This is a genomic window from Actinomadura spongiicola, assembly GCF_003432485.1.
Classification (GTDB): Bacteria; Actinomycetota; Actinomycetes; order Streptosporangiales; family Streptosporangiaceae; genus Spirillospora; species Spirillospora spongiicola.
The window spans coordinates 223,786-281,456 of sequence record NZ_QVNQ01000010.1 but is presented as its reverse complement, the minus strand read 5'-3'; the positions used below and the strand labels follow the sequence as shown (position 1 = coordinate 281,456).

Sequence of the window (57,671 nt, the reverse complement as noted above, 5' to 3'; positions counted from 1 at the left end):
CGATCAACAATTCCCGGTTCAAGGAGGCGCTCGGCCACTCGGACTTCCGGGCGCTGCTCGACCGGAGCGACGCCATGGCGACCCTGGTCGCCGAGGCGAAGATCTGGTCGTACGCCGACCACCGGCAGGGTTGGCTCAACGGGCTGTCGCGGCTGCCCGGCGGATCCGTCCGGTGCGCGGTGCTGAGTCTGGTGCACGTCCTCTCCCGGTGGGCCGTGGCGGAACCGGGCCTGGCCACCGTGTACGGCTTCGCCGCGCCGCACTCGGCCGTCCAGGACCTGTGCACCGTCCTGCCATGCGAGATCACCGAGACCAGGGCCGGGGACCTGCTGGCGAAGGTCGTCACGGAGGCGCGCGGCCCGTTCGGCGTGTCCTCCGGCGCCGTCGTCGACGCCGTCTACGACGACCTCACCGAGATCCTGCACGCGCCCGCCGCCATCACCGGCATGGTCGAGGGAATCCGCGGCCGCCTCCGCGACCTCCAGGCGCCGCTCGGAAGCCTGTCGGACGCGGAACTCGACGCGGCCCTCCCCACCTGGGTTCCGCGCGAGGCGCTGCGGCTGCTCACCGAGGGGGCGTGACCGGTGCCGGGCGACCACGACCAGGAACTGCGCAGCGAACTGTGCACGCTCGTCACCTACGTCGGCGACACCGGTGACCCCCGACCTTTGCGCGAACTGCTCACCGAGGCCGACCACGACTCCACGGTCGGCCGCGCCGTGGTGCTCCAGATCGAATGCGAACTGGAGAAGTGGCTGAGCCGGGGCCGTGACGCGGCCGTGTCCGCCGACGTCTGGGCCGGCCTGGCACGCCGCGCCGCCGCGATGAGGCTGGCGCCCGACGACCCCGCGTACCTGACGATCCGCATGCTGCACGCGCAGTACGTGCGCCGCCGTGGACGGCCGGGCGACCTGGAACTGGCCGTCCGGCTCTACCGGCGCGAATGGGAGCTGCGCACGCAACTGTTCCCGGCCGACGACTGCCGGATCTCGACGGCGCACGCGAACCTGGCGCTGGCGATCCGGGAACGCGCCGCCCCCGGCGACCTGGAACGGGCGCTGGACATGCTGGAGGAGGAGACCGCGCGGCGCATGCGCGTGCACGGCTCCGACCGTCCGTTCACCTGGATCGCCCAACTGATCCTCGCGCAGACCTTGATCATGAGGGCGGAGGAGGCCGTCGACCCGGACGAGGTCCGCGCGGCGGCCCTGTCGGCCGGTGAGCACAGCGAGGCCGTCCTGACCGGCCGCCGAGTACGCTTCGGCCGCTCCCATCACGCGACCCTCCGCGCCCAACTCGTCCACGCCAACGCGCTCATCCTCCTGGGCCGATGCGCGGACGCCGTAGGCCTGCTCGGCGCACACCAACGACACGACCCATCCGGAACCACATCACCGGGCAAGTCCGACCTCCTCCTCGCCCGCGCCCTCAAGAACACCGAGCCCCTCCGGGCGCTGGTCCACGCGCGGCACGCGGTTCAGCGCAGCATCGACCCCCGCCGCAGGAAGGCGGCAGAACAGCTCGTCCAGGAGCTGGAGGTCAGCTGACCGCGTGACCGGGCCGCCTCGTAGGCGCGTTCCGCGGTCTCCTCGAAGCGTGCGCGCCAGCGTTCGGCGTCGCCGTGGAGCTGGTGGGTGAGCGCGCGGTCGCCGTCCAGGACGGCCGTCAACCGGCTCGCGACCCAGGTCGCCACGGGGTCGGCGGGCGCGACGGCCAAAACCTGGAGGTAGCAGGCGGCCAGGACGGCGTCCGCGCGGCGACGGCGGGTGGCCTCGTTCGCGGCGCGGACGGCGCGGGCCAACCGGTCCATGGCGGATGACACCGCCGCCTTGGAGTCGGCGGTCAGGGCTCGGGCCGCCATGTCCAGGGCCGCCGCGCGTTCGTGCGGCGGTGTCTCCGGGTCGAGGAGCGCGAGCCTGCGCTGGAGCCGCTCGACGATCGCGCCGTTGGCGCCGTTCGCGCCGCCCTGGCACAGCGTCCGCGCCACGGCGAGCCGGTCGGGGGAGTCCCTGGTGAGCAGGTGCAGGGCCGTGCCGACGGCACCACGGCGGTAGCGTCGCCGGGCGTCCGCGAGCTCGGTCTTCCGCTCCCGGACCAGGGCCAGCAGCTCCGCGGGCCGCAGGCCCACCGGGTCGATCGGCGCTGGTGCGGGCCGTTCCCGGCTCAGCGCCGGTAACGCCACAGTCTCGGCGTTGCAGCGCACGAGCGCCGCCGCCGCACGCGGCCACGGATCCCGGACGTCCGGCGGCGCGGGTTCCGCGGCGGGCAGCGCGCCGCACGCGAGGAAGAACGCCAGCCCGGCATCCGGAAGGGGTCCGTCTCCGAGCATATCGAGCGCCTCTCCGATTTCCGGTCGGGCATGGTCAATGGCCCCGGGAAACGTGCAGCACAGGCATACAGTGGCGATAATCGGCCAGAACGAAGCGCCCGTACATTCATTCCAGTAAAACGCTGGAATCATAGAATTGCCGGTCGGGTCTTCGCCTGCCCCGGGCCGGTTCCGCATGACCGCGACGAGGCGCGCACCCGCGCCGGACGCGCCGCACGCGCCGCAGGCGCGGATGGCCGATCCCGGAAGATGTGTCACGCGACTCCCTCTTGCCTTCCGAAGGCTGCTCTCCTTGCAGAAATCACCGCTCGATTCGCCGCCGGTGCGCCGGGCCGCCTTCCCCCGCCGGGGGCGGCCCGCAGGGAGGGCCGTCCAGGAGGTTGTATGCACGATGTCACCGTCAGGGGTCCGGACGGGACGCCCGCCGGTCGACCCGCGCGCCGCGGGCCGGGCCTTCGGCGTCCACCCCGACGCGCGGCATCCCTTCCAGCGACCCGGCGGCCGGATTGGAATGATCAATGCGTTCCAACAAATGCGCAGTATTTTGGAATACCTGGTCGGCGTGACGGGTCGATATTCGTGGGTCGAATGGGGATCGCTCGGATATTCTGGCGGGAATGGAATTTCCGGCTAGGCCGGTTCCTGCGAGGCCGTATGGGGGCGGTGATGTTCGACCGGAGGCGAGTCGTCCAGCCATCGGGGGACGCCGGAGTCGGGGACGTCGACAGGTCGTACGAACGGTGGCTTCCCGACGACCCCCCGAGCCTCGCCCGTTGTTCGGAGGCCGACGGATGGGCGCCCCACCAAGGCGGCCCCCCGCTGCCCGAGCCGGCGCCCGTCCCCTCGTTCCGGATCCCACGGTTGCGGTTACGGACGGCGGCGCCGCGACGGTTCGGCTTCCGACCGTTCCGGCGCAGGCCCCTCGACAGGTCCGCTCTCCGGGCGCGCACGGTCGGAGACGACCCCACCTGGCGAGGCCTGACGCGCCAGGACCCCCCACCACGAGACCCGGCACGGCGAGACAAGGAGCACGGCGATGACTGAGCCGACCCCCGGCGGCCGGGACCCCCGCCACCCGGACGACGCCGGCGAACCGCGCGCCCCGATCCGCTCGCCGCTGATCTGGTTCTCCGGGGCCGACGCCGAGGTCCTCGCGATGACGCCCGGCGACCGGGCGCGGTACACCGGCATGGGCAGCGCGGTCCTGTTCACGGCCTCGCTCGGCGGCCTGTCGATGTGCCTCGCGATGCGGATGGCGCTCGGCCTGCCCATCGCCGTCTGCCTGCTGATCGCCGTCGGCTGGTTCTTCGGCATCGCCGGTCTCGACCGCTGGCTCGTCAGCTCGATGGACAAGCCCGCCAGGGCCGCGAACGACGAGGTGGACGGCTGGGACGCTCCCGCGGAGTCCCGCAGCCCCTACAAGCTCGCCATCCCCCGCCTGGGGCTCGCCCTCCTCTTCGGCATGGTGATCTCGACGCCGCTCACCCTGCAGATCTTCGACACGGAGATCCGCGCCGAGATCAACAAGATTCACCAGGACGAGTGGAACGACTACGTCAAGGAGATGCGGAGCGGCTCGTCCGGCAGGCGCATCGCCGACCTGACGGCCAGGCAGGCGCAGTTACAGCAGGTCGTCAACAGCGGAGGGCGGTCGGGCGATCCCGCCGTGACCAACCCGGACGTGGCCGCCTACGACACGAAACTGGCGGAGATGCGCCGGCAGCTCACCGAACTGGATCAGAAGCGCGCCTGTGAGGAAGAGGGAGTGAACTCCGGCACCGACTGCCGGGGAACCTCCGGTCGACAGGGCTGCGGCGCGCGTTGCGACGCGTTCGAGCGCGCTCGCAACCGTCTGAACAGCGAGATCAAGAAGGTCGAGCAGCAGCGCGCGGCGCTGGTGGACCGTCTCAGGACGCAGGAGTCCAGCGGTGCCGAGTCCCGCCTCGCCCAGGCGAAGACGCAGCTGGAGGAGGTCAACGGGGAACTCGGCCAGCTCCAGAACGCGCAGTCGAAGCTCCTGGCACAGGGGAAGAGCGACAACGAGGCGAACAACGGCCTGCTGATCCGCATGGAGGCGCTCGAGAAGGCCAGCACGGGAAGCCTGACGCTGGGCCTCGCCCGGCTGGTGCTCTTCCTGTTCTTCACGGCGATCGAGTGCCTGCCGGTGATCGTCAAGCTGCTGATGAACGACGGCGCCTACGAGAACCTCGCCCGCGTGCGCCGGAGGCAGGACGAGATCCGGGGCAAGCGGGAACTGCTGGCCCGCCGCCGGGTCGACGCCCAGCACTATGAGGACGAGGTGTACTACGGCGAGCGGTTGCGCGCGGCCCGGTGGGCGGTCATCGACGAACTCGTCGCGGAGACCACGACCCTGGAGACGGACGTCAACCGGCGCAACCTCTACCGGTGGTACTCGCAGGAGTCGCGTGACCTGCCTCCGGCACCCCCGACCGGCGTCCCGTGGCAGTTCGGCAGAGACCCGGAGCCCCCGCCCCCCGAATCGTGGTCCGACGAGACGCCGCCGGACTTCCCGGGGCATTCCCCGAACGACATCCACATCCCGCAGCAGCCCGGACCGTCCGAGCCCGGGCCGGGACAGCAGGACCCGTACCGGCAGCCCGGGCCGCCGCCCCTGCCGCTGCCGTCGAGGAGCGACATCGGCAACGGCCGCCACGACCCGTACGGGGGCCGTAGGAATCGGCCCCGAAGCCGGGCCGGAGGAGGGCAGGCCGACAGGTTGCGGCCCATGGAGGCGACGTCCCACCACACCGGCCCCCACGATGTGGCCGGCGGCGACTTCGAGGAGGGCCGGTTCCAGCGCACCGTCCTCTCCGTGAAGGAGAGGTTCCTCTGGTTGCGCCGCAGGTCGGACCGGAGCGAGTGAGTGGGCTGCCGAACATCGCGGAGGTCTGTGCGAGCACGCGGGCTTTCGGTGCCGGTTCGGAGGCGGTCGTGTGGGTGCAGGGCCGTCCGTTTCGGTGTCGGGGTGTGTTCCCCCCGGCTGCCTGCGCGGGCGAGGTCTCGGGGCGAGAGGGGGAGGTGCTGTGGCGTCGCCGGTTGGAGCGGGGGGAGTGAGTGGGCTGCTTAACGTCGCGGAGATTTGTGCGAGTACGCGGGCGCTTGGGCCTGGGGTGCGGGCGGTGGTGTGGGTGCAGGGGTGTCCGTTTCGGTGTCGGGGGTGCGTGGCGCCGGACTGGATCGAGGAGCGGCCCGCACGGGTGATGTCCCCGGGCGAGCTTGTGGACGCGGTGCTGGCCGATCCCGAGGTCACCGGTCTGACGTTCTCCGGGGGTGAGCCGATGGAGCAGGCGGTGGGGCTGGCGGAGGCGGCGCGGCGGGCCCGGGAGCGACGTGAACTGACGGTGATCTGCTTCACCGGGTACCGGCTGGAGGAGCTGCGCGGACGGCCCGGCCCCGAGGCCCTGCTCGCCGAGGTCGACGTGCTCATCGACGGCCGGTATGTGGACGTCCTCGACGACGACGTCGGCATGCGCGGCAGCGCCAACCAGCGGGTGCACCGGCTGACCGACCGGCTCGCGGACGTCGCCGTCGACTTCGAGGCCGGGCCGCGGCGGGCCGAGATCAGGGTCCGCGCCGACTCCGCGCTCCTCGTGGGCGTGCCGTCGGCCGCCGTGCGCGGGGCGTGGACCCGGATCGAACGGACGAGACCTGTTCCCCCCACATCGAAAAGGGACTGACCGTGAGCGGTGCCAAGACGATCAGCGTCGACGCCGGTGCGTGGCGGGAGGCCCAGCGGGCCGCCCGCCGGCTCGCGGAGGTCCGGCGCGACATGCCGAAGCTCCTCGACGACGTCCGGCGGCAGACCCGGGCGGACATCGACCGCGCCGTCTCCGCCGTCACCACCAGACAGGCGCGCACCGACCAGAGGCTGCGGGAACTCAGCGAGCACACCCGCGACCTGGAGCGCCGTACCAGTGCGCGGCTCCGGGAGCAGGCGGGTCGGCTCAAGGCGGTGCGGGCGGAGACGAAGCGGCTGAGCCGGGAGATCGACCAGGAACGGCAAGAACGCGAACGGCAGTTCGCCGACCTGGACGCCCGGGTCACCGACATCACCGAACGCCGCGACCAGGCCACGCGACGGGCACGCGTGCTGTTCGACGACGCCGGAACGCTCGCGGCCGCGATCGGTGAACTCCCGCACGAACGGTTCGCTCCCGGGCGGCTCAGGCGCCTGGAGCAGCGGCTCGCCCAGACGGCGGTCACGCTCAACGAGCAGGAGCCCGCGTTCTCGCTCGGCCTCGTCCAGAACCTCTACTTCGACCTCAGCGACCTGCGCGTCGACGTGGAGGAGGCCGCGCTCGAATGGGAGCGGGCGCGCTTCGAGGCGCTGGACGCGCTGCACGCCGCCGACGCCGTCACCGTGTCCAACATCGTCGTCCCGATGCGCGCCATGGACGGCACGGTGCTGGACGACATCGACCTCGACGTCAATTTCTGGACCGACGGTGACGCGGCCCGGCTCCTGGACAGGATCCGTGAGCAGGCCGGGGTCGTCGCCGACCCTGATTGCCCGCTGACCCTGGACGAACTGCGCGCGATCGTCCAACGCGACGCGCCCGCTTATGAGCAGGAACTCACCGACCTCCTGGAGCGCGCCTGGACGCGGACGCTCGCGTCCCAGCAGCGCGCCAACACCGCCGAGATCGCCATCGCCGCGCTCGAACAGCAGGGCTACGAACTCGCCGACGAGGCCTGGGAAGGGGAGGACTTCCGCGGCGCGCACTACAGCAAGCTGGTCAGCCTGACGGGACGAAGCGAACTCGTCGTCGAGATCGCCCCGGACGGCGACGCCGGAATGGCGATCCGAGTGCTGTCCTACGACTCCGACGCGGCGGAGGACCGGCGGCGGCAGCGCACCGAGAGCATGCTCGGCAGCCTGCGCTCCGCGGGCATTCCCGCCGGAGCCCCCGAGGACCGTGGCACCGAGCCCACCCCCGAGGAGGGCGACCTGGAGGCCATCCGCAGACGGCGGCGGCGTGTCGGCTGAGCCGCCCGTGCCCACCCGGCTGCGTCCGCTGCACCGGGCGGCGATGGCGAGCGACCCCACGTACGTCCTGTACGGCGGCGGCGTCCAGGACGTCTTCGTCGACCCGGCCCTGCGTCTCATGGACCTGTCCCAGGCCCTGCACGAGACGCTGACCGCCGCCGGTTTCGCCCGGGTCGTGTTCTTCAACCTCGACACGATGCTGACCGTCCGCGACGCGTCGTCGCGGCTCGTGCGCGGCACCGCCTCGGGTGCAAGGACGGCCGGGCGCCGCGCGTCCCGCCGGATCAGGGGCCCGATGGGCTACCACCAGGTGGGCACGGGGACGGCCGCGGACGAAGGGCCGCCGCCCGCTTCGGTGCCGTCCGACTCTGGAGCACCCGGTCCCGCGCCGTCCGCGATGACCGACGAGGCCGCCCTCGACATGATCACCGGCCTGATGGGTGACGAGTCCGTCCGTACCGCCGTGGTCCTGGAGAACGTGGAGGTCCTGGAGCGCCACCTCAGCGGGCTGCGGCAGCTCGCCGTGTCCCTCGACGCGTGGCTGGGCGGCAGGCACGGCAAGGGCAACGCCTGCGTCCTGGTGTTCGTCCAGGAGCACCTCTCGGACGTCGAGCGGCTCGCCGGGCAGAGCCGGAACCTGCCCGGTCTGCTCGGCACCGCCGTCCGGGCGGAGAAGCGGCGCGGCTCCCCGGGGCTGATCGGCCCGCCGGAGGAGGCGGAGCTGTCCGCGCTGGTCCACCGGGCCCGGCTGCTGGACGACCTGCCGATCGGCGACTGGCGCGGGCTGACCCGGACGGTGCGGCTGATGGCCCGCGAACGCCGACCGCTGAGCACCTGGCGGAACCTGCTGGCGAGCCTGTCGGCGACCGGGACCCCGCTCGACGCGGGACGGTTGCGCGCGGACGGGCACCTGTCCGGCCCCGACCTCGGCGAGGGCACGGTGTGGGACAGGTTGGCCGGGCTGCGCGGGCTCGACCAGGTACGGGAGGCCCTGGAGGCGTTGCGTTGGCAGCCGCCGCGCGGGCGGGAGGCCACCGCCCTGCACATGGCGTTCACCGGCAACCCCGGCACCGGCAAGACGACGGTGGCGCGGCTGGTCGGCGAGATCATGCTGGAGCTCGGGCTGCTGCGCAGCGGACACGTCGTCGAGGTCGGTTCCGCGGACCTGGTCGGGCAGTACGTCGGGGAGACGGCCATCAAGACGAACCGGGTCGTCGACCGGGCCCTGGACGGCGTCCTGTTCATCGACGAGGCGTACACGCTGAGCGACCAGGCCGACGGGGGGTTCGGCAGGGAGGCCGTCGCCACCCTCCTGCAACGCATGGAGAACGACCGGGACCGCCTGGTCGTCATCATCGCCGGCTACCCCCGGGAGATCGAGGAGTTCCTGCGCGGCAACCCGGGCCTGCCGGGCCGGTTCCCCAGACAGTTCCGGTTGGAGTTCCCCGACTACGAGCCGCCGGTCCTCGTCGAGATCGCGCGGGCCGGGTTCGCCGAGCAGGGGCTGGTCGAGAGCGAGGCGTTCACGGCCGCGTTGGAGCAGGTCGTCACCCGGATGCACCGGCACAGGTCCGCGACGTTCGACAACGCCCGCGCGATGCGCACGCTCGTCCAGGACACCGGCGCCCGCTGGGCCCGGCGCGTTCGCGACGAACGGCACCTGCCGCTCGCGGTGGAGGACCTGCCGCCCGAGCATCTCCGGCACACCGAGGCGCCGCCCGCCCTGGCGGATCTCCTCGGCCCGCTGGAGGCGATGACGGGGCTGCGGCAGGTCAAGGACGCGGTCCGGCAGATGGTGTTGCGCCTGGAACTCAACCGCAGGCGCGAGCGGGGCGATGTCGTCGCCCCGCACATGGCCTTCCTCGGCCCGCCCGGCACCGGCAAGACCACCGTCGCCCGCGAGATCGGCCGGATCCTGCACCGCCTCGGGCTGCTGGGCCGCGGTCATGTCGTCGAGGTGGGACGTCCGCAGCTCGTCGGCGGCTACATCGGCCAGTCCGCGATCCGCACCGGGGAGCGCATCGACGAGGCGGAGGGCGGGGTGCTGTTCATCGACGAGGCGTACAGCCTGGCCCAGGGCGGGGAGAACGACTTCGGCCGCGAGGTCATCGACACGCTCGTCCCGGCGATGGAGAACCGGCGTGGCCGCTTCGTCGTCATCCTCGCCGGCTACACGGCGGACATGGAACGGATGATGGCCCTGAACCAGGGGCTGGCGTCCCGGACGACGCTGCACATCGAGTTCCCGCCGTACGAGCTGGACGAGCTGACGGAGATCTTCACCGGGCTGGCCGGGTCGCGCGGCTACACGCTCGGGCCCGGCGTCGTCGACCGGCTCCGCGTCTGGTTCGGCGCGGTGATGAGGGCGTCCGACTTCGGCAACGGCCGGGCAGCGCGGAGCCTGCTCGACGGGATCGAGGCCAACCTCGCCGAACGCGTCGTCGCCGACCCGGCCCTCGACCCCAACGTGATTCTGCCCGAGGACGTCCCCGATGTCTGAGCCCCGGGACCCGCGAGAAGCGGACCGCTGCCCGGTCTGCGGCTGGCCCGCGGGAGCCGACGCGCGGTGCCGTGACTGCGGCTGGACGCTGCACACGCCGTGGCGGCTGGGCCGCGGCGACGAGTCGGGCTTCCAGGCGCGGCTCGACGCGGCCCGCCTGGAAGCCGACCTGCGGGTCGCGGCCCGGCTCGGGGACGACTGGCGCGACACCGCGCCGCTGCTGCGCGGCGTGCCCGACGACGCGGCGTGGGCCGAGGCGCGCCGGGCGGTCTCCGTCCCGGTCCGGCCCGCGCGACCGGTGCTGGCGCGGGCGGTCGCCGACCTCGCGGGCGGCGCGAGGCTGGCGGTCGTCGAGGTCTCCGCCGAGGGCCTGACCGCGACGCTCGTGGACGACCTGGCCCGCACCGACGGACCGCCCCGGACGCGGAGCTGGAACGAGATGCTGCCGATGCTCTCCGCCGACCCTGCGGTGCGCGCGTTCCAGCTCGCGGGCGGCGAACGCGAACTGGACCGGCCCGCCCTCGAACTCGCTTTGGTGGCCGCCGTCACCGCATGGGCCCGAACCCTGCCGCCCGACCGGATCGCGATCTGCCGGGTGCCCGGCTGGCCGCTGCCCGAACTCGCCACCCGTCTGCTCGCCCCGCGCCACCTCGCCACGGCGACGGCCGTGGAGCCGGGCGAGTTGGCGGCGCTGCTCACGGAGGTCGCGGCGACCCGCCCGATCCGCACCGGCTACGGGCTCCTCGTCGCCCGGCTGGAGCCGAAGGGGAGCCGGGTGACCGCCGCGCTGCACCCGCTGTTCGACGCCGGAGCACGCGGCGGCGCGATGGCGGAGGTCACGGTGTACCGGGCGCCGGGGATGAGCCCGGCGACGACGCTCGCGGTCTGCACGGTCGAACAGCCGCCCCGGCTGGTCGCCGCGTGGCGGGCGACGCCAAGGACCGGGCCCGTTCAGGTCCGGGCGGTGCTCGATGGCCCGGAACGGGTCAGGTTGACGGTCCCGTCCGGGTTGGACCCCGACCCGCAGAATCTGTCCGGCATCCTCGAAGGCCTACCGAAGCGGTTCGTGGCGCCCCCGCGCCGGATGGAACTGTTCTGCCTGCTGGAGCTGAACGGCCCGGCCAGGGCGGTGCGGCGGCGCAGGGAACTGCTGGACGGGCTGCTCGACCTTCTCGCGTCCGAGGTGGCGGAGCGGGTCGACGCCGCCGTCCTGGGCTACTCCGACCACTCGTTCCGCGGCCGGACGATCATCGACGTGGTGCACGGCGGTGGAGCGTTGGAGCGGCCCGCCGCGACCCGCTCGTCCCTGAAACGGCTACCGGAACCCGTCGAGCCGTTCACCGCGGGCGCCGCCCCGCTGGAGGACGCGCTCACCGCCCTCGCCTCGACGGTTCCCCCGCCGCGTGCGCCGCGCGTCCTGTTGACGGTCGCGGGCCGCCCTCCGCATCCGCTGGTCGCCGACCGGAGCGGGCGCCGTCCCGTCGACGTGTGCCCGTCCAGGCATGACTGGTCGAAGGCCCTCGCCCGCACGCACACCGGCCGCCGGGTCGCCGTCGTCGACGAGGTGCCCGAGACGCCCGCCTCGGTCTGGCGGGCGCTCGGCGAGCACGCCCTGCTCGGCCTCGACGGCACCGAGCCGCGTGCCCTCGCCGCCGCGCTCGGACTGCTGCCTTCGGCGCCCGTCCGGTTCTCCGTTCCGCTCGCTCATCCGCTCTGAGAGGTGGTGTGCCATGTCCGTTCCTCCGCAGTACCAGAACTTCCCCGATGACGACGCCGACGACGACGAGCCCGTCCAGACACCCGGCAGCAGGTACGCTCAGCCGCCGGTCGACACCGCCCCCGGTGTCGGCGCCCCGGGCCCTGGTGCTCCCGGCTCTGGTGCTCCGCGCCCTGGTCCTCCGCGCCCTGGTCCTCCGCGCCCTGGCGCCCCCGGTCCGGGGAGACCGGACGGGGGCGGCGCGTCGCCGGGCGGCGGTCGGTCCCGTGGCACGGGCACGGCCACCGATCCGGGGGCGTCTCGGAACGGGACGGACGGCGCCGCCGAGCCCGACGCCGAAGAAGCCGACGCCGACGACACCGTCGCCGGGCGCATCGGCATCATCGGCCCGCCCGGCAGCGGCAAGACGACCTTCCTCGGGGCGATCCGCGTCGCGCTGGAAGAGCGGGAGGCCGGGCTGATCTGGGGCACCGACGCCCAGTCGCGGAAGTTCCTGACCGAGGCGTCCGACCGGCTCCACCGGCAGCGCGTCTTCCCCAACGCCACCGTGAGCCTGCCGCCGAACCTGTCGTTCAGGCTGCGCGTCCAGCGCAAGAACGTCCGGGTCACCACCAAATGGAAGAGGCGGCGGCGGGTGACGCGGACGGCGATGGTGTCGCTCGACGTCCTGGACGCGCCCGGCGGCATCTACGGAGGTCACACGCCCGAGGCCGTGCCGGAGCCCGGCGGGCCGCCCCGGCAGAGCGCGGCCTCCTACTCGACCGCCGACCTGGAACGGCTGGCGGAGCACCTGGCCGCCAGTTCCGGCCTGGTGCTGCTGCTCGACCCCGTCCGCGAGACGAACATGAACGACTCCTACGACTACCTCCAGCACATCATCGTGGAGATCGCCGCGAGGGCCCGTTTCCGGCGGAACGATCCGCACCTGCCGCACTACCTCGCGGTCTGCGTCACCAAGTTCGACCACCCGCACGTCTACAACGCCGTGAACCGGCAGGGGCTCTATGTCGAGCCGCGCGGCGAGTACGAGTTCCCGCACGCGCCGTCGTCGACGGCACGCGAATACTTCGACCTCCTCTGCGAGGAGCAGCGGCCTGACACCGCGTTGGGCGACACCAACAGCACGCGGCAGCTCAGGAACGTCATCAGGCAGTACTTCAGCCCGCAGCGCACCAGGTTCTTCCTGACGTCGGCGGTGGGGTTCCGTGTCGATCCGCGGACGCGCAGGTTCCTGCCGACCGCACCGGAGAACGTCTCCTACCAGGAGTTCGACGGGAAGGTCGGCCAATGGATCCTGGGCACGGCCCACCCGGTGAACGTCCTGGAACCCCTGATGTGGCTGGTCCAGCAGCAGTTCAAGGACGACGGGCGATGACGACCGTGCCCGTGGCGTGGGCGGTGCGGGGCAAGAAGAGCGACAGTTACGCCGACTACGGCATCACCGTCGGCGGTCGTGGGTTGTCCGCCAGGCAGTTGCCCGCCGTGTTCGACGAACTCTCGTCGCTGGGCGAACCGCCGGTCGAGCGGACCGGGCCCCGGGCACTGCCCTGGATCGTGTTCACCGCCGCCCGCGCGGGCGACCGCGACCACGTCGGCCTCTCCGTCCAGGAATGGACGGACCAGAGCGACGCCATGGGCCGTCCCATCACCACCTGCACGTTCTACTACCTGCCGTACCGGGACGCCGGCGACCTGGGCGTCTCCTACCGTGAGCTGCTCGCCGCCGTCCGGGACGAGCCGCTCCCGCGGGACGGCTCCGCGCTGCACGCCTCACTCACCGGGACCGACCCCCGGTACCTGGCCGACACCATCGCCGACCAGGGGTTCGCCCGGGTCGCCGGCGCGGCGGCGCTGCTGCTGGAAGGCCCGGTGACGGTGACGCGGGCCGAGCATCTGACCGTCGAGCAGAGACTCGCGTTCATGGACGCCGTCGCCGCGCTGCTCCCGCAGGGCTGGCGAACCCGCTTCTCCGCCGCGACCTGGCACGAGGGCACCGACCTCCGGATCGGGATGGTGTTCGGGCAGGTGTGCCGTCCCGGCTCGTTCGAACTGGACTGGCAGGCCCCCGGCGCGCCACCGGCGTCGTCCGCCGGGGCGGCGTACCACAGTTGGCTGTACGAACTCGTGGAGGCGCGGGGCTGGCCGGGGCCGAGGCTGGTGGCGGCGCTCGCCGCCCAGCGCGCCTCGATGTTCCACGCCGGACCGGGCGCGGCCGTCGAGATCGTGGCGGACCTGGACTGGCCGGGAACCGTCTGGCGGGCCGTCCTCGACGGCACGGCGCAGCACGACGACCTCGTCCGGCTCTTCACCGGTGGACGCCACCGCGAGCTCGACGACCCCGACAAGGTGGCGCGGGTGTTCGGCGCGCTGGTCGACGTCGCGGAGCCGAGCGACCTCCCGCTCGTGGCGAAGCTGTGGCATGAGTGCGGCGGCGAGGACACCACTCTGCTCCGCAACGCCCGCCGCCGGCTGTGGCGGGAACGGCCGCAACCCGACCTCGGCGCCTATGTCGAGACCGCCGACCGGCTCGGCTTCGCCGACGGCTTCGTCGCCGGTCTCCTCGCCGCCCCGCGCCCGCCCGGGGAGCTGCCGGGCGGGGAGGCGACCCTCGCCGCGCTGCTGTGCGAGCGCCGCCCGCCCGGCCCGGGACGGACGGCCGAGGCGCTCGCCCGGAACGGCTCCGTGCTGGCCGAACTCCTCCTGGCGGTGACTCCGGGCCCGATCGCCGAACGGAGAGCCTGGCTCCAGACCGTCGAGCCGGACGCGCCGCCCGTCCTGCTCGACGCGTTCAACGGGTTGTGGACGCGTCCACCCCGCATCCCCGACTCGTTCACGGAACTCGTCCAGAACGGTCGGCGCTGCGTCCCGGCCGTCCTGCAAACCGCCGCGAAGACGCCTCAGGCGTTCGGCGACACCCTCGGCGCCTTCGGCCGCTGGCTGATGACGGACGCCGACCCCGCGCACGCCCGCGCCTGGACCGGCGTACTGGCCCTGCTGGACGCCTCGACGTCCGCCGAGAAGGGCACGATCGACGGGCTCCTCACCTGGCTGGGCGGCAGTCCACGCCACTTCCCGGACTGCACCCGATCGCCCAACTACTTCGACGCGTTCCACGCCGTCTGCGCCGACCCGGCAGGTCAGCGGCACCGCTCTCGCCTCGTCGCGGCGCTCGCGGCCTTCGTGAGCCGATACGAGTGGGTACCGGCGGGCCACACCACGGCGATCGTCAAGCTGGTCGAGCGGTTCGCCATCGACCGGGAGGTCGGCAGCGCCCTGCTCTTCGCCCGGTCGGTGGAGCCGACGCTCGTCCACGTCAACGCGTACGCCACCTGGCGGCGGCGGTACCTCGACGCCCGCCAAGAACTGCGGAAGGTGGAGTCATTGCTGCTCATCCGTAACGTCCGTCCCGACGCGCCGCCGGATGTCGTCGGCGAACTGTGCGCGGGGGCGCTGCACGAAGGCCATCCGTTCGACTGGGTGCGCGACGAGATCCTCGAAGCCGGGTGGCGCTTCACCCCTGACCGGTTCGTGACCCTGCTCGACACCGTCACCGACACCCTCACCCGGCTGGGACGCGACCGGGACGAGGCGGAGGACTCGGCCCTGCGACTCGGCAGGCTCCTGATGCTGAGGCGTCCGCCGGAGGAGACCGCTCAGATCCGCCGGTACACCGTCCGGTACGCGGTCCACGAGATCCGCTACCGCCTGAACATGATCCGGTACCTGAGCGGGGACCCGGAGAAGAAGGGCAAACTCCTCCTGGACGGTCCCATCCGCAAGGAACTGGACCGGCTGGGCACGCTCGCCGGACGCGTCGCCAAGTCGGGAGCAACCCCCTGGAGGAAGGGATGACACGCGGGGCGGGCCGGGCGGCCGTCCTCGACCTGGACGAGGCGACCCTGACCCTGGTCGACGGCGACGAACGCGTCTACCAGCGACCGTCCGACCCGCCCGGCCCGTTCGACCGTCCGGTCATCGTCGTCGCCGCGCCGCACGGGCCCGGCGCCGCGAGACTCGAAGCCCTGCACCGGGTCGCCCCGTACGGGGTGCGCGGGACGGGACGGTTCGCGGCCTGCGCCGCGGCGGCGACCCGGCGCGGTGTGACCGGGACCCTCGCGATCTGCGACGTCACCTGGACCACCGCCCGCATGGCCCGAGCGGAGGCCCGCGACGCGGAGATCACCGTGGGCCCGCACCGCGACGCCGCCGGGCTCGACGGCGGCTCCTTCGTCGCCGGGCTCACCACCGACCCCGCCCAGCGCGCCGCGCTCCGCGAAGCGCTCACGGGCGACCCGGACTTCCTGCTGGAAGCGTGCGACCAGGCCGTCCAGGACCCGATGTTCCGGGACGTGCCGCTGATGACCGCGAGCGACCCGACCATCACCGTGGGCCGCCTGCTGGACGCGCTCCCCGCATACCTGGCCGCGCTGACCCCGCTCGTGCCGGACCTGCGATCCGCCGACCACACCGTCCTGACCGGCGCGTTCGCCGCGTTCCCGCTCCTCGCCCGCGCCCTAGCCGACGCGGCCGGTCGGGCACCGCTCGTCCTGCCCGACGCCGTCCTGGAAGGCGCGCTCCTCCTGGCCGAAGGAACCTACACAGAACCAGCCACACAACGCACCAACGTGCGGATACCACTACACCGGCACCGAGCCGGAAAGCTGGAGGAACGGCTCGTCGCACTGCCGTACGGCATCGGGGAGTACGCGCTCCTCGACGGAGCCGACCTGTACGTCACGAAGGGCAGTGGGGACGGCCTCCCCGTAACCGACGCACTGCCGCTGGAAGTGGACGGCGCACAGCTCCACATCGACTTGTCCCACCTCCCGGCCGGACGTTACAGGCTCGGCGTCCGCACCGACCACGACGGACCAGTGCTGGTCGCGACCGCCGACGACGACACCGAACCCGTCTTCACCGCCCTCCCCGACCGAAGCGCACAGAAATGAAGGGACCCGCCTGACCCGTGAACGGCGAACGGATGCGCACCCTCGGCAGGCTCATCTCCGAACTCGCCGACGAGGCCGGACCGGACGGCGACCGCGCCGCCGGGCTGCGCTTCGTCAGCGAGCTGAACAAGGCCCTCACCGACCTGCCCCGGCTGCTCGCCACCGGCCGGGCCCGTCTCGACGGCGGAGACTTCGGCCCCGCCGTGACCGCCAAACTCTCCGCGACCTGGGCCGACCTGGAGAAGCACCGCGCGGAGCTCATCGAGACCGAGAACCTTCTCGCCGAACTGAAACCCGCCCTCGCCGAACTCGAAACCGTTCGGACCCGGCACGCGGAACTCACCACGCGCCTGGCGGAGGTACGCCGCCTGGAGGCGTTGAAGGACGAGGTCGAAACCCTGCGCGCCGCGACGTCCGACCTCGACCGTCGCGAGGCCGCGCTGTCCGACGTCCGGGACGCCGAACGGGAGTTGGCCGAGGCGGGCCAGGCGATCGGCGTGCGGTCCGCGCTCCGGCTGTCGGAACTCGACACCGCGACCCGCGACACCGTCGAACGGGCCGAGCGGCTCACCGAGCAGATCGCGTCCGCCGAGGACCGGCTGGCCGCGCAACGCGGCCGGGTCGCCGCGCTGGAGTCCGACCTGGAGACGCTGCGGGCCGAGTTCGCCGAGCTGGAGTCCATCGCCGACCAGAAACTCCCGCACATCGAGGCGCACCGCAGTGCCGACCGGGAACTGTGCGCCGCCCTCGGAATCGGCCCGCTCGTCAAGGGATCAGGACTGAAGCACGTCCAGACCGCCCTGACCGAGATGGAGGAACAACTCCGCAAGGCCGACACGGCGATCCGTGACGCACTCCGCGCGAGCGACACCGAACACGCCACCACCCGCAAACCCACAAGCCTGATCTAGGCCCCGGCGCACTCGTCCCACCGAGCCGAAACGCACTACCCGTCCGAGTTGCCGGCGGCCATAACGGCTCGGAGCCGAGCGATCTCCTCTTCCCAAAGATGTCCGTTCGGACTCTCGCTCCACAGTTGCCTTACTTCGGAGTCGGCCGCGACGACTCGATCGAGCGCGCTGATGGCCAAGGGCACCAGTTCACGGGGCAGGGGCGGCACCGGCTTCCCCGGACCGGAGATCGGGTCGGTGGGCGGCCCACCCGGGAGCTGTGCCGCGACCACCGCCGCGGCGGCGACGGCGGGATCGGCGGATCGGCTACCGGTGTCGCCGTCCGGCGGCATCACCGCGTTCAACGCGCGGGCGATCAGTTCAGCGTGCTGCTCGGCCGGCGCTTCGTCCAGGTCGATGGCGAAGTCGGACGCGTGATCATTATCGAAGGGCCCGATATCCCAAGTTCCCATGTAAGGATTTTTCCACCTGCGCCGCACTCCGGTCGCCGGAATCGACCCTTCGGCGTAGTCGCGGACGAAGACGTTCTCGTCCACGTGCGGCTCGGAATCTCCGGAATGGTCGCCGCCTCGGTGAGCTGCCAGAACGACCAGCCAGTGCCGCCCGGGATGTTCGTGGACGCGTGCGCGGCGGTGGCGGGAGCCGCCGCCGCGGGCATCGAGGACGACCCGTGCCCCGGAAGGACGGATCACGCGAAGTGACAAATCGGCCTTGGCGGCGTGGCCGAAAACTATGCGGAATCACGTAGATATCGCTGTTTCCTCCTTGACACGATGTCGCGGAACACTGCGGCACGGAAAAGGATGTGAGGTACCCATGAAGGGAAACGGCAAGCATCTCGTCAAGCGAGTCGCGGCGACGGCGGCGGTGGCCGGGACACTGACCCTGGGTGGTCTGGCGACCGCGGGCGCGGCGAGCGCGGAAACGGTCGACAATGCCGGTTCGGCCGTGCTCACCAATGTCACGCCTGACGCCGCCTCGGACGCTTACACGTCCAATGTGAGTTGCTGTCAGAACAGCCAGCAGACCAACTTCGGCTGCTGCTGAATTCTCGGTGGGGCGCGGATGTCGCCAGGCCGCGCCCCACCGTCCATTTCACCCAGGGAGTAGCCATGCACGCGAGCCAGTTTCTGGTGGTATCGGACGAGGCACTGCTCGACGTCAACGGGAATTTCGTGCGCGTAGCGCTGCACACCGCGTCGGAACAGGTTTACGTTCTGGCCGACGACGTCCTGCAAAGGCTGGTCGACCGGCCCGCCCTGCTGTCGGACGCCGAACGGACCGAACTCGCCGCCGCCGACCTGATCGTGGCGGACTCCCGGGACGAGTTCAGCGAGGTGGTCGAGCAGAACCGGGCCCATCTAGCGCGGCTCACCGACCGCATGTTCGTGCTCATGCCCGCGGCGTACTGCAACATGGGCTGCGGATACTGCGGGCAGAAACACTTCAGGCTGCCGAAGCGCGAGCAGCATCGTGACGCGATCAAACGGCGGTTGGTCGCGGCCGCCGAGGATTCGTCCACCAGTGGGCTGGGCGTCTGCTGGTTCGGCGCCGAACCCATGATGGGGTACGCGCAGATCCTCGACATCTCCGCCACCGTGATCCCGGCCTGCGTCGAGGCGGGAAAACCATATACGGCCAAGATGGTGACCAACGGATCATTGCTCACCCTGGAGAAGATCCGGCGGCTGTACCACGACTGCCGGGTGACGCATTTCGAGATCACGCTCGACGGCGATGCCGAGTCGCACGATGCCCAACGACCTCTCAAGAGCGGGCGGGGCAGTTTCCGCCATATCACGACCGTGATCCGGCAGGCCTGCGACGAGGAAAACCTTCCGGGCCTCCAGTTCAGCATTCGCACGAACGTCAGCCGGGCCAACCAGGACAGGCACACGCGGTTCGCCCGCGAGATGCGGGACGCCGGTCTCGCCGATCCCCGCGTGAGTTTCTACGCGACGCCCGTCCGGGAATGGGGGAACGACGTCTCCGACTACGCGATCGCGCGCCGCGACGCGATCGACATCGAACGCGACTGGCTCGACGCCTACGCCGCCCACGGCCTCCGGGCCGGTGATCTGCCGATCAAACGTCGGCACATGGTCTGCGTCGCCGTGAACAGGCGCGCCGAGGTCATCGCGCCCGAAGGGCAATTGCACAGTTGCACCGAGCAGCCACTGGTTCCCGGACGCGAGAACACCGCGATCGGGCATGTGATGCTCGCACAGTCCGCCGAACTGAGGCCCGAAGGGCGCTACGACGACTGGAACAAGAACCTGCTCGGCGACACGAACGCGTACTGCCCGAGCTGCGCCATCTTCCCCATCTGCGGCGGCGCCTGCCCATTGCTGTGGGGGGAGGGCAAACCGGCCTGCCCGACCACGAAGGTCACCCTGCCGATGCAGCTCACGCGGTACGGTCTCCGGCTCGGCCTGCGCGGCGCGGATCAGCTCCAGCGTCCGGCGAGCACGAGCGTCACCACGGCGCTGAGCACCCGCACACCGTCGCGTGAACCGGGGTCCATTCCGACGAGCTCCCGGACGCGGCGGAACCGGTAGTCCAGGGTCCTCGGATGGATACGCAGCGCGCCGGCCGTGTGCAGACGGTTCATGTCGTGCCGGTAGTAGGCGTCCAGGGTGGCGACCAGGTCGGGGCCGCTCGCGAGCCGCTGCGCGAGAACACGCAACCGCTTGTCGACCTGCGGCATTTCCACGACGCCCAGTTCGACGAACACGTCGGTCACGCCGTGCAGGCGGCGCGGCATGGTGTCGACGGGCGCGACACGGCTGATCCGGCGCGCCAGCGCGACCGCGTCACCCAGGGCCCGGACCCGTCCCGTGGTCGCCCCGGCCGCGCACGGCCGTCCGAGCATCTCCGCGAAGTCGCGGACGAGGCCCAGCGCGCGTTCCTCCATGGCCTCCACGGCCTCCGCGCTTCCCACGTCGCCGCAGGGCAGGACCGCCACCAACTCTTCGGGACGGCGCCAGGTCATCGGCACCCGGTGGCTCTTCAGCAGGGTCCCGACGATCTCTTCACGCCGTTTCGGCAACGGACCACCGGAGACCCGCACGACCGTGACCACGTACCGGTCGGCGAGCCGGATACCGAGGTCCTCGGCGAGGCCGGGCGCCACGGACGTGTCCGCGAGCAGCGTCGCCGCGAGGTCCTCGACGCGTTTGACGAAAGGCTGTGAGCGCTTGTGCCCGCTCAGGAAACCCCGGGTGTAGGCGCGCTGACCGGCCAGCCCGTTGACGGGAAGCCAGCCGATCATCTCCGTCACGTGCGCGACCTCGTCCAGCCCGGCCGCCTCGTGGATCTCCCGCAGGGTGAGCACGTCATGCAGGTTGAGGACGCGCTCCCGCGACTCCAGCGAGACGCCCTGCCTTCCGCGTTGCTCACCGAAGGCCGTCAGCATTCCCAGGTCCTGTTCGGTGAAGGGCGCCGCGTCGGCGGCCAGTTCGGCTTCGCGCCGCCGCAACGTCACCGCGAACTCCAGCATCGCCGCGCGGGCTCGCCCGTCCTTCGCCACCGAACGGAAATCGGGAAGCTCGCTGGTGTAGACGTCCACGGCCCGGCGCGCGTTCGCGTCCACCCGGTCCAAGAGGAGCTTGAAAAGCCCGTCCATCTCCGGTCTCCTCCCGGCTCGCGAACAGGACCTTTCCCACCCATTCGTTCGGCGGGACGATCCGGATGGCGGCCGGATCCGGACGGGGCGGACCGGCGGTGTTCCTCCTATTCCGGGGTCGCCGAGCGCAGCTGCGCGGTGAAGCCGCTTTCGTAGGTCACCGCGACCGCCTGGCCCCGCGTCCGCACACCGAGTTTCTTCAGGACGTTGTGCACATGGGTCCGTACCGTCGTGATCGAGATCGACAGCTGCTGGGCGATCTCGACGTTGGAGGCCCCTCGCCGCAGCAGCAGGATCACCTCCTTCTCGCGGGCGGTGAGGTTGGCCGCCAAGCAGGGTTCCTCATCGGCCGTGGAAGAGGCGTAGCGGGAGAGGATCGTGGGGCGGGCGGCCTCCGGGATGAGCACGGTGCCGCCGGCCACCAGGCGTAAGGCGTGGACCAGCTGATCCGCCGAGGCGTCCAGGGACAGGACGGCGCGGACGCCGAGGGCGATCGCCTCCATGGACCGGTGGGCGTTCTCCGGCTCGGCGAGGAGCATCACCTTGGACAGTTCGGCCAACTCCATGAGTTCACGCTGGTGGGAGATGATCGTGAGGGCGGGGTAGACGACGAGCGTGATGTCCGGCCCGAGTTCCGCGGCGTCCTGGAGCACGCGTTCCCCGACGGTGTGCCCGATGACCTTGATACCCGCCGTGCCCTCCAGCAGTGCCGAGAAACTGGCGGCGTAGATCGGCTTTTCACAGCACAGCAGCAGACGCTGTTCTGTGGATATGTTCTTTATGGCGTCGAGATATGTAAACCTGGCGTCAGCGGAACTCTCCATGGCGAAATCGTAATCCCCCGTCATGAAACTGTTTCTGGTCTTGGACGTCCGGTGGCGGGAACAGGAGCTCGATCGTTGAAACTTCAGCCAGATAGCGGGTTATTACTGTGAGTAGTCGCGCTAGTTACGGTATGCGTTCGGAGTCGATGGCATCTCTAGGCATGATGGCATGACTGCCCTGCTTTGTGGTGATGGTGACTTGTTGGTGGCGAATCTGGCCTAAGGCGGCAACCGGATGACCGGCGGCCTATTCGGCCGCATAAATGATCAACGATGGGGTACTTCTCCAGGTCAGCGGACTCGGACGCGGACGCCATGCCGACCTCGCCGACCGCGCCCAATGGATTCGGTGTCGAGACGGTCCGTGAATCACCGCCGGTCCGCGGCGCGCCCGCGGCACGATTTCGAGGCCCGCGATTGATCGCCGGTCGTGACGTAAGTGATCAACGAGCCGCTCGCATTGGCCCGTGACCGACCGCCCGCGGGGCCTTTTGATCTTGGTGTCGCCATGGACACCGACTTTCCCCGAGCCGGACGCACCCGTTGATCTCGGTGCTCGCCCTCCCGGCCGCCCGGTCAGTGGTTCGTCAGCGTCGTCGTCAGCGTGGTGCACCACAGTCTGAGCGTCCGCCGTTCTCCACCGTCCATCAATGGCATAGGGGGAAGTCGTGAGTGACGTGTACGACCGCTTGGTCGGCCTGCTGGTGAACCGCTTCGAAGTGGACCGGGCCGCCGTGGCACCGGACGTGACCTTCGAGGACCTCGAGGTGGACTCGCTGTTCCTGGTCGAGCTGCTGCTGGTGGCCCAGTCCGAGTTCGCCGGCGCCGACCTCGGCGAGGACCTGGTCTCGCCCTCGGACACCATCGGCCGCGCGGCCGAGCTGATCGAGCGGCGGATCGCGACGGCGGCCTCACCGTGACCCCGGCGGACTTCCTCATCGGATACATCGCCGACGCCCTGCTGGACGGGGACGCCGACGGCCTGCGCGCCGACACCCCGCTCATCGAGCTGAACATCATCGACTCTGCCGCGATCTTCGACCTGGTGCACGCGGTGCAGGGGGAGTTCGGCGTCACCGTCCCGCTCCAGGAGATCACGCCCGCGAACTTCGGCTCGGTCGACGCGATCACCGCGCTGGTCGACCGGCTGGACCGGGAGGAGAAGAGCCTCCGATGACCGAACTTGCGGACGGCGCCCAGACCGTGGTCTCGGTCCGGCGGCGGGTGCTGGAGATCATCGCTTCGAACACGCTGTACGACCCGTCGCGGTTACGACCGGAGAGCCACCTCGAAGGGGAGCTCGGGGTCGACGCGACCACGCTCGACGCCATCCTGGCGGACGTCCGGGACCACTTCGGCCCGGACGTGCGGCTGCCCCGCGACGTGGCGACCCCGCAGGACCTGATCGAGGCGGTGGCGCACGCGACGCGGGCGCCCGCCGCGCCCGTGAACGCGGTCGTGAACGGCGGCGCGGGCGACGAACCGCGGCTGGACGAGGTCGTCCTCACGGTCGCGATGCGGCACACCCAGTACCGGCGTGACCAGCTCGACCTGGACGCCGAACTGGAGAGCGAGCTGGGCATCGACTCGGTGGTGCTCGCCTCCATCATCAGCGACGCCGCGGACGAACTGGGGCTGCCGGAGGGCCTGGCGTCCAAACTCACGGTGCCCACCCTGCGCGAACTCGTCACGGAACTCGAAGCCCACCGCGCCGGCTCCGGCACGTCGCGGCCCCCGACGGAACCGGCCGCCCCGGACCCGGTCACCGAGGCTCCCGAGCCGCGCGAACTCGCGGTGGGCGAGCTGGACCCGGCCCGACCGGAGCCGAGCACGTCCTGGGACGACCGGTCCATGCGCGACTTCATCGACGACCGCGACCCCGACCTGTTCTCCAAGGCGCGGAGCTTCACGTCCTACCTGCGTGGACGCGAGGCCGAACACCTCTACTGGTACGGGATGCCGCTGCGGTCCCGGTGCGTCAACCGCGCCCGGATCCACGACGAGCTGACCGGCCGGACCCGCGAGTTCCTCATGTTCGCCTCGAACAACTACCTCGGGCTCGCGAACCACCCGCGGGTCATCGACGCCGTCTGCGACGCGACCCGCGCCTACGGGGCGACGAACACGGGCTGCCGCATCATCGGCGGCACCAACCACCTGCACAAGGAACTGGAACACCGCCTCGCCAGATTCAAGGGACGGCAGGCCTGCATCGTCTATCCCGGTGGCTACGCCGCCAACCTCGGCGCGGTGTCGGCGCTGGTCGGAACCCATGACGCGGTGATCGTGGACAAGCTCAACCACATGAGCATCGTGGACGGCTGCAAGCTGTCCGGCGGCGTCCGGAAGATCTACGGCCACAACGACATGCGCGCGTTGGAACGGGTGCTGGAGCGCTGCGCGGAGACCGTCCGCGGCGGCAAGCTGATCATCACCGACGGCGTGTTCAGCATGCACGGGGACGTGTGCGACCTGCCGGAGATCGTCCGTCTGGCGCGGCGGTACGGCGCCCGGGTCATGGTCGACGACGCGCACGCGACGGGCGTCCTCGGCGAGCGCGGCTCCGGCACCGCCGAGCACTTCGGGCTCAAGGACGAGGTCGACCTGGAACTCGGCACCATGAGCAAGGCCCTCGCCGGCATGGGCGGATTCGTCGTCGGCGACGAGGAGGTCGTCGAGTACCTGCGCTTCTACTCCAACTCCTACGTCTTCGCGGCGACGATCCCCGCCGGTCTGGCCGCCGGGCTGATCGCGGCGATCGACGTCATGGAGGAGGAGCCCGAACGGCTCGCGCAGCTTTGGTCGAACATCCGCCGGCTGCACGCGGACCTCACCGACGCCGGGTTCGACCTGGAGAACACGCGCAGCGCGATCCTGCCCATCGTCATCGGGGACGAGCGCCGGGCGATGGAGATGGGCCGGGCGGTCCGCGCCCGCGGCCTCTTCTGCCAGACGGTGGTGTTCCCCGGCGTGCCGCTCGGCGACGCCCGGCTGCGGGTGAGCGTGACGTCCGAGCACACGCCCGAGGACCTGGCCCTCGCCGCCCAGATCTTCGTGGACGCGGGACGGGAGACCGGCGTCCTGCCGGCTTCGGGCGGCGCGCGGCGGGAGCCGGGCCGGTGAGCGCGCGACGGTTCGGATCCCTGGACGACGGCCTCGTGGGGCTCCCGGACGTCGAGTCGCCCGAGCACGCGGCGCGTCCCGCCCTCGTGGGACGGCGGACGATCTCCTACGGGGAACTCGCCGCCACCGTGGCCGTGCTGTCCGCCGGGATCCTCGGCCTCGGCGCGCGTCCCGGCGACCGGGTCGCCGTCTGGATGGACAAGGGACCGGAGTACGCCGAGACCGTCCTCGCCGCGCTCCGGGCCGGCTGCGCGTACGTGCCGATCGACGCGGGACAGCCCGCTGCCAGGGCGGACACGATCCTCCGTGACGCGGAGCCGATCGTGCTGTTCACCGACAGGCGCCATCTCGCGCTTCTCGACGGCCTGGAGCCCGCCCCGAAGCCGACGTCGATCGTCGTGGTGGACGGCGTACCGCAGACGAACACGCTGCCCGCCGTCGCCCGCGACGAGTTCCTCGACGGCGCGGCACGGGACACCGCCACGTCGAGGCCGCCGCGGATCACCCCCTCCGACCTGGCCGCGATCCTCTACACGTCCGGCTCCACCGGGACGCCCAAGGGCGTCAAGATCTCGCACCGCAACCTGACGGCGTTCACCGGCTGGGCCCGCCGCGAGCTGGACGTCGGCGCGGACGACGTGTTCGCCAACCACGCCTCGTTCAACTTCGACCTCAGCACCTTCGACCTGTTCGTCGCCCTCTCGGTCGGCGCGGCGGTGTGGATCGTCGAGGACGCCCAGGCACGTGACGTCGCGGCGCTGGCGACCGGCATCCGCGAGCACGGGGTCACGGTCTGGTACTCGGTGCCGTCCATCCTGATGCTGCTCACCGCGTCCGGAGCGCTGACGGCCGAGACCGCCGCCGGGCTGCGTTACGTGCTGTTCGCCGGTGAGGTCTACCCGATGCCGGGACTCCGGGAACTGAGCGCGCTCCTTAACAGCCGGACGGTTCTGTACAACCTCTACGGGCCCACGGAGACCAACGTCTGCACCTACCACCGGGTGCGCCCGGAAGACCTCCGGCGGGACGAGCCGCTGCCCATCGGCCGCGCCGTCGGAAACGCCCGACTCATCGTCGTCGACGAGAACGACGAACCCCTCCACGACCCGGACGCGATCGGAGAACTGATCGTCGAGGGCGACTGTGTCACCCCCGGCTACTGGGGCCGTGAGCCGGATCCGTCCGGCAAGGCCCGGCACGCGACAGGCGACCTGGTGAACCGCGACGCGGACGGCCTGCTCGTCTACCGGGGCCGCAAGGACCGCATGGTTAAGGTGTCCGGCTACCGCGTCGAACTGGGCGAGATCGAGGCCGTGGCGCTCCGGCACCCCGCCATCGCGGAGGCCGCCGTCCTCCTGGAGGGGGACGGCGCCGACGCGCGGCTCGTCCTCTACCACTCCGTCCGCGATGGCGCGGACGCGCCGGGCCTGATCGAGGTCAAAAGACACTGCGCACGGCACCTGCCGACGTACATGGTCCCGCACGCGGCGACCCGGCTGGAGGCGCTGCCCCGCAACGCCAACGGCAAGGTCGACCTCGGCCGACTCCGCGTGCCGGCCTCCGTCTCGTCGGGGGCGGTGGAACGATGACCCGCCCGAACCCGATCGACGCCCACTGGGAAGGTCCCGAGCCGGACACGGTGACGGGAATCCTGCGGCACCACCTCCGACTGACACCCGACCGGCTCGCCTACCGGTTCCTGACCGGCCCGCGCGGGGACAGCGAGTCCTGGACCTACCGAGACCTCGACCTCCGTGCGCGCGCCATCGCCGGACGGCTCCAGCGGGAAGGGCTGCGCAACCGTCCCGTCCTGCTCCTGCTGCCACCCGGCCTCGAATACGTCGCTGGGTTCCTCGGCTGCCTGTACGCCGGGGCCATCGCGGTCCCCGCCTACCCGCCGGACACCGGCCGGACGGGCGCCACGACGGCGCGGCTCGCCGCGGTCGCCCGCAACACCCAGGCCCGGTGGGCGCTGGTGGACGAGGAACAGAAGCACTCCCTGGAGTCCGGTGAGGGAAGCCGGGGCGACCTGGGCGCCACGAACCTGCGCTGGCTGGCGAGCACGGAATGCGGCCAGGACGACGCCGACGCGTGGCTCGACCCCGAAGCGACCCCCGCTTCGCTGGCGTTCTTGCAGTACACGTCCGGGTCCACCGCGACGCCGAAGGGCGTCATGGTGAGCAACGAGAACCTGGTCGCGAACCTGCGCACGATCCACCTGGCGATCGAGCACGACCGGGACTCGGCCCTGGTGTCGTGGCTTCCGCCGTACCACGACATGGGCCTCATCGGCGGGCTCCTCACCCCGCTGTACGGCGGCGTCCCGGGGCACCTCATGGCGCCGCGCACGTTCATCCAACGCCCGCTGCTCTGGCTGGAGACGCTCTCCGGCACCCGCGCGACGACCTCACCGTCCCCGAACTTCGGCTTCGACTACTGCCTGAGCAGGATCACCGAGGAGCAGACGGCCGGACTGGACCTCAGCTCCTGGCGGCTCGCCCTGAACGGCGCGGAGCCGGTGCGCGCCGACACCCTCGACCGGTTCGCCGAACGGTTCGCGCGGTGCGGTTTCGACCGGCGTGCGCTGCTACCGTGCTACGGGCTGGCGGAGGCGACCCTCCTGGTCAGCGGCACCCCGGCCGACCGCGCGCCGCGGATCGCGTCCCTCGACGCGGAGGCGCTGGAGAACGCCCGCGTCGAGACGTCCGTCACGGGCCGCCGCGCCGTCCGCGTCGTCGGCTGCGGACCCGCCGCCGACCGGGTCGACGTGGCGATCGTGGACCCGGCGACGCGCCGTCGCCTGCCCGCCGGACGGGTCGGCGAGATCTGGATCAGCGGGCCGGGCGTCGCCCGCGGGTACTGGCGCGACCCCGACGCCACCCGGGAGACGTTCCAGGCGCGGATCGCCGACGACCCGGACGGCGCCGAACACCTGCGGACCGGCGACCTCGGCTTCGAACGGGACGGCGAACTGCACATCGTCGGCCGGTTGAAGGACGTCGTGATCGTCCAGGGGCGCAACCACTATCCGCAGGACGTCGAGCTGACCGTGGAACGCGTGGACGAGGCGATCCGGGGCGGCTGCGGCGCCGCGTTCGGCGTCGACGTCGACGGCGCCGAGGAGATGGTCGTCGTCTACGAGGTGGACGGCCCCCGGGTCGGCGACCCCGGGACGCTGCTGGCCCGGATCCGCGCGGCGATCGCACGCGAGCACGACGTCTCCCCGCACGCCGTCGTCCTGGTCAGGAGGGCGTCGGTCGGCAAGACCACGAGCGGCAAGATCCAGCGGAAGGGATGCCGGGAGGCGTTCCTGACCTTCGGACTGCCGGTCGTCGCGGCGAGCGTGAGCCGCGAGACCGGCAGTGGGCAAGGCGGCGCCGACCGGACGAGAATTCTCGAAACAATCGAATCCACCGTTCCCGGCACGACGACCAAGCTCCAAGACCTCGAACGCCGCGACTTCGCGGACCTCGGCCTGACCTACCCCGCGCTTCTGGACCTGGCGAACCGCCTCGACCGAGAGTTCGGCCTGCGGGTTCCCCTGGGCGACCTCCTGGCCGAACCGTCGATCCCCGCCCTCCTGAGACTGCTCGGCGCCGACGCCGCGGCCCCGGCGCCCGCCGCTCCGCGAAGCACGACCGACATCGAAGAATGGCTGGTGGAGAAGGTCGCCGCCCGGCTCGGCCTGCCCGCCGGGGCCATCGACACGACCGTCCCCTTCGCGGATCTGGGCCTGGCGTCCAAGGCCGCGGTCGGCATCATCGAGGAACTCGGAACCTGGCTCGGACGCGACCTGCCGTCGAGCACCGTCTTCGACCGACCCACCATCCGGGACGTCGCGCACCGCCTCGGCGGCGAACAACAAGACGACGAACACACACCTCCCAAACCGAAGCCCGAATTCGACGACGCCGCGGAGCCGATCGCGGTCGTCGGCCTCGGCTGCCGTTTCCCCGGCGCGCCCGACCCGGACGGCTACTGGCGCCTTCTCCTCGACGGCAGGGACGCCGTCACCGACGTGCCCCCGGGCCGATGGGACGTCACCGGAGTGGAGGCCCCGACCCGTGGCGGCTTCCTCGACCACATCGACCGTTTCGACGCCCGCTTCTTCGGAATCTCCGCCCGCGAGGCCGAACGGATGGACCCCCAACAACGGCTCCTCCTGGAGATCGCCTGGGAGACCTTCGAGAACGCGGGCATCGCCCCCGACGCCGTCGCGGGCACCGACACCGGCGTGTTCGTCGGCATCAGCAGCCACGACTACGCCGACCTCCAGACGTCCGACCACCGGTCGATCGACGTGTACGCCGCGACGGGCACGGCCCACGCGGTCGCGGCGAACCGGCTGTCCTACCAGTTCGACCTTCGCGGCCCGAGCCTCGCGATCGACACCGCCTGCTCGTCCTCGCTGGTCGCGGTCCACGCCGCGTGCCGGAGCCTGCGCGCCGGGGAATGCGACATGGCGCTCGCGGGCGGCGTCAACCTCATCATCAACCCGGCGCTGTCGGTGGCGTTCGCCCGCGGCGGGATGCTGTCGCCGGACGGGACGTGCCGCACCTTCGACGACGCGGCGAGCGGCTACGTCCGTGGCGAGGGCGCCGGGCTGGTCTGCCTGAAACGACTCTCCCGCGCGCTCGCCGACGGGGACCGCGTCCTGGCGACCATCACCGGTGCCGCCGTCGGGCACGGCGGGCGCGCCAACGGCCTCACCGCCCCGAAGGGATCGGCGCAACGCCAGGTCATCGAACAGGCGCTCGCCGAGGCGGGCACGGACGGCCGCGCAATCGACTACGTCGAGGCGCACGGCACCGGCACGGTCCTCGGCGACCCCATCGAATGGGAGGCGCTCACCGAGGTCTACGGCCGGGACCGCGCCGCGGACTCGCCCTGCCCGGTCGGCTCCGTCAAGGCCAACATCGGGCACCTGGAGGCCGCCGCCGGGATCGCCGGGCTCATCAAAGCCGTCCTGACCGTCTGGCACGGCGAACTGCCCCCGCAACTGCACTTCACGACCCCGAACCGGCACCTGCCCTGGGACGGGTCAGGCCTCACCGTGCTGACCGGGCGCGTCCGCGTCCCACCCTCCCGCGTTGCGGTCAGCTCGTTCGGGTTCGGCGGCGCCAACGCCCATGTGATCGTGGCCCGCCCGCCCGAGGCACTTCCGGCGACGGCCCCGCCGAACGCCGAGCGGCCGGTCCAGGCGCTGGGCCTGTCCGCCCACACGCCGTCCGCGCTCGCGTCCCTCGCCCGCAGGTACCGGGCGCACATCGCGGCCAGCCCGGACGTCGAACTCGCTGACCTGTGCCACGCCGCGAACACCGGACGCGCGGCGCTCGGCCATCGCGCCGTCGTCGTGACCAGGTCGATGTCCGACCTGGACGGCGCGCTCGCCGCGCTCGCCGCCGACGAGGCGTCCGCGGACGTCCTTCGCGGGGAGCGCACGGCACGTGCCCCGAAGGCCGCGTTCCTCTTCAGCGGCCAGGGCACGCAGTATCCAGGAATGGGACGCGGACTCTACGAGTCCAGCCAGGCCTTCGCCGCCGTCATCGACCAGGCGGACGACGTGCTGCGGCAACTCCTCGGCACTTCTCTCCGCGACCTCCTCTTCACCGGTGACGACGCGACCGAGCTGAAGAGAACCCGCAACTGCCAACCGGCCCTCGTCGCCGTGGAGGTCGCGCTCGCCCGGCTCTGGGGCGCGCTCGGCGTGCGTCCTGCCGCCGTGCTCGGTCACAGCGTCGGCGCGTTCGCGGCGGCCTGCGTCGCGGGTGCGCTTTCCCTGGAGGACGCGCTGACCCTCGCCGCGACCCGGGGCCGTCTCATGGACGAGTTGCCCGGAGCGGGCGCCATGATCGCCTGCGCCGGAGAGCCGGAGCCGATCCAGGCAGCAGCAGCCGCACACCCGTCCGTCACGGTCGCGGCCGTCAACGCGCGAAACCACCTCGTCCTGTCCGGGCCGGTGGAAGAGATCGACGAACTGGCCCGGGACCTACCGGACAAGGGCGTCGTCGTCCGCCGACTGGCCGTCTCCCACGCCTTCCACTCGCCGCTGATGGCCGGTGCCGCCGACCCGCTACGGGACGCCGCGCGCCGCATCACCGCCAAGGAGCCGGACATCCCGTGGATCTCCGACCACACCGGGGAGCCGATGGGCCGTCCCGACCCCGGCTACTGGGCCGACCATCTGCTCGGCACGGTCAGGTTCGCGGACGGTCTCGCCGCGCTGCGCAGGCTCGGCTGCGACACGTTCGTGGAGGCCGGCCCGCACCCCACCCTCCTCGGCCTGGCGCGCACCGGCCTCGCCGGGGACGCCGAGTCGGCGCTGTGGCTGCCGTCCCTGCGCCGCAAGGCGGACGACTGGCAGACCTTCCTCCGGTCGGTCGGCCGCTGGTACTGCGCGGGCGGGGACGTCCGCTGGTCCGGACTCGACGCCGGTCACCCGCGCCGGCGGGTCGCCGTGCCGCACACGGTGTTCGAGCGCGGCACCTACTGGCTCAAAACACCCTGGTCAACAGGCGGAAACGGGACGGCCGAGCCGCGAAGGGAACCCGACATGGACGGCAACGGATACGCGCACCCCACCAGGACGGCGCAGACGGTGACGCCCGGCGACGGCGCAGCCAGGGTCCTGGCGTACATGTCCAAGGTCTGCGGTTTCCCCGTCGACCAGATCTCGCCCCACGCTCACGTCGGCAGCGAACTGGGCTTGGACTCGCTCATGAAGGGCGAGCTGGAACGGCACCTCGCCCCCCTGTATCCCGACCGCGTCGCGGAACTCCGCCACACCCTGCCCGAGGACTTCACCGTCGGCCAACTCTTGGACGCCCTCGGCCTCACGGTCGCGCCCCAACCCGCGATGACGGCTCCACCGGCCCAGACGTACACCCCCGCGCCCGCGCCCGCCCCCGTCCCGGACACGTCCCGGACGGTGAAGATCCAGCGGCGGTTCGAGGACTGGGAGGAATACGCCGCGATGCTGGAACGCCTCCGGCTGATCGAGGCGAGCGGCCCCAACGCCTACGAACGCGTCCACGAGGGGTTCAACTCCGGCCTGATCCAGATGAACGGCCGCCAGATGGTGAACTTCTCGGCGTTCAACTACCTGGCCCTGTCGGCGCACCCCCGGCTGCGCGCGGCGGCCAAGGCCGCGATCGACCGTTACGGGACGTCCAGCTCGGCGACCCCGCTGCTCTGCGGGGAGACCCCGCTGCACCACGAGCTGGAGGCGGAGATCGCCGGTTTCCTCGGCGCCGAGGCGGCGATCGTGTTCGCGGGCGGGCACGCCACCAACGTCGCGACCGTCGGGCACCTCTTCGGCCCCGAGGACCTCATCGTCCACGACGAGTGGATCCACGACAGCACGGTCCGCGGGTGCATCCTGTCCGGCGCGCTTCGCCGGCCGTTCCCGCACAACGACTGGCAGGCCCTCGACCGCGTTCTCACCGCGACGCGCGGCCGGTTCCGCCGCGCCCTGGTGGTGATCGAGGGCGCCTACAGCCAGGACGGCGACCTGCCCGACCTGCCGGCGTTCATCGAGGTGAAGCGGCGACACGACGCGATGCTGATGATCGACGAGGCGCATTCGCTCGGCGTCCTCGGCCGCACCGGACGCGGCGTCGGCGAACACTTCGGCGTCGACCCGAACGACGTCGACCTGTGGATGGGCACCCTCAGCAAGGCCATCGGCAGCCTCGGCGGCTACATCGCCGCCCGCCGCGAACTCATCCGGTTCATGAAGTTCACGACGCCGCTCTACATCTTCAGCACCGGCATCTCCCCGGCCAACGCCGCCGCGGCACTCGAAGCGTTCCGGGTCATCCAGGACGAGCCCGACCGTGTCGCGCGCCTGCGCGGCCTGGCCGAGCATTTCCGGACGGCGGCCCGCGCACGCGGCCTGGACACCGGTGTCTCCCGCGACACGGCCGTCATCCCGATCATCGTCGGCGACTGGGCGCGGGCCATGGAGATCTCCGCCGCGCTGCTGGAGCGCGGCGTGAACGTGATGCCGATCGGCCACCCGGCCGTGCCGGCCGACAAGTGCCGGTTGCGGTTCTTCGTCAACGCCGACCACCGCGAAGCCGACCTCGACCGCTCCCTCGACCTCTTGGTGGACGTCATGGACAACGCCTCACCCCGGCACCGTCGGCACCAACCCACCCCCGGCTCCGTGACCGTGCCCCCGCCAAGGGCGGCCGTCCGGACCCAGGACCGGGACCGGCCCGCGACCGAACCGCCGCCGTCCGGTACCGCCGACGTGCTCGTGGCCGGTGCGACCGGGTTCATCGGCGGCCACCTGACCCGCCGGCTCACCGAGATCGGGCACCGGGTGCGGGTGCTGGTCCGCGAGGGCGGCGACCGGTCGGCGTTCGCCGACCTGCCCGTCGAGATCGAGCGGGGTTCGCTGACCGACCTGAACGCGCTGCTGCGCGCCACCGCGGGCGTCCGGTACGTCTACAACTGCGCGGGCAAGTCCGCCGACTGGGGGCCGTGGGAGGAGTTCGAGCAGGCCAACGTCACCGGCTGCAAGAACCTGGTGGACGCCGCTCACCACGCGGGCACCGTCGAACGGTTCGTGCACCTCAGCACCACCGACGTGTACGGGTACCCGGTCCGGCCGTGCGACGAGAGGACCGAGCCGAAGGACGTCGGCCTGCCCTACAACCGCAGCAAGCTCCTCGGGGAGAAGGCGGTGATCCGGGCCGCCGAACAGGCCGACGTGCCGCTCACCGTCATCAGGCCGGTCTCCGTGTACGGGCCGGGCAGCAAGGACTTCGTCGTCGAGATCGCGGCACTCCTGAAGAGCCGGCAGATGGTCTACGTCCGCAAGGGCAAGGCTCCGGCGGGCCTGCTGTACGTCGCCAACCTCGTCGACGGGATGATCGCCGCCTGCGGTTCGGAACAGGCGGCGGGCGGGATCTACAACCTGCGCGACCCCGAGATGACGACGTGGCGGGAGTACATCGAGGCGCTCGCGGACGGTCTCGGCGTCAAACCGCCGTCGGTGAGCCTGCCGCGCCCGCTCGCCGCAGGCGTCGCCGGAGCCGCCGAACGCGTGTACGGGACGTTGCGCGTCCGGTCGCGTCCGGTCCTCACCCGGCACGCCGTCCATCTGCTGGAGCGCGACCAGTCCTTCCCGATCGACCGGGCCCGCGAGGACTTCGGGTTCAAGGCCGCCGTCTCCTTCGAGGAGGGCATGGCGCGCACGGTCGAATGGCTCCGGTCCCCGGCCGGGCGCGAGCTCCTGGGCGGCTGACATGCCCGCACCGCAGATCACCGAGCCGCCCCCCGGCGCCGTCCGCGCGCCGGGCGGGCCGTGGTTCCCGGGAGTGACCGCCGACCCCAATGCCCGCCTGCGCCTGATCTGCTTCCCGCACGCGGGCGGAACCCCCTCGGTCTACCGTGACTGGCACGCGCACCTCGGCGCCCACGTGCAGATCGTGCCGGTGCTGCTACCCGGCCGCAGCTTCCGGCTCGGAGAACCGCCCCGCCACGAACTGGAGCCGCTGGCCGCCGACATCGCCACGGCCCTCCTCGCGGAGCGGCTCACGGACGGCTACGCGCTGTTCGGGCACAGCATGGGCGCGCTGCTCGCCTACGAGGTCGCCTGCGAGCTGCGCGCCCGTGGCGCGGACGAGCCCGTCCACCTATTCGTGTCCGGCAGCCGGGCACCCCACTTCTACGGCGTCGGAATGGGCGCGGAGCTGACCGACGAGTCGCTGCTCGACCTCGTCCGCGACCTCGGCGGTCTCACCGGCGCCGGCGTCGACCCGCGGGCGGGCGGCGCGCCGTTCGCCCGCCGGATGCCGGTCCTCCGAGCGGACCTCACCGCGTGCGAGACCTACCGATGGACGCCGCGCCGCCCACTCGACTGCCCGATCACGGCCATCTCCGCCGAGGGGGACCCGATCGCCCCGCCCGACCAGGTCGACGAGTGGCGGGAGTACACCTACGGCTCGACGCTGCGCAGGCACCTGCCGGGCGGCCACTTCTACCTGACCGGCCCCGAACGGCCGGCCCTCCTACGCGAACTCCACCGTGAACTGGAACGGCACGCCACAGGCTTCGCCGCGCCCCCCAAGCCCCGGAGGACTCTGCCATGAATGTCGCGACCCTGGCCAAACTGGCTCGGAGCCGGCAGGTTCCGTTGCTGGCGTCGCTCGCCCGGGGACTCGTCACGCCCGTGTACCGGGCGTCGTTCCTCGCTGCGGCCTCCGGCAACGGAGTGCTGCGACGCCTCGCCGTCCGCCCCTGCGACCTGGACACCCTCGCCAACGCGCTCGACGTCCGCGAGGACCGGGACGTCCTGCGCGCCTGGCTGGACATCGGCGTCCGGCTCGGCGAACTCGGATTCGACGACGGCTGCTACAAGCTGCGCGGCCGGGCCGCCAAGGCGCTCGGCCGTCCCCGCAACGACGCCATCGCCGCCGCGCTGGAGGAGGTCACCCGGTTCCACCTCCCGGTCCTGCTGGAGGCCCCGGCCATAGCGCGCGGCGGCAAGCGGCTGACCCTGCGCGACCAGGACGGCGCGGTCATCGCCCGCTCCACCCAGGTCATCCGGCCGTTCGTGGAGGAGGCCGTCGACCTCGTCGTGGAGCGGCACGAGCCGAGACGGCTGCTGGAGGTCGGGTGCGGCAGCGGCGTCTACGCCCGGCACGCCGCCCTGCTGAACCCGCGACTGACCGCGCTCGCGATCGACCTTCAGGACGACGTCGCCGCCGACGCCGCCGCGAACATGGCCGCCTGGGGCCTGGCCGACCGCGTCGAGGTCCGCCGGGCGGACGTCCGCGACCTCGACATGGAACCGGTCTTCGACCTCGTGACGATGCACAACAACATCTACTACTTCCCCACCGACGAGCGGGTGAAGGTGCTGGAGCGGGTCCGGTCGCTGCTCGCCCCCGGCGGCAGGCTGCTGCTCACCACCCCGTGCCGGGGCGGCCCCGTCGGCATGGAGGTGCTCGACCTGTGGTTCTCGTGCGCCGACTTCGGCGGCCCGCTGCCGGACGCCGCCGAACTCGTCGACCAGTTGCGAAGCGCGGGATTCACCGGCGTGCGGGAGCGCCGCCTCATCCCCGGCGGCGAGTTCCGCGCCTTCGTCGGCACCCACCGGGACCCGGAACACGGCACCGACGTTGAGGAGCTCATCTGATGTCGACCCCGACCTCCGCCGCACACGCGACCGCCACCGCGAACAGAGAGCTCGTCGTGCTCGGCGCGGGCGAACCCCCGCCCGCCGAACTGCTCGGCGGCAAGGCGCTCCGCCTGGACGAGCTCCTGCGCGCCGGCCTCCCGGTGCCGCCCGCGTTCTGCCTGACGACCGACCTGTTCGAGCGGTTCCTCAAAGAGACAGGACTGGACGCCCGCATCACCGGAACCGCCCCCGCCGAACTGCGGGAAAAGATCATGGCGACCGACATCCCCGCGAGCGTCGCGGGCGCCGTCCTGGACGCCTACGGGGATCTCGGCCGTCCGCGCGTCGCCGTCCGCTCCTCGGCGACCGCCGAGGACTCCGAGTCCCACTCCTTCGCGGGCCAGCACGACACCGTGCTCGACGTCGCCGGGGACGCCGCCCTGCTCGACGCCGTCAAGGTGTGCTGGGCGTCGCTGTGGACCGACCGCGCCGCCGCCTACCGCGACGCGGCGCACGCCGGGTCGATCGCCGTGGTCGTCCAGCAGATGGTGCACGCCGACACCGGCGGGGTGCTGTTCACCCGCGACCCGGTCAGCGGCCGTGACGACCGGTTCGTCGTGGAGGGCTGCTGGGGACTCGGAGAGGGCCTGGTGGCGGGCAAGGTCACCTCCGACTTCTTCCTCCTCGACCCCGACGGCCCGCAGGTCGTCGACCAGCAGATCCGGTACAAGGTCACCAAGTGCGCGCCGGTCGTGCCGGGGACGGTCGGGCTCGTCAAGGTGGACGCCGCCGCGCGCAACGTCCCGTGCCTGACACCCGACCAGCTCGCCGACCTGGCGGCGCTGGCGGTCCGGGTCCGTGACCATTACGGCGCCGAGCAGGACATCGAGTGGGCCATGCGCGACGGCACGCCGTACCTCCTCCAGAGCCGCCCGATCACGACCACACCCGTCCGCGACCGGCGGACGAGCCCCTACGTGGAACCCCAGCCCGACGCGATCCGCACGGGAACGCTGTGGTCCCGCATGGACATCGGCGAGATCTTCACCGGCGTGATGTCGCCGCTCGGCCAGTCGTTCGCGCAGTACTACCAGCACAACGTGCACCGCGGCTGCGCCCTGTCGACCGGCGTCCGCGACCCAGGCGACATGTCGCTGCACATGGGCTACCTGCAAGGGCACGTCTACCTGAACATCTCCTACACGTCCTACCTGCTGGGCCAGTGCCTCCCCACCCGGGACCAGAGCCGTTTCACCAGCCGTTTCGCCAGCGAGGAGGTGGATCTCGACACCTACGAGAACCCCTTCGGCACCTGGCCGGGCGGCCCACGCGAGGAGGCCCAGGCGGCCGCGTTCTGGCTGAAGACGTCCATCACGGAACTACGGACGATGAAGAAACGCGCCCGGCGAATGGTCCGGTCGCGGTTCTACGAGTTCGACCGAGCCCAGGGCATCGACCTGACCAGGCTCGACCGCCCGGAACTGAACGCGGAGCTGAAGCGGCGCCTCGCCTACTTCAATGACATGCACATCGGCTACATGCCGTACTACATGAACGCGTTCGGCTTCTACGGCGTCCTCGAAGCCCTCTGCGGCGCGTGGCTCGGCCAGGAGGGCGCCAGCCTCCGCAACCGCATCAAGACCGACATGTCCAGCCTGCGGACGGTCGAGTCGGCGCGCGAGATCTGGGCCCTCGCCCAGGTCGCCCGCCGCGACCCCCGCGTCATGGAGATCATCCGCGCCGGGTCCGCGCACGACGTGTCCACCCGGCTCCGCGCCGACGAGTCGGGACGCGCCTTCTGGGACGGCCACATGGTCCCGTTCCTGCGGGAGAACGGCACCCGGGGCCACCAGGAGATGGAACTGACCCACCCCCGCTGGATCGACGACCCGTCGTACGTGTTCCAGATGATCCGGCGGTACGCCGAAGAGGGCTTCTCCATCGACGAGGTCCTCGACCGCGCCCACGACCCCCGGGAGGACGAGGCCGCACAGGCGCTGAGCCGCCTGCCCGCGCCGAAGCGCCGCACGATCGAGAAGGTCATGTCCCTGTACGAGACGTGCAGCCGGCTGCGGGAACTCACCCGCATGTCGATGATCACCTCGATCTGGCTGGTGCGCCGCGTCGTCTACGAGGTCGGGCGCCGGCTCGTCGAGGCCGGGGTGCTGCGGTCGCTGGACGAGGTCGCCGACCTCGACTTCGCGGACGTCCTGGAGTACCTGTCCGGCGACCGCGATCCCCGCCGGGTGTTCTCCCGCGCGAAGCTGGAGGAGGCCCGGCGCACGTTCCGCGCGTACGCCCGGCTACCGGAACCGCCGCTCAGCTTCGTCGGCGAGTGGGACGTCACCCGCGCGGTCCGCCCGGCCCCGGACGGCGTCCGGCTGGAGGGCCTCGGGGCGAGTCCGGGCCGGATCGTCGGCCGGGCCCGGATCATCGAGGACCTCGTCTGGCAGGCCGACGAGTTCCAGGTCGGCGAGGTGCTGGTGACCCGGTTCACCGACGCCTCGTGGACACCGCTGTTCGCCATCGCCGGCGCGGTCGTCACCGACATCGGCTCGATGCTGTCGCACAGCTCGATCGTGTCCCGCGAGTTCCGCGTCCCCTCGGTGGTCAACAGCAAGCACGCCACCCAAATGATCAAGACCGGTGACCTCGTCATGGTGGACGGCGACCGCGGCGTGGTCGAGGTCGTCGAGACCGACGAAAGGAAGAACGGATGATCCCCAACCAGTGGTACGCCATCCTCCGGTCCGAGGACGTCGGCACGAGGCGGCCCACCGGAGCGCGGCGCCTCGGCATGGAGCTGGTCCTGTGGCGGGACACCGCCGGACGGCTCATCTGCCAGTCGGCGCGCTGCCCGCACAAGGGCGCGAACATGGCGGACGGCCGGCTGCGCGGCGACACCCTCGGCTGCCCGTACCACGACTTCCGTTTCGCCGCCGACGGCAGTTGCACCCTCGCGCCGTGCCTGGGCACGAACGGCCGGATCCCGAAGTCGATGCGGCTGGACACCTATCCCGTCCGGGAACGCCACGGGCTGATCTTCGTGTGGTGGGGGGACGACCGGAAGGACCTCCCCGAGATCCAGGTCCCGCGCGAGGTCGCCGACCGCTCCGACGTCCACGCCACGGGCGCCTGGCAGCAGCCCGTGCACTACACCCGCTACATCGAGAGCCTCCTGGACTTCTACCACGTGCCCGTCGTCCACCGGGACCACTGGTTCAACGTCCTGGACTACATCGGCTGGGCCGGCACCCCGAAGAAGCTCGGGCTGGACGGCCGCCGCCGCTACCTCGCGCTGACCAAGGTCGAGGACAGCCACCTGGAAGTGGACGGGATGACGCTGCGGCACTCGTTCCGGCTCGTCGGCGAGGGCGACCCGACGAACGAGGCGAGCATGACGGTCACCTTCACCTTCCCGGGGATGGTGCACATCCACGCCGAACCGTTCGACGTCACGGTCTGGATCACGCCCGTCGACGACGACAACACCCAGGTGTTGTTCCGCTGGTACGAGGACCCGCACATGGCGTCGGTGCTGCGGCTCCCGTCCCTGCGGCGGATCGTGCCGAAGCTCGCGCTGTTCGCGCAGAAGCGCGTCCAGGAGGTTCAGGACATGAACGTCGTCTCCCGGATCGAACCCCGGGTCAGCGGCCGGGGCGTCAACCGTTTCGTCGCGGTCGACGAGCTGAACGCCAAGTACGTGGTCATGCGGGACCAGTTGCGCAAGGAGGCGGGCATCTCCGAGAACGGTGCCGGTGGCAACGGAAAGGCTCCGACCCCCGGCGGCGCTCACCGGCCGGCCGAAGAGCCCGCCGCAGAGGACACGGCGAAGGTGTGACGGGCCCGTGCCAGAACCCATCGCCATCATCGGCATCGCGTGCCTGTACCCGGGGGCTCGCGGTGCCGGTGACTACTGGCGGCTTTGCGGGGACCCACCGGCGTCCGTCCCGTCCACGCTGGACGATGTGCGCGTCGACGTGGCGCGTTACCGCATCCCACCGGTGCAGCGGCGGTCGATGTCCCGAATGCAGGTACTCATGCTGGAGGCGGCCCGGCAATGCCTGACCGACGCCGGGTACACCGGGCGCCCGCTCGGCACCGACCGGACGGACGTCATCGCCGGGATCTGCTTCGGCCTCGACCGCCAGTACGCCAACGCCCTGCGCGTCGAAGGCTCCCGGTACGCCCGGGACCTGGAACACGAGGTGCCCGCGCTGTTCGGCGAGCACGCCCGTGAGACCGGGCGGCGCGCGGCGGACGAACTGCGGGTGCTGTTACCCGAGCGGCTCGGCGCGTCCCCGCACGATCGGGTCGGGGAGATGGCGAGCACGATCCCGGCCCGCATAGCCGGGGCGTTCCGCCTGCGCGGCCGGACCGTGACCTTGGAGTCGGCGGACGCGACGTCGTTCGCGGCGCTCGCCCACGCGGTCAACGCCCTGCGCGGGGACCGCTGCGACGCGGCGCTCGTGCTCACCGGACAACGCTGGGAGAGCCCGCTGTTCGCGGACGCGCTCGCCGCCAAGGGGCTACCCGCGGACGTCGCCGAGGGGGTCGGGGCGCTGCTGCTGAAACGGCGGTCGTCGGCCGTCCACGACGGGGACCGCGTCTACGCCTCGATCCTCGGCTGCGCCCTGGAGCACGACTCCCGGCCCGGGACGCTGCGCTACTCGACGTCCGTCGAACGCCGCCACCGTGTCGCCCGCGCCTGCCATGACGCGGCCGGGGTGGAGCCGCGGTCCGTCCGCTACGTGGAACGCGCGGCGAGCGGCCCACCCGCCGCCGCGAAGGCCGAGTTGGACGCGCTCGACCACCTCTTCGAGGGCGCCCCGCCCCGCTCGGTGACGCTCGGCACGCCCGGGACGTTCCCCGGCCGCACCTTCGCCAACGCCGGCCTCGCCGGTGTCGCCAAGGCCGCCCTGGCCCTCTACCACCGCCGCCTCCCCCCACATCAACCGACCACGGACGCCGAAGCGCCGCACGGCACGACCTTCCGATCCGCCCGGACGCTTGAGCCCTGGCCCGCCGAACCCGGCGGGGAACCGCGCCGCGCCGCCGTCTGCGGAGCCTCACTGACGGGCGCGCTCTGCCATCTTCTCCTGGAAGAACACGACTCACGCGGACCGAAGACATCGACCGCGGGACGACCATCACGCGGAACCGTTGACACGACCCACCCCGAACCGATCGCCGTGATCGGTTACGGCGGACGCTTCGCCGACGCGCCCGACGCCGCAGGCTTCTGGCGGGTCGTGCACTCCGGCGTGGACCGCATCGAACCCCTGCCGGACGCCGTCCTCGACCGTGAGCTGTACCACCGCGCGAACGACGCCAGCCTCACCCACTGCTACACCGACCTCGGCGCCTACATGGCGGCGCCCGACGAACCCCCGGACGGCCTGCGCATCACCCCACGCCGGTACAAGGCCATGGACGCCGTCCAGCGGGTGGCCCTGGCGGTGGCCGCCGAGACGCTCACCCGCCACGGACGCGCCGACGACCTGACCGGACATCGCGGCATGGTGGCGATCGGAAGCAACCTCGGCCTCACCCGAACCCGGCGGCTCAACGCCGACCGCCAGGCAACCGACTTGGACGCGATCGCCGCCGGCCTTCCCGCCCTGGCGCCCCTCTCCGACCGCGCCCGCGCCCGGCTCCTCGACCGCGTCCGGGCCCGCTTCCGCACATCCGAAGACCCGCTGACGCCCGTGGACCTGGACGGCTGCCTGGCGGGCGGCGTAGCCGCGCTGATCGCCGGTGAGTTCCGTTTGTCGGCCGTGCCCGTCGCGGTCGAGGCGGCCTGCGCGTCGTCGCTCGCGGCCCTCGACGTCGCGGTCGGCGCGCTGCGGTCCGGGGACGTCGACTTCGCCCTCGCCGGTGGCGCCGAGATCACGTGCAACCCGCGTGACCTGGTGCTGTGCTCGGCTCTCGGGCTCCTGTCGCACACCAGGATCACCCCGTTCGACACCGCCGCCGACGGGTTCAGCCCCGGCGACGGCTGCGCGCTGTTCCTGCTGAAACGCCTGTCCGACGCGGTCCGGGACGGCGACCCGATCTTCGGCCTGCTGCGCGGCGTCGGAGGTTCCAACGACGCCAGATCGCTGATCGCGCCGGACGTCGACGGCCAGGTCCGCGCGATGCGGCAGGCGTTCGAGCAGGTCGAGTTCGACCCGTCCGCCGTGGACTACCTGGAGGCGCACGGAACCGGCACCCGGGTCGGCGACCGGGCGGAGATCTCCGCGACGGTCGAGGTGTACGCGAAACCGGGCCGCCCCCGACCACTGGTGATCGGCTCGGCGAAGTCGTTCTTCGGCCACACCTTCGCAGCCGCAGGCGCCGCAGGCCTGCTCAAAGCACTACTGAGCATGCGCGCCCGCACGTTCCCGCCCAACGCGAACCTGCGCACGCCCGCCGCCGACCTCCCGCTGGACGACATCCCGGCCCGCCTGCCGACCGCACCCGAGCCCTGGCCCGCCGTGCCGGGACGGCCCCGCCGGGCCGGGGTCAGCTCGTTCGGCACCGGCGGCATCAACTATCACCTGCTCGTCGAGGAGTACGAGGACGGATCCGGATGAACCTTCGACTCACTCCCGAACTCACCGAGATGCGCGAGACGGTACTCGCCTTCGCCCGCCGCGACCTGGCGCCGGAACAGGGCGGCGACGCGGCCGGCGCCGACCGCTTCCGCGCACGCTGGCGCCTCGCCGGCAGGCAGGGCCTGACCGGCGCCACGGTTCCGGCCGAGTACGGCGGCAGCGGCCTGGACGCCGAGTCCGCCGCGATCCTGATGGAGGCCCTCGGCGAGGGGTGCACCGACACCGGTTTCGCCTTCTCCGTCGCGGCGCACCTGTTCGCCTGCCTGATGCCGATCGTGGAGTTCGGCACCGACGACCAGAAGCGGCGCTGGCTGCCCGGCCTGTGCTCGGGCGAGCGGATCGCCGCCCACGGCGTCACCGAACCCGGCGCCGGGTCCGACTCCCTGAACCTGTCCACCCGGGCGGAGCGCAAGGACGACCATTACGTCCTGGACGGCAGCAAGTGCTTCACGACGAACGCCCCCGTCGCGGACGTCTTCATCGTCCAGGCCGCCACCCGTCCCGCCGCAGGCTTCTTCGGCCTGACTTCTTTCATCGTGGACGCGGCGACACCGGGCCTGAGAGTGGGCCGCCCCTACGAGAAGACCGGCCTGCGCGGATCCCCGACCGCAGACGTCTACTTCGAGAACTGCATCGTCCCCGCTGAGAGCGTCCTCGGCGCGGAGGGATCCGGCGCCACGGTCTTCACCGGGTCGATGAAATGGGAGCGCACCTGCCTGTTCGCCATCTACCTGGGCGCGATGCGCCGCGTCCTGAACGACACCCTCGCGTTCGCCGCCGAACGTGAACAGTTCGGATCCCCCATCGGACAGTTCCAGGCGGTCAGCCACCGCATAGTCGACATGGTGCTGAGCCTGGAGTCGGCGCGGCTGCTGCTCCTCGACGCGGCCCGCCGCCTCGCCGCCGGTGAGGACTGCGACGTCCCGTCGGCGCTGGCGAAGCTGGCGGTGAGCGAGGCAGCGGTCAAGCTCGGCCTCGACGCCGTCCAGGTGCGCGGCTCCGGCGGCGTGCTGGAGGGCGACGTGGGCGCCCTCCTCCGGGACGCGCTCCCGGCGCGCATCTTCTCCGGTACCAACGAGATCCAGAAGAACAACATCGCCCGCGCCCTGGGCATCGGCCGCCGCCGACCCGCCCGGCGCTGAGAGGACGGCCACCGTGGAGATCATCGTGCACGCCATCTGCTTGTATCCGGGCACCGATCCCGCCGAGTTCGAGGCGTGGGTACGGAACGTCGACTACGCGTCCTGCCCCGAACTGCCGAGCGTGCTGGGCTTCGACGTGCTGCGCGTGTCCGGCGACGAGCCGGGACGCTACGCCGAGGTGATCCGGGTGAGCAGCGTCCCCGACTTCGAACGGGACATGCGCACGGAGGCGTTCCAACGGCTCGTCGCCGACTTCTCGAAGATGGCCGAGGTGATCGACGAGACCTCCGGCGAGCGACTCGACCCCGGGTACGCGCGGAGCTGACCCCCTCCCGGCGTTGAGACGGCGGCTGGACTCGCTCAACGAAAGGACGAGTCCGGCCGCTCCGGCGTCGGCGGCGTTGAGACCAGAATGGCCCACTGGTGGATAGCGGAATGGACGCTGCTCTGTAAGACTTGTTCACTGAACAGTTGTTCGGTCTTTACGGGGAGTTTCTGGGTGACGGGGTGATAAATGATCACTCCCCGCACACCGTCATGCCAAGAATGCGTTTTCGTCTGACGCAGAGGGTCATAATGGCTGTTGATTCATGGGGAAAGAAATCGGATCTGGGGACCGGTTCGATCCGGGGTAACGGTATGGGCGTCGATCTGCTCGGCACGGTCTGCGTCGTCGCCCAGGGAAGGCGCACCGAACTGCGGGCCGGCAAGGTGCGCGCCATGCTCGCCACACTCGCCCTGGAGGCCGGACGGACGGTCTCCCACGACGAACTCACCGAAGAACTATGGCCGGGGGAGATTCTCCGGAATCCCCGCAACGCCCTCCAGGCGCACGCGACCCGGATCAGAAGAGTCCTCGGCCGCTGCGCGACGGACGCCGGCGCCGAACTGCCGCTGCGCGCCGTCTACAACGGCTACGTCCTGGACATCCCCCGCGCTTTCGTGGACGGCAACCGTTTCCTCGACCTCACCGCGCGGGCGGGCGCGCAGCTCGCCGGCGACCCGGAACAGGCGTGTGAACTGTTACAGGCCGCCCTCGCGCTGTGGAGCGGCCCGGCGCTGCTGCACACCCGGGCCGGTCGGCGGTGCCGGGGCGCCGCGGCGCTCCTGGAGGAGCGGCGGCTCGCCGCCTGGGAGGACCTGGTGAGCGCCCACCTGCTGCTCGGCGAGGAACGGCAGGCCATCGCCGAGATGCAGCGGCTCGTGGCGTCCCACCCCACCCGGGAGTCGCTGTGCGAGCTGCTGATGCTCGCGCTCTACCGAGGGGGCCGGCAGTCGGAGGCCATGCACCTGTTCCACCGGACGCGGATGAGGCTGGACGAGGAACTCGGCGTCCAGCCCGGCAGGTCCCTGCGGCGCATGTACGGGCGCATCCTCGGCCAGCATCCGACGCTGGAGTCGTCGGACGCGGTGCTGAGGTTCCGCCGGGAGACGGCCGCGGCGGGCTGATCCGCGACGTTCCCACCCGTCGTTGGAACGCGTCAGTCGCTCGTCAGCGGCCCGTCAGCGGCACGGTCAGCGGCGGCCAGCAGGGTGGGAACCGTCCAGACAGCCCGGCGATCCGGCAGGAGGTGTCCCGATGGGGACCGCGATCGTGACAGGGGTCGGCGGCTGGCTTCCACCGCGGGCGGTGGGGAACGACGAGCTCGCGGAGCGGCTCGACAGCTCCGACGAGTGGATCCGCACCCGCACCGGGGTGCGCCGCCGGCACTTCGCGTCCCCGGGCATGGCCGTCTCCGACCTCGCGGTCGAGGCCGGCGCCCGCGCGCTGAAGTCCGCGGGCGGCGGCCCGGCCGACGCGGTGGTCCTCGCGACCACCACCCCGGACCGTCCGTGCCCGGCGACGGCGCCCGACGTCGCCACCCGGCTCGGGCTGTGGTCCGCGGCGGCGTTCGACGTCGCGGCGGTGTGCAGCGGCTTCGTCTACGGGCTCGCCGCCGGCGCCGGGCTGATCAGCGCCGGCATCGCGAGCCGGGTACTCGTGATCGGCGCCGACGCGTTCTCCGCCATCCTCGACCCGGACGACCGGACCACCTCGGTCATCTTCGGGGACGGCGCGGGCGCGGTGGTGCTGCGCTCCGGCGACCCCGGCGAGCCCGGCGCTCTCGGGCCGTTCGACCTCGGCAGCGACGGCGGCGGCGCCGACCTCATCACCGTCCGCGCGGGCGGCTCACGGCAGCGGCTGTCCGGCGCCGAACCCGACCCGCGCGACCAGTACTTCACCATGGCCGGGAAGTCGGTGTTCTGGCGCGCCGTCCAGCAGATGGCCCAATCATCAGAGACGGCACTGAACCGGGCCGGTTGGCGGCCGGAGGACCTTGACCACCTGGTCTGCCACCAGGCCAACCAACGGATCATCGACCATCTCGCCGACGAGCTCGGCCTGCCCCGGGAACGGGCGCTGAGCAACATCGCCGAGGTGGGCAACACCGCCGCCGCGTCGATCCCCCTCGTGCTCGACCAGGCCCACACGGCCGGGACGCTCCGCCCCGGCGACCGCGTGCTGCTGACCGCGTTCGGTGGCGGGCTCACATGGGGGTCGGTCACCCTCCAATGGCCGCGGCTCGACGGCCCCACAACCGACGACACCCGAACAGGAGGAACGGAATGAGGGGCCCGCAGACCGCCGCCGCTCGCGCCGACATCGCCGTCACCGGAATCGGCCTGGTCACCGCCGCGGGCATCGGAACGTCCGAGACCTGGGACGGCGTGTGCGCGGCCCGCTCGGCCGCGGCCACCAACCCCGAGCTGGCGGACCTGCCCGTCGACTTCTCCTGCGTCGTGCCCGGCTTCTCGCCCGCCGAGCATGTCGGCCGCCGCAGCTCCCTCACCCACGACCGGCACGCCCAGCTCGCGTTCCCCGCCGCCCGGGAGGCGGTCGCGGACGCCGGGCTCGACCCGTCCACCTGGGACGGCGCGCGGGTCGCGATCGTCGTCGGCAACGGCGCCGGCGGCTACCATTCGTCGACCCGGCAGCACGAACGGCTGCTGAACCAGGGCCCGCAGGCGGTGTCGGCGCTGCTGATCCCGCTGATCGCGCCGAACATGGTCGCCGGTCACCTCGCCATGGAGTTCGGCGCGACCGGCCCGAACTTCGTCACCGCGACCGCGTGCGCGTCCGGCGCCACCGCGATCGGCGTCGCGATGCGCCTGCTGGAGCGCGGCGACTGCGACGTCGTCCTCGCCGGCGGCACCGAGGCCCCGGTCAACCCGCTGCTGGTCACCGGGTTCACACAGATGGGCGCCCTGTCCCGCAGGGTCGCCGACCCCGCCGCGGCGTCCCGCCCGTTCGACGCCGACCGGGACGGCTTCGTCATCGGCGAGGGCAGCGGCATCCTCGTCCTGGAACGCGCGGCCGACGCGCGGGCCCGGGGCGCGCGGATCCGCGCCCGCCTCGCCGGGTACGGGGCCTCCGCCGACGCGCACCACATGACCGCGCCCGACCCCGAGGGCACCCACGTCGAACGCGCGGTGCTGGCCGCCCTCGCCGAGGCCGGAGCGACACCCGGCGACGTCGACCATGTCAACGCGCACGGCACCTCCACACCGCTCAACGACTCGGCGGAGGCCGGTGTCATCGACCGGCTCTTCGGCGGGAAACCCGCCGTGACGTCCGCCAAGGGCGTCCTCGGGCACACACTCGGCGCCGCGGGCGCGATCGAAGCGGCACTCACCGTCCTCTCGATCGAGAACGCCCTCGTGCCGCCGACCGCCAACCACGAACTGCCCGGCCCGGGCATCGACATCGACGTCGTGGCCGGTGAACCCCGCAAACGCGACATCGACGTCGCGGTCAGCCACTCGTTCGGGTTCGGCGGGCAGAACGCCGTCCTCGTCTTCACCGGTGCCGACCGGCACCGCAGCCAGATTCAACCGCTCGCACAAGGGAGAACAGCATGAGCCTTCGCCGTGTCTTCGGCATCGTCGCCCTCTTGACCGTGGTCGCCCTGGTCGTCCGCCTGAAGGCGGGACGCGGCGCCGACGACGGTTCCGCCGGGGAAGCCTGAGGCCGCGCCATGTCGTTCGCCGTTCCGGACGGGGAGCTGAGACGGCTGGAGTGCGAGGTCCAGCGGGCGCTGGCCACCACCGACGACTCCGCCCTCGACGTCCTCGGCTACGGGGAGGTCACGCTCGTCCTCCGGCTCCACACCGACGCGGGGTCGTTCGCCTGCAAACGCCTGCCGGTCTTCCCGACCCGGGCGAGGTTCGACCGGTACCGCGCGCTGCTGGACGCCTACCTGGCCCGGCTCGGCGAACGTGGCCTGACGGTGGCCGACACGAGGTTATGGCACCACACGCGGCCCTCGGGCCGCGTCGTGGCCTACTGCGTGCAGCAAGAACTGCCAGGTGAACGCCTGTGCTCGAAACTGCTGCACACCGAGGGCGAGGAGTGGGCGCGCGGCTTCTTCAAGAGGTTCCTCGACACGGTCGACCGTGCCGTCGCGCCCGACCTCGGATTGGACGCGCAGGCGTCCAACTGGACCGACGTCGGCGGCGACCTGGTGTACCTCGACGTCACCACGCCACTCATGCGGGACGGCCGCGCCCGGGAACTACTGGACGTGAAGCTGTTCTTCACCTCGCTGCCGTGGGCGCTGCGCGACGTCGTCCGCGTCACCATGTCCAAGTCGATCTTCGACAAGTTCTACTCGACCCGCGGGGTGGTGCTGGACTTCCTCGGCAACCTGCACAAGGAGGGCCTCGGCGACCTGGTCCCCGGCTTCCTCGACCAGGCCGCCGAACGCCTGGACACCCCCCTCACCGAGGCGGAGGTGGCCGCGTACTACCGGGAGGACGCGCGGATGTGGGAGCTGATCCAGCGGCTGCGGAAGGCCGACCGGTTCTGGCACAACCGGATCCGGCGCCGGACGTACCCGTTCCTGCTCCCGCCCGACATCGACCGCTGAGCCCTGTCACTCGGAGGGACCGATGACCTCGCGCACCACGGCCCTGGCGTTCTCCGACGTCCTGCACGGCGCGTTGGACGTCGCCGTGCTCAGCCCGTCGTCCCACAACTGCCAGCCCTGGTGCGTCGCGTTGCTGGAAAGCGGGCCGGCGCGCCGGGCGGCGGCAACGGTCCTCGGCGGGCCACGGACGGAACCGGAGCCCAAGAGCGCGTTCCTCGTGCTCGCCATCGACCGCGAACGTCGCCTCGGCGCCCTGCCCGCCCACGCCCTCGAAATGGGACTGAGCTGCGGCCTGTACTGGCGTCTCCTCCAACGAGCCCTTGACGCACAAGGATGGACGCTCGCCCGTTCCGAGGCGTCACCCCAGGCGGCGGCCCTCTTCGACGTGTGGCTCCCGGACACCTGGGAGCCGCTGTGCGTCGCCGAGTTCCGTCCGGGCGGCGAGCCGTCCGAGACACTAGGCGACCTCCGCGCCCTCGCACGGCGCCGCCACACCAACCGGGCCCCGTTCGACTCCACCCCGGTGGACGGGGAACTGCTCACCGACCTGGCCCGCCGCGCCCGGCAACGGGACGAGGGAAGGCTGCCGGTCGTCGTCCGGCACCTGTGCTCCTGGCCGGACCGCCACCGTTTCGCCCGCTTCGTCGCCCGCCACGGCGGCCGGGACTTCGCCCACGACGACGCGTGGCGTGAGACGCACTCGTACATCCGCTGGAGCGTCGACGCGGCGTCGGCGCGCGGCGACGGTTTCGCCCTCGACCACCTGTTCGGCCCGCTCCCACCGCACGACCGGTGGCTCAGACGCCTCGCCCTGGCCCCGGCCGCGATGACCGCGCTGAGCCGCGTCGGCTACCCGCGCTTCCTAGCCGGTCAACTCGCGGCGGTCGTCCAACAGTCACCGGTCGTCGTCCTGATGAGCCTGCCGGTCAAGGACCCCGATCCGCCCGAGACGCTGTCGGCGGCCGCGGCCCTCGCCGACTACTGGCTGGACGTCACCCGTGCCGGCCTGGTGCTCCACCCGATCAGCATCGTGATCCAGCACGAGGACGTGCGCCGCGCCCTTCAACGCACGTTCGCGACACCCGGACGCGTGTTCTTCGTGGCGCGACTCGGCCGTCCGTCCGCCCTGTTCCCCGCTTCACCACGCCGCCCCGCCACAGCCGCGTTCCGAACCCTGTAAGGCGCCCGCCCGTCGCCGAATCCATCAGTTCCCCGACCCGCTCCGGTAGGCGTCGGCGCTCATCTCCGCCCAGCGCGCCGCGCTCTCGGGGTCGAGCGGATCCCGGCCGAGGAGCCTGCGGAGATGGTGCCGCAGCAACAGGACGCCCAACTGGTTGACGGTGAGCCACGCCGCGCGGAGCGTCCTGTCCTTCTCGGAGAGTGAGGCGTCGAGCCGGGCGAGGTTCAGCTCGTGCCAGCGCCGGAACGTCCGATGGCCCCCCTGGTCGTCGCTCATCAGCTGCCTGCACAGGTAGTCCGTCAGCGGCGAGTCCACGGGGAGGAACCCGACCAGCAGCCGGGGCAGGAAGTCGTCGTCGCCGGGGCCGGCCGCCTCGTCCGGCCCCGGGTGCGCGACGTTCTCCGCGAACCGCTGTAACGCGGCGGTGGTGCGCTCGTTCACGGCCTCGCGAAGCCCCGCCTTACCGCCGAAATGATGGATGACCAGGCTCGGTGAGACGTCCGCCGCCGCCGCGACCTGGCGGAGGCTGACATTGTCGGGGCCGTTCGCGGCGTAGAGCCGCAGCGCCTCGTCACAGATCACCGTTCGTGCCTGTCTGGCCGATGAACGCATCCAGCACCTTCCGAGGGATGGACGGTGCGGGCGCCCCGGGGGCTGGGCGCCCGCACCTCGCGGAAAATGGCTCAGGGGCTGTCGTGCCCGCCGGCGAGCGAAGGGCCGCCCGCGCGGGCCTCCCCGGGCTGGGGTGCTCGCCCGCCGAGCCTGCGGGGCAGCCACCAGTTCCAGTCACCGAAGAGCTTCATCATGGCCGGGACGAGCACCAGCCGGACGAGGGTCGCGTCCAACGCGATGGCGACGGACAGGGCGAGGCCGAACTCCTTCAACTCCAGGGTCCCGGCGGTGAGGAACCCGCCGAACACCGCCACCATGATCGCTGCGGCGGCGGCGATGGGACGGGCCGTGTGCTCGATCCCGACCGCGACGGCGGTCGCGTTGTCGTGCCCGTCGTCCCACGCCTCCCGCATCCGCCGGATCAGGAAGACCTCGTAGTCCATCGACAGGCCGAACAGCAGGACGAACACGGTGATCGGCAGGTACACCTGCAAGAACCCGGTGCTCTCGAAGCCCAGCAGCCCCTCGCCGTACCCGTGTTGGAAGACCGCGACCGTGAGGCCCACCGCCGCGCCCGTGGCGAGCAGGTTCATCAAGATCGCCTTGATGGGCAGCACGATGCTGCGGAACACCACGATCAGGAACAGCAGGGACAGGGTGAGCACCAGCGCCATGACGTAGGGGAGCTTGTCCGTCGTCTCCTCGGACAAGTCAACGAACGTGGCCGTGGCACCGCCCACCAACACCTGCTGCCCCGCCGCCTGCGGTGCGATCTCGCTCCTGATATCTCTGACGAGGTCTTCGGCGGCACTGGAGTCGATCGGCACGGCGGGGACGGCGTTGACCAGCATCCGCCCGGAGCCGGGCATGACCTCGACGTTCGCGACCCGGCGGTCCTGGCCGACGAGGGTCGCCACCTTCCCGGCGGCCTGCCGCCCGGCGGCGTCGAGCGGCCCACCGTCCGGCCCGGTCACGACGATCTGCACCGGTGAGACCGCCCCGGGGCTGAAGGAGCGTTCGAGGACCGCCTGCGCCTTCGCGGTCGGACGGCCTTCCAGCGACGCGGTACCGAGGTCGATGCCGTACTTCAGACTCGTCACAGGCAGCGCCGCGACGACCAGGATCGCGATGGAGACCGCCCCGAACAGGATGGGCCGCCGCATCACCAGATGAGCCCAACGGGCCCACGGGCTGCGCCCGGTGTCGGCCCCGGGCCGGACGTCCGCCGGACGCCACCGCTCGGGCAGCGACCAGGCGTCGACGCGCGGCCCGAGCGCCGCGAGGACGGCGGGCAGCAGGGTCAGCGCGGCGGCGAGGGTGCAGATCACCGAGAGCAGCACACCCGTGGAAATCTCCCGGAAGACCGGGGCCTCCATGATGAACAGCGAGCACACCGAGATGGCGACGACGACTCCGGAGAACAGGATCGTCCGCCCGGACGTCGCGATCGCGGCACCGGCGGCCTCCGCGACAGCGTCGGGCCGCCGCTCCCCGCCCCGGACGACGCCGCGCTTGGCGAGTTCCTCCCGGAACCGGCTGACGATGAACATCGAGTAGTCGATGCCGATCCCCGTGCCGATCATCGTGACGATCGTGAGCAGGAAGATGTCGAAGGTGAACTGGAACGACAGCAGGTACATGATGCCGAACGTGAGGATCAGCCCCGCCGCCGCCAGCAGCAACGGCAGAGCCGCGGCGGCGACCGCCCCGAACGCGAGCACCATCACCACGAACGCGATCGGCATGCCGACCGACTCGGCGCGCTCGGAGTCGGCGCTCTGCACGACCGTCTGGTCGTTGGTGATCGGGGAGTAGCCGGTCAGATAGGCGGACACCCCGTTCCCGTCGACCTTGTCGATGGCGTCCTGCAAGTCGGCGGCCCGGTTGGGTCTCTGCCGTGCGTCGCCCGCGAGCCCGACGACCGCCAGGGCGGCGCGCCCGTCGGGGGACACCTGCCCCCTGGCCTGCGGGTCGAACGGGCTGATGACGGTGACGACACCGGTCTCCTGGCGGGCCTGCGCCACGACCTTCTGCACGGTCGCCTTCTGCGCCGGGTCGCTGATCTTCCCCTGCCTACTGTCGAAGACGATGACGTCCTGCTCGTCGCCCTGACCGACGAAGTAGCGATCCACCAGTTCCGAGGCCTGCGTGGACTGCGCGCCGTCCACACCGTAGTTGGGCGCCTTCAGCTGCTTGAAAAGAAACGGAAAGCTGACCGCGCACGCGACCAGCAGCACAACCCAAACACCGATCACCGGTCGCCGGTGCTCGGCCATTAAGGTGCCCCAGCGTCGTTGTCGCATCATCGGCCTCTCAAAAGGGAGCGGATGGTGTCGGCCGTCTCCGACAGATCAAGTTCGGGGTCGAGGAGCACGTGCAGCATCAGGCCGTCGAGGAGCGCCGCGACCATCGTCGCCGTCCCGGCCGGGGACGAATCCGCGGCGATGTCGCCCCGCTCCTGGCTCCGCCGGACGAGTTCGGTCAGCGTCGCCCGGAACTCCCGCAGCTTGGTCGCGAGCGGCTCGCGCACGAGGGGGTCACGGGTCGACTGGCGCGCCGTCTCCAGCAACAGCGCCACCGAGGGGTCGTTGAGAGCGCCGCAGGTGAACCAGGCGAGGATGCCGTCGAGGACCTCCTGGACGCTGCCCGCCGCCCGCGCGATCGACAGTGGCCCCGCCAGGGCATTGAGCGTCCCCGCGATGGCCGCCTGCCGGAGCAGGTCGTCCTTCCCCTGGAAGTGGTAGTTGACCGCCCCGTGCGGCACCCCGGCCCGCGCCGCGATGGCCCGCGTGGTGACCTGCCCCCACCCCAGATCAGCGATCAGCGCGGCCGCCGCCTCCAGAATGGCGGCCCGCGTGGCGGCCCCTTGCGCGGCGCTACTTGGCCGTCCGCCCTGTCCAACCGCACTGTCCACTTGGCCAAGTTAACCCAGACTGCTACCCATGTCCACACCCGCCGAACCGCCGCAGGCGCCTACCGGTCGGTGAAATAGGAGGCGGTCTCGGCATCCGCCGGGTAGTACGACTCGATCGCGACCTCGTCCAGGGTTATGTCCATCGGGGTGCCGAACGTGGTGATGGTCGAGAACATCCGCAGCTCCCGCCCCCCAAAGCGGATGATCATCGGAATCAGCACATCGGAGTCCGGCAACACGGACGATTCCTCCGACGCCGGTGCCAGAAGCTCCTCGTACAACGCCGTGAGCTCCGGATCGGGCGCCGCGGCAAGCTGGCGCGAGACCCGAGCACGGAACACCGCCCGCGCGTCGGCGAGGTTGACGACCAGGGGCGCGAGCCCGCGCGGATCCAGCCCGAGCCGGATCAGATTGACGGGCGGACGCAGCAGCTCCGGATCGGCGACCGCGAAGAACGGCTCGACGGCCCGGTTCGTCATCACGATGTTCCACCGCCGATCGAAGACCAGCGCCGGATACGGCTCATGCGCCCGAAGCACCCTCGCGACCGCATCCCGAGCCGCCGACAGAGCCCCATCCTCAAGGGCGCGTTCGGTGTACCGGGGAGCGAACCCGGCGGCAAGGAGCATCCGGTTACGCTCCCGCAGCGGCACATCCAACTGCCCGGCAAGCCTGAGGATCATCTCGGCGCTCGGATTGGACTTCCCCGTCTCGACCAGACTGACATGACGCGCCGAGACATCGGCCGCGATGGCGAGATCAAGTTGGCTGATCCGCCGCCGATGCCGCCAGTGCCGCAACAACTCCCCGACCGTGTCCACGCCACACGAGCCTACTCACCGTGGAGCCGAGCGCCATGAAATGGGATTTCATCGACAGACACCCTGGCCAGCGGAAACACTGCGGCCATGAGCACTGACAAGAAGGAACTCCTCCAACGCGCAATGTCGAACCTCATCGAAACCGGCGACGTCGACGCGCTCGCCCCGGCATTGAGCGACGACTTCCTCCACCACCGCCCGGACGCGATGACAAGGACGAAAAGCGAATGGCTCGCCGCCATCCGCGCGGCATGGGAAAACATCGCCGACATGCAAGTCGAAATCAAGCACGTCCTGGCCGACGGAGACCACGTCGTCCTGCACACCCGGCGCGGACTCCCCAACGGACCGGAGATCACGGTCGTGGACGTCTGGCGTTTCGACGGCGATCTGATCGCCGAAGCCTGGGAAATCATCGAGCCGACGGCCCACGCCCCCGCCAACCTCCAATGGTGGGAACCCGCACTCCGCTGAAGTCGCCGGATGTGGCCGTCCGCCGGTCGAACCCATCCATTGCCGCATACCCTGCTCGGACAGCAGCAGTGGATGACCAGAGACCTGGGGGCGGGTGAAGAGTGGAGGCCCTGGACCGATCTGATCCCCGGCGGATCGGCGCTGCACGGGCGACTCGGTTTCGGCGGAACGGACACCGACGACCACGAACAGATCGCGGTCAAGGTGATCCGAGCCGACCTGGTCCCCCGGGACGCTTCGCCCCGGGGGACGGAGGCGCTCCGCACCGTCCAGGGCCCACACATCGCGTCGCCGGTCGACGCGCGGCTACGCGCCATTCCTTAGGCTGATCGGAAGGCCCATGCAGTGTTCACCGAGCGGCTTAGGCCCTCCAGGCTGAATGGGCCTATCGCCGACGGACGCTAGAGCTTCAGCTGTGACGTAAAGTTCGCCGGTCCCTTTTACGGTGCCCCGCATGTTCGCCGTAGCGAAAAGGTGATAGTTGACCGGCTCCTCACGGCCGGGTGTGGACGCGGAATGCAAGATGTCGTCGGCTAGAATCGGCTCACCACCCCACAAGTAGGCAAGGGTCGCAGATGGCGGATGAGCAAGACGATCAGTCGTACATGAACCGTGTTCTCAAGCAACTGTCGGGCGTGCTCGATGAGTTGCCGAAGCCGGTGCGGAACCGGGTGAAGAAGGAGATCGAGGAGCTGCACGGCCTGTTGCACGAGCGACGTTCTCCGCGGGTCATGGTCCTCGGCCGCCGGGGTGCGGGGAAGTCTCAGCTCATCAACGCCATCGCTTCCGCGAAGCTGCGTCCCGTTGGGCACGTGACGGCGCAGACGGGCGCCGCCAAGTGGGAGACGTTGCAGTTCGGCGGGCGCTCGGTCGAAGTACTCGACACTCGGGGTGTGCAGGAGGGATCGCAGCCTACGGAAGAAGATCCCAACGTCACGGTCGAGGAGTCGCTGCGCGCCGCCATCTCCGACCACTGCCCGGACGTCATTCTCTTCTGCGTTCAGGCTCGGCAGGTCGACTCTGCGATCAATGCCGACCTCGACTTCGCGGAAATGTCGCTGCGTGCGGCCCTGGACGAGCAGGGCGATGTATCGGAAGAAGCCCGGGTCAAGATTATTCCGGTGCTCACGCAATGCGATCAGATGGAGCCCTCCGACGTCCGTCTGGATGAGGACGATCCGGAGAAGATGCAGCACGTGAACGAGGCGGTTGAGGTATTTAATCGGCATCTGCGCGGACGCGAGTTCCTTTGGAAGCACGTGGCCTCCGGGGCGATACCCGTCTGTGCCTCCTTCTATTTGTTCCCAGACGAGCGAGTCAACCCCAAGCGTGACTACCGGTGGGGCATCGAGCGGCTTGCCGTGCAGATCGCCGAGACCATTCCTAGTGAGGCGTTGCTGGAGTTCACGCGCCTCGCCCAGTTTCGGCAAATCCAAGAGAAGCTGGCGAAGAGGGTAGTCCTGCTCTTCGCTGGCATCTGCGGCGCCACCGGCTTCTCGCCGATGCCGGTGGCGGACATGCCGATCATCACGTCACTTCAAATCATGATGGTCGTTGTCATCGCGTACATCTCGGGGAGGGAGATGTCGCTGGACACGGCACGCGACTTCCTGGCGGGCCTCGGCATCAACGTAGGCGCCGGTTTCGTCCTCCGCGAGGCCGCCCGTGCCCTGGTCAAGATCATTCCGGTGGCCGGGAACGTGATCTCCGGGACCATCGCGAGCGGCGCCACGAAGGTCATCGGCAACGCGGCCATCAGTTACTACATCGGCCACAAGTCCATGTCCGACGTCCAGAAGAAGTTCAAGCGCGGCCTACGCGAGATCGAGGCCACCTGACGACACCGCACGGTCTGAGCGTCCAACGGAACCATCGAAGAAGCGCTCCGCATCACGCGGGACCGGTCGGGGTGGACGACCAGGTCGGCCGGGACGACGAGCAGCTCGTCCGTCTGGACACTCCCAGGCGCTGTCTGAGGATGTTGGACGGTCAGTGGGTGTCGGCGGCGGCCTGGACGGCGGTGCGCAGGGCCGCGCGGGTCAGCAGGAGGACGGGCTCGTCCGGGTCCTTGCTGTCCCGCACCGCCACCACACCGGCCACGTCCGCCAGCTCCACGCAGTCCCCGCCGTTGGAGCCACTCCGTGTGCTCTTGCGCCAGTCGGCGGCGGAGAGGCTCGCCAGTTCGACGCAGTTGCCGCCGTTGGAGGCGCTGTGGCTGCTTTTGCGCCAGGTGAGGTCTTCCAAGGGCATGGAGCCAGTGTCGGACGCGTGGTCGAGCTTGTCAGCGGGCGGGTTCGCTCGTCCGGGGTCACCTTTGGGGTAGGTGGACCGGCGTAGGCCTGTGACCGTGTGAGGGGTGAGGTGCGGCGGGTCGTCCGGGTCCGGGGAGGAAGGGACGACTCGCCGCTACTCGGTGGGTTGGAGGTGCAGGAGGGTGGTTGGTGCTGGTTGGTCAGTGGGTCTCGGTGGCGGACTGGACGGCCGTGCGCAGGGCCGCGCGGGTCAGTAGGAGGACGGGACCGTTCGGGTCCTTGCTGTCCCGCACCGCCACTACCCCGGCCACGCCTGCCAGTTCCACGCACTCACCGCCGTTGTTCAGGCTGCGAGTCGCCTTCCGCCAGTTAACGTTGCTCAGGTCCATCGTTCTTCGGCCACCTTTCTGATGAGGTCGCGCGACATGTTCCCTGGAAGCGTTCGATTACGAAGATCGGCCAGGACGCGCGCTGCCGCTGCCAGGTCTGCGGGGTCATCCGTCGTGAGCCCTCTTATAGCCGTCTCCACATAGGCTACCTGGCTCCGGTCGGCCATCGTAGCGATCACGAAACTGCTGCCGTTTCCTCCGTGCTCGCCGCTGCTAAGCACCACCTGCACCGTCACGTTGGAACGTTCGCTCAGCATGAGCAGGTGC

General features: G+C 71.2%; 46 protein-coding genes (2 of these 46 only partly in view). 34 read left to right on the top strand and 12 right to left on the bottom strand.

Features of this window, described 5'->3' with window-relative positions; genetic code table 11:
- Together D0T12_RS28860 and D0T12_RS28855 are read left to right on the top strand one after the other, a co-directional pair.
- Positions 1–581: the 3' portion of a hypothetical protein gene (locus D0T12_RS28860; protein ID WP_117403444.1), read on the top strand. The gene continues 202 nt to the left of window position 1, outside the view; the window shows 581 of its 783 coding nt (coding positions 203–783); its start codon lies off the left edge, out of view; it ends in the stop codon at positions 579–581.
- 3 nt (positions 582–584) lie between these two features.
- Positions 585–1,547 (top strand): hypothetical protein, encoded by a 963-nt coding sequence (locus D0T12_RS28855; protein ID WP_117403442.1) that lies wholly within the window; start codon positions 585–587, stop codon positions 1,545–1,547.
- Here the strand turns inward: D0T12_RS28855 and D0T12_RS28850 are convergent.
- Positions 1,478–2,329, bottom strand: coding sequence for a hypothetical protein (locus tag D0T12_RS28850; RefSeq protein ID WP_117403440.1), 852 nt, complete (start codon positions 2,327–2,329; stop codon positions 1,478–1,480). The two genes, D0T12_RS28855 and D0T12_RS28850, sit on opposite strands and share 70 nt — an antisense overlap.
- 400 nt (positions 2,330–2,729) lie before the next feature.
- Complete coding sequence (locus D0T12_RS37095) at positions 2,730–2,861, bottom strand: hypothetical protein (RefSeq protein ID WP_267900427.1); 132 nt, start codon at positions 2,859–2,861, stop codon at positions 2,730–2,732.
- Positions 2,862–3,365: 504 nt separating this feature from the next.
- On the opposite strand from D0T12_RS37095, the gene D0T12_RS28845 reads away from it, so the two are divergent.
- The 9 genes from D0T12_RS28845 to D0T12_RS28805 all read left to right on the top strand — a co-directional run bounded on the left by D0T12_RS28845 (position 3,366) and on the right by D0T12_RS28805 (position 17,414).
- The gene (locus D0T12_RS28845; RefSeq protein WP_117403438.1) at positions 3,366–5,213 is read left to right on the top strand and encodes a DUF4407 domain-containing protein; all 1,848 of its coding nucleotides are present in this window, start codon (positions 3,366–3,368) and stop codon (positions 5,211–5,213) included.
- A 70-nt stretch (positions 5,214–5,283) separates the two neighbouring features.
- Positions 5,284–6,027 (top strand): 4Fe-4S single cluster domain-containing protein, encoded by a 744-nt coding sequence (locus tag D0T12_RS28840; protein ID WP_325050849.1) that lies wholly within the window; start codon positions 5,284–5,286, stop codon positions 6,025–6,027.
- Between the two features lie 2 nt (positions 6,028–6,029).
- Positions 6,030–7,337: a hypothetical protein gene (locus D0T12_RS28835; protein ID WP_117403434.1), complete on the top strand. Its 1,308-nt coding sequence runs from the start codon at positions 6,030–6,032 to the stop codon at positions 7,335–7,337.
- Positions 7,327–9,837, top strand: a complete 2,511-nt coding sequence (locus tag D0T12_RS28830; protein WP_147339672.1) for an AAA family ATPase — start codon at positions 7,327–7,329, stop codon at positions 9,835–9,837. The genes D0T12_RS28835 and D0T12_RS28830 overlap by 11 nt, the downstream gene beginning before the upstream one ends.
- Entirely contained in the window at positions 9,830–11,554 is a 1,725-nt protein-coding gene (locus D0T12_RS28825; protein WP_117403430.1) for a hypothetical protein, read from the top strand. Before D0T12_RS28830 ends, D0T12_RS28825 begins: the two co-directional genes overlap by 8 nt.
- Before the next feature lie 13 nt (positions 11,555–11,567).
- Complete coding sequence (locus D0T12_RS28820) at positions 11,568–12,929, top strand: P-loop NTPase family protein (protein WP_117403428.1); 1,362 nt, start codon at positions 11,568–11,570, stop codon at positions 12,927–12,929.
- On the top strand, positions 12,926–15,406 hold the full coding sequence (locus D0T12_RS28815; protein ID WP_117403426.1) for a hypothetical protein: 2,481 nt from the start codon (positions 12,926–12,928) through the stop codon (positions 15,404–15,406). Before D0T12_RS28820 ends, D0T12_RS28815 begins: the two co-directional genes overlap by 4 nt.
- A complete protein-coding gene (locus tag D0T12_RS28810) occupies positions 15,403–16,503 on the top strand; it encodes a hypothetical protein (RefSeq protein ID WP_117403424.1) in 1,101 nt (366 codons plus the stop codon). The genes D0T12_RS28815 and D0T12_RS28810 overlap by 4 nt, the downstream gene beginning before the upstream one ends.
- Positions 16,504–16,520: 17 nt before the next feature.
- Complete coding sequence (locus D0T12_RS28805) at positions 16,521–17,414, top strand: hypothetical protein (RefSeq protein WP_117403422.1); 894 nt, start codon at positions 16,521–16,523, stop codon at positions 17,412–17,414.
- Positions 17,415–17,449: 35 nt separating this feature from the next.
- Here D0T12_RS28805 and D0T12_RS28800 read toward each other — a convergent pair whose 3' ends face one another.
- A complete protein-coding gene (locus D0T12_RS28800; protein WP_199487758.1) occupies positions 17,450–17,950 on the bottom strand; it encodes a DUF4259 domain-containing protein in 501 nt (166 codons plus the stop codon).
- Here D0T12_RS28800 and D0T12_RS35590 point away from each other — a divergent pair, their 5' ends adjacent.
- From D0T12_RS35590 to D0T12_RS28790, 3 genes are all read left to right on the top strand, one after another.
- Positions 17,951–18,115, top strand: a complete 165-nt coding sequence (locus tag D0T12_RS35590; RefSeq protein WP_158581664.1) for a hypothetical protein — start codon at positions 17,951–17,953, stop codon at positions 18,113–18,115. It begins immediately after the preceding gene.
- 115 nt (positions 18,116–18,230) lie between these two features.
- On the top strand, positions 18,231–18,461 hold the full coding sequence (locus D0T12_RS28795) for a hypothetical protein (RefSeq protein ID WP_117403420.1): 231 nt from the start codon (positions 18,231–18,233) through the stop codon (positions 18,459–18,461).
- 65 nt (positions 18,462–18,526) lie between these two features.
- Entirely contained in the window at positions 18,527–19,972 is a 1,446-nt protein-coding gene (locus D0T12_RS28790; protein WP_117403418.1) for a radical SAM/SPASM domain-containing protein, read from the top strand.
- Here D0T12_RS28790 and D0T12_RS28785 read toward each other — a convergent pair.
- Both D0T12_RS28785 and D0T12_RS36800 read right to left on the bottom strand, forming a co-directional pair.
- A complete protein-coding gene (locus D0T12_RS28785) occupies positions 19,861–21,039 on the bottom strand; it encodes a PucR family transcriptional regulator (protein ID WP_117403416.1) in 1,179 nt (392 codons plus the stop codon). The two genes, D0T12_RS28790 and D0T12_RS28785, sit on opposite strands and share 112 nt — an antisense overlap.
- A gap of 107 nt (positions 21,040–21,146) precedes the next feature.
- On the bottom strand, positions 21,147–21,863 hold the full coding sequence (locus D0T12_RS36800) for a response regulator transcription factor (protein WP_117403414.1): 717 nt from the start codon (positions 21,861–21,863) through the stop codon (positions 21,147–21,149).
- 668 nt (positions 21,864–22,531) lie between these two features.
- On the opposite strand from D0T12_RS36800, the gene D0T12_RS28775 reads away from it, so the two are divergent.
- From D0T12_RS28775 to D0T12_RS28695, 17 genes are all read left to right on the top strand, one after another.
- Positions 22,532–22,783 carry an acyl carrier protein gene (locus D0T12_RS28775; RefSeq protein WP_117403412.1) on the top strand — a complete coding sequence of 84 codons (252 nt, stop codon included), beginning with the start codon at positions 22,532–22,534 and terminating at the stop codon, positions 22,781–22,783.
- Positions 22,780–23,040 (top strand): phosphopantetheine-binding protein, encoded by a 261-nt coding sequence (locus D0T12_RS28770; RefSeq protein ID WP_117403410.1) that lies wholly within the window; start codon positions 22,780–22,782, stop codon positions 23,038–23,040. The genes D0T12_RS28775 and D0T12_RS28770 overlap by 4 nt, the downstream gene beginning before the upstream one ends.
- A complete protein-coding gene (locus tag D0T12_RS28765) occupies positions 23,037–24,986 on the top strand; it encodes an aminotransferase class I/II-fold pyridoxal phosphate-dependent enzyme (RefSeq protein WP_117403408.1) in 1,950 nt (649 codons plus the stop codon). The genes D0T12_RS28770 and D0T12_RS28765 overlap by 4 nt, the downstream gene beginning before the upstream one ends.
- A complete protein-coding gene (locus D0T12_RS28760; protein ID WP_199487757.1) occupies positions 24,983–26,575 on the top strand; it encodes an amino acid adenylation domain-containing protein in 1,593 nt (530 codons plus the stop codon). Before D0T12_RS28765 ends, D0T12_RS28760 begins: the two co-directional genes overlap by 4 nt.
- A complete protein-coding gene (locus tag D0T12_RS28755; RefSeq protein WP_117403406.1) occupies positions 26,572–34,239 on the top strand; it encodes a type I polyketide synthase in 7,668 nt (2,555 codons plus the stop codon). Before D0T12_RS28760 ends, D0T12_RS28755 begins: the two co-directional genes overlap by 4 nt.
- A 1-nt stretch (position 34,240) precedes the next feature.
- The gene (locus tag D0T12_RS28750; protein WP_117403404.1) at positions 34,241–35,086 is read left to right on the top strand and encodes a thioesterase II family protein; all 846 of its coding nucleotides are present in this window, start codon (positions 34,241–34,243) and stop codon (positions 35,084–35,086) included.
- Positions 35,083–36,135, top strand: a complete 1,053-nt coding sequence (locus D0T12_RS28745; protein WP_117403402.1) for an SAM-dependent methyltransferase — start codon at positions 35,083–35,085, stop codon at positions 36,133–36,135. The genes D0T12_RS28750 and D0T12_RS28745 overlap by 4 nt, the downstream gene beginning before the upstream one ends.
- Positions 36,135–38,837 (top strand): PEP/pyruvate-binding domain-containing protein, encoded by a 2,703-nt coding sequence (locus tag D0T12_RS28740; RefSeq protein WP_117403400.1) that lies wholly within the window; start codon positions 36,135–36,137, stop codon positions 38,835–38,837. The genes D0T12_RS28745 and D0T12_RS28740 overlap by 1 nt, the downstream gene beginning before the upstream one ends.
- Positions 38,834–39,958 carry an aromatic ring-hydroxylating oxygenase subunit alpha gene (locus tag D0T12_RS28735; protein ID WP_117403398.1) on the top strand — a complete coding sequence of 375 codons (1,125 nt, stop codon included), beginning with the start codon at positions 38,834–38,836 and terminating at the stop codon, positions 39,956–39,958. Before D0T12_RS28740 ends, D0T12_RS28735 begins: the two co-directional genes overlap by 4 nt.
- Before the next feature lie 7 nt (positions 39,959–39,965).
- On the top strand, positions 39,966–42,692 hold the full coding sequence (locus tag D0T12_RS28730) for a beta-ketoacyl [acyl carrier protein] synthase domain-containing protein (RefSeq protein ID WP_117403396.1): 2,727 nt from the start codon (positions 39,966–39,968) through the stop codon (positions 42,690–42,692).
- The gene (gene redW, locus D0T12_RS28725; RefSeq protein ID WP_117403394.1) at positions 42,689–43,855 is read left to right on the top strand and encodes an L-prolyl-[peptidyl-carrier protein] dehydrogenase; all 1,167 of its coding nucleotides are present in this window, start codon (positions 42,689–42,691) and stop codon (positions 43,853–43,855) included. Before D0T12_RS28730 ends, redW begins: the two co-directional genes overlap by 4 nt.
- 13 nt (positions 43,856–43,868) lie before the next feature.
- Entirely contained in the window at positions 43,869–44,180 is a 312-nt protein-coding gene (locus D0T12_RS28720; protein ID WP_117403393.1) for a RedY protein, read from the top strand.
- Positions 44,181–44,494: 314 nt separating this feature from the next.
- Positions 44,495–45,304: an AfsR/SARP family transcriptional regulator gene (locus D0T12_RS28715; RefSeq protein ID WP_199487756.1), complete on the top strand. Its 810-nt coding sequence runs from the start codon at positions 44,495–44,497 to the stop codon at positions 45,302–45,304.
- A gap of 130 nt (positions 45,305–45,434) precedes the next feature.
- Positions 45,435–46,466 (top strand): beta-ketoacyl-ACP synthase III, encoded by a 1,032-nt coding sequence (locus D0T12_RS28710; protein ID WP_117403392.1) that lies wholly within the window; start codon positions 45,435–45,437, stop codon positions 46,464–46,466.
- Entirely contained in the window at positions 46,463–47,755 is a 1,293-nt protein-coding gene (locus D0T12_RS28705) for a beta-ketoacyl-[acyl-carrier-protein] synthase family protein (RefSeq protein ID WP_117403391.1), read from the top strand. Before D0T12_RS28710 ends, D0T12_RS28705 begins: the two co-directional genes overlap by 4 nt.
- Positions 47,756–47,871: 116 nt before the next feature.
- A complete protein-coding gene (locus tag D0T12_RS28700) occupies positions 47,872–48,762 on the top strand; it encodes a DUF6206 family protein (RefSeq protein ID WP_117403390.1) in 891 nt (296 codons plus the stop codon).
- 22 nt (positions 48,763–48,784) lie between these two features.
- Positions 48,785–49,942: a RedV protein gene (locus tag D0T12_RS28695; protein ID WP_117403389.1), complete on the top strand. Its 1,158-nt coding sequence runs from the start codon at positions 48,785–48,787 to the stop codon at positions 49,940–49,942.
- Positions 49,943–49,966: 24 nt separating this feature from the next.
- On the opposite strand, the gene D0T12_RS28690 is transcribed toward D0T12_RS28695, so the two are convergent.
- From D0T12_RS28690 to D0T12_RS28675, 4 genes are all read right to left on the bottom strand, one after another.
- A complete protein-coding gene (locus D0T12_RS28690; RefSeq protein ID WP_117403388.1) occupies positions 49,967–50,554 on the bottom strand; it encodes a TetR/AcrR family transcriptional regulator in 588 nt (195 codons plus the stop codon).
- 71 nt (positions 50,555–50,625) lie between these two features.
- Positions 50,626–52,809, bottom strand: coding sequence for an MMPL family transporter (locus D0T12_RS28685; RefSeq protein ID WP_199487755.1), 2,184 nt, complete (start codon positions 52,807–52,809; stop codon positions 50,626–50,628).
- Positions 52,810–52,856: 47 nt separating this feature from the next.
- The gene (locus D0T12_RS28680; protein WP_117403385.1) at positions 52,857–53,468 is read right to left on the bottom strand and encodes a TetR/AcrR family transcriptional regulator; all 612 of its coding nucleotides are present in this window, start codon (positions 53,466–53,468) and stop codon (positions 52,857–52,859) included.
- 59 nt (positions 53,469–53,527) lie between these two features.
- Positions 53,528–54,289, bottom strand: a complete 762-nt coding sequence (locus D0T12_RS28675; protein ID WP_117403383.1) for a helix-turn-helix domain-containing protein — start codon at positions 54,287–54,289, stop codon at positions 53,528–53,530.
- A gap of 87 nt (positions 54,290–54,376) precedes the next feature.
- On the opposite strand from D0T12_RS28675, the gene D0T12_RS28670 reads away from it, so the two are divergent.
- The 3 genes from D0T12_RS28670 (at position 54,377) to D0T12_RS28660 (ending at position 56,601) form a co-directional block, all read left to right on the top strand.
- Positions 54,377–54,763, top strand: coding sequence for a nuclear transport factor 2 family protein (locus D0T12_RS28670; protein WP_117403381.1), 387 nt, complete (start codon positions 54,377–54,379; stop codon positions 54,761–54,763).
- A gap of 72 nt (positions 54,764–54,835) precedes the next feature.
- The gene (locus tag D0T12_RS28665; RefSeq protein ID WP_117403379.1) at positions 54,836–55,087 is read left to right on the top strand and encodes a hypothetical protein; all 252 of its coding nucleotides are present in this window, start codon (positions 54,836–54,838) and stop codon (positions 55,085–55,087) included.
- A 251-nt stretch (positions 55,088–55,338) separates the two neighbouring features.
- Complete coding sequence (locus D0T12_RS28660) at positions 55,339–56,601, top strand: GTPase (RefSeq protein WP_117403377.1); 1,263 nt, start codon at positions 55,339–55,341, stop codon at positions 56,599–56,601.
- A 151-nt stretch (positions 56,602–56,752) separates the two neighbouring features.
- Here D0T12_RS28660 and D0T12_RS28655 read toward each other — a convergent pair whose 3' ends face one another.
- The 3 genes from D0T12_RS28655 to D0T12_RS28645 all read right to left on the bottom strand — a co-directional run.
- On the bottom strand, positions 56,753–57,013 hold the full coding sequence (locus tag D0T12_RS28655; protein ID WP_117403375.1) for a DUF397 domain-containing protein: 261 nt from the start codon (positions 57,011–57,013) through the stop codon (positions 56,753–56,755).
- Positions 57,014–57,215: 202 nt separating this feature from the next.
- On the bottom strand, positions 57,216–57,404 hold the full coding sequence (locus tag D0T12_RS28650; protein WP_117403374.1) for a DUF397 domain-containing protein: 189 nt from the start codon (positions 57,402–57,404) through the stop codon (positions 57,216–57,218).
- On the bottom strand, positions 57,395–57,671 hold the end of the coding sequence (locus D0T12_RS28645) for a helix-turn-helix domain-containing protein (protein WP_117403372.1). 545 nt of this gene lie beyond the right edge of the window; only the last 277 of its 822 coding nucleotides appear in the window; its start codon lies off the right edge, out of view; its stop codon occupies positions 57,395–57,397. Before D0T12_RS28645 ends, D0T12_RS28650 begins: the two co-directional genes overlap by 10 nt.

Coding starts and splice junctions, on each gene's coding strand:
- D0T12_RS28850 (WP_117403440.1), bottom strand. CDS start 2,329: ATGCTCGGAGACGGACCCCTTCCGGATGCCGGGCTGGCGTTCTTCCTC.
- D0T12_RS28845 (WP_117403438.1), top strand. CDS start 3,366: ATGACTGAGCCGACCCCCGGCGGCCGGGACCCCCGCCACCCGGACGAC.
- D0T12_RS28825 (WP_117403430.1), top strand. CDS start 9,830: ATGTCTGAGCCCCGGGACCCGCGAGAAGCGGACCGCTGCCCGGTCTGC.
- D0T12_RS28820 (WP_117403428.1), top strand. CDS start 11,568: ATGTCCGTTCCTCCGCAGTACCAGAACTTCCCCGATGACGACGCCGAC.
- D0T12_RS28815 (WP_117403426.1), top strand. CDS start 12,926: ATGACGACCGTGCCCGTGGCGTGGGCGGTGCGGGGCAAGAAGAGCGAC.
- D0T12_RS28810 (WP_117403424.1), top strand. CDS start 15,403: ATGACACGCGGGGCGGGCCGGGCGGCCGTCCTCGACCTGGACGAGGCG.
- D0T12_RS28795 (WP_117403420.1), top strand. CDS start 18,231: ATGAAGGGAAACGGCAAGCATCTCGTCAAGCGAGTCGCGGCGACGGCG.
- D0T12_RS28790 (WP_117403418.1), top strand. CDS start 18,527: ATGCACGCGAGCCAGTTTCTGGTGGTATCGGACGAGGCACTGCTCGAC.
- D0T12_RS28785 (WP_117403416.1), bottom strand. CDS start 21,039: ATGGACGGGCTTTTCAAGCTCCTCTTGGACCGGGTGGACGCGAACGCG.
- D0T12_RS36800 (WP_117403414.1), bottom strand. CDS start 21,863: ATGGAGAGTTCCGCTGACGCCAGGTTTACATATCTCGACGCCATAAAG.
- D0T12_RS28765 (WP_117403408.1), top strand. CDS start 23,037: ATGACCGAACTTGCGGACGGCGCCCAGACCGTGGTCTCGGTCCGGCGG.
- D0T12_RS28755 (WP_117403406.1), top strand. CDS start 26,572: ATGACCCGCCCGAACCCGATCGACGCCCACTGGGAAGGTCCCGAGCCG.
- D0T12_RS28750 (WP_117403404.1), top strand. CDS start 34,241: ATGCCCGCACCGCAGATCACCGAGCCGCCCCCCGGCGCCGTCCGCGCG.
- D0T12_RS28745 (WP_117403402.1), top strand. CDS start 35,083: ATGAATGTCGCGACCCTGGCCAAACTGGCTCGGAGCCGGCAGGTTCCG.
- D0T12_RS28740 (WP_117403400.1), top strand. CDS start 36,135: ATGTCGACCCCGACCTCCGCCGCACACGCGACCGCCACCGCGAACAGA.
- D0T12_RS28735 (WP_117403398.1), top strand. CDS start 38,834: ATGATCCCCAACCAGTGGTACGCCATCCTCCGGTCCGAGGACGTCGGC.
- redW (WP_117403394.1), top strand. CDS start 42,689: ATGAACCTTCGACTCACTCCCGAACTCACCGAGATGCGCGAGACGGTA.
- D0T12_RS28715 (WP_199487756.1), top strand. CDS start 44,495: ATGGGCGTCGATCTGCTCGGCACGGTCTGCGTCGTCGCCCAGGGAAGG.
- D0T12_RS28710 (WP_117403392.1), top strand. CDS start 45,435: ATGGGGACCGCGATCGTGACAGGGGTCGGCGGCTGGCTTCCACCGCGG.
- D0T12_RS28705 (WP_117403391.1), top strand. CDS start 46,463: ATGAGGGGCCCGCAGACCGCCGCCGCTCGCGCCGACATCGCCGTCACC.
- D0T12_RS28700 (WP_117403390.1), top strand. CDS start 47,872: ATGTCGTTCGCCGTTCCGGACGGGGAGCTGAGACGGCTGGAGTGCGAG.
- D0T12_RS28695 (WP_117403389.1), top strand. CDS start 48,785: ATGACCTCGCGCACCACGGCCCTGGCGTTCTCCGACGTCCTGCACGGC.
- D0T12_RS28690 (WP_117403388.1), bottom strand. CDS start 50,554: ATGCGTTCATCGGCCAGACAGGCACGAACGGTGATCTGTGACGAGGCG.
- D0T12_RS28670 (WP_117403381.1), top strand. CDS start 54,377: ATGAGCACTGACAAGAAGGAACTCCTCCAACGCGCAATGTCGAACCTC.
- D0T12_RS28665 (WP_117403379.1), top strand. CDS start 54,836: ATGACCAGAGACCTGGGGGCGGGTGAAGAGTGGAGGCCCTGGACCGAT.
- D0T12_RS28660 (WP_117403377.1), top strand. CDS start 55,339: ATGGCGGATGAGCAAGACGATCAGTCGTACATGAACCGTGTTCTCAAG.
- D0T12_RS28655 (WP_117403375.1), bottom strand. CDS start 57,013: ATGCCCTTGGAAGACCTCACCTGGCGCAAAAGCAGCCACAGCGCCTCC.
- D0T12_RS28650 (WP_117403374.1), bottom strand. CDS start 57,404: ATGGACCTGAGCAACGTTAACTGGCGGAAGGCGACTCGCAGCCTGAAC.